Source organism: Pseudomonas fragi (assembly GCF_002269505.1).
GTDB classification, from domain to species: Bacteria; Pseudomonadota; Gammaproteobacteria; order Pseudomonadales; family Pseudomonadaceae; genus Aquipseudomonas; species Aquipseudomonas fragi_D.
Genome location: NZ_NQKQ01000001.1, coordinates 403,700 through 458,837, shown reverse-complemented (window position 1 = coordinate 458,837; position 55,138 = coordinate 403,700). Strand labels below are relative to the sequence as shown.

Annotated in this window: 53 protein-coding genes, 2 tRNA genes and 1 pseudogene (2 of these 56 cut by a window edge); 21 read left to right on the top strand and 35 right to left on the bottom strand. The window is 58.5% G+C overall.

Going from position 1 to position 55,138, the window contains the following annotated elements; genetic code table 11:
* Positions 1 to 332, top strand: the 3' portion of a protein-coding gene (gene nudE / locus CJU81_RS01995) for an ADP compounds hydrolase NudE (protein WP_095027904.1). It extends 235 nt beyond the left edge of the window; only the last 332 of its 567 coding nucleotides appear in the window; its start codon lies off the left edge, out of view; it ends in the stop codon at positions 330 to 332.
* Entirely contained in the window at positions 329 to 1,156 is an 828-nt protein-coding gene (gene cysQ, locus CJU81_RS01990) for a 3'(2'),5'-bisphosphate nucleotidase CysQ (protein WP_095035295.1), read from the top strand. The genes nudE and cysQ overlap by 4 nt, the downstream gene beginning before the upstream one ends.
* A 104-nt stretch (positions 1,157 to 1,260) precedes the next feature.
* On the opposite strand, the gene CJU81_RS01985 is transcribed toward cysQ, so the two are convergent.
* From CJU81_RS01985 to rfbB, 5 genes are all read right to left on the bottom strand, one after another.
* On the bottom strand, positions 1,261 to 1,716 hold the full coding sequence (locus tag CJU81_RS01985) for a thioesterase domain-containing protein (RefSeq protein WP_095027906.1): 456 nt from the start codon (positions 1,714 to 1,716) through the stop codon (positions 1,261 to 1,263).
* 12 nt (positions 1,717 to 1,728) lie between these two features.
* Positions 1,729 to 3,120, bottom strand: coding sequence for a sigma-54-dependent transcriptional regulator (locus CJU81_RS01980; RefSeq protein WP_095035294.1), 1,392 nt, complete (start codon positions 3,118 to 3,120; stop codon positions 1,729 to 1,731).
* Positions 3,117 to 4,931, bottom strand: a complete 1,815-nt coding sequence (locus CJU81_RS01975) for a sensor histidine kinase (RefSeq protein WP_095035293.1) — start codon at positions 4,929 to 4,931, stop codon at positions 3,117 to 3,119. Before CJU81_RS01975 ends, CJU81_RS01980 begins: the two co-directional genes overlap by 4 nt.
* Positions 4,932 to 5,077: 146 nt before the next feature.
* A complete protein-coding gene (gene rfbD, locus CJU81_RS01970) occupies positions 5,078 to 5,950 on the bottom strand; it encodes a dTDP-4-dehydrorhamnose reductase (protein ID WP_095035373.1) in 873 nt (290 codons plus the stop codon).
* Between the two features lie 17 nt (positions 5,951 to 5,967).
* Entirely contained in the window at positions 5,968 to 7,050 is a 1,083-nt protein-coding gene (rfbB, locus tag CJU81_RS01965; protein WP_095035292.1) for a dTDP-glucose 4,6-dehydratase, read from the bottom strand.
* Positions 7,051 to 7,333: 283 nt separating this feature from the next.
* On the opposite strand from rfbB, the gene aguA reads away from it, so the two are divergent.
* Positions 7,334 to 8,434: an agmatine deiminase gene (gene aguA / locus CJU81_RS01960; protein ID WP_095035291.1), complete on the top strand. Its 1,101-nt coding sequence runs from the start codon at positions 7,334 to 7,336 to the stop codon at positions 8,432 to 8,434.
* Between the two features lie 152 nt (positions 8,435 to 8,586).
* Here aguA and CJU81_RS01955 read toward each other — a convergent pair whose 3' ends face one another.
* Positions 8,587 to 10,665: a TonB-dependent receptor gene (locus tag CJU81_RS01955; RefSeq protein WP_095035290.1), complete on the bottom strand. Its 2,079-nt coding sequence runs from the start codon at positions 10,663 to 10,665 to the stop codon at positions 8,587 to 8,589.
* Positions 10,666 to 10,922: 257 nt separating this feature from the next.
* On the opposite strand from CJU81_RS01955, the gene CJU81_RS01950 reads away from it, so the two are divergent.
* The 4 genes from CJU81_RS01950 to CJU81_RS01935 all read left to right on the top strand — a co-directional run bounded on the left by CJU81_RS01950 (position 10,923) and on the right by CJU81_RS01935 (position 14,030).
* Positions 10,923 to 11,618 (top strand): DsbA family protein, encoded by a 696-nt coding sequence (locus tag CJU81_RS01950; protein ID WP_095035289.1) that lies wholly within the window; start codon positions 10,923 to 10,925, stop codon positions 11,616 to 11,618.
* A gap of 249 nt (positions 11,619 to 11,867) precedes the next feature.
* Positions 11,868 to 13,151, top strand: coding sequence for an OprD family porin (locus CJU81_RS01945; RefSeq protein WP_095035288.1), 1,284 nt, complete (start codon positions 11,868 to 11,870; stop codon positions 13,149 to 13,151).
* A 215-nt stretch (positions 13,152 to 13,366) separates the two neighbouring features.
* Entirely contained in the window at positions 13,367 to 13,732 is a 366-nt protein-coding gene (locus tag CJU81_RS01940; protein ID WP_095035287.1) for a type II toxin-antitoxin system RelE/ParE family toxin, read from the top strand.
* Complete coding sequence (locus CJU81_RS01935; protein WP_095035286.1) at positions 13,725 to 14,030, top strand: helix-turn-helix domain-containing protein; 306 nt, start codon at positions 13,725 to 13,727, stop codon at positions 14,028 to 14,030. Before CJU81_RS01940 ends, CJU81_RS01935 begins: the two co-directional genes overlap by 8 nt.
* Before the next feature lie 6 nt (positions 14,031 to 14,036).
* On the opposite strand, the gene dsdC is transcribed toward CJU81_RS01935, so the two are convergent.
* From dsdC to CJU81_RS01900, 6 genes are all read right to left on the bottom strand, one after another.
* Positions 14,037 to 14,990 carry a DNA-binding transcriptional regulator DsdC gene (gene dsdC, locus CJU81_RS01930; protein ID WP_095035285.1) on the bottom strand — a complete coding sequence of 318 codons (954 nt, stop codon included), beginning with the start codon at positions 14,988 to 14,990 and terminating at the stop codon, positions 14,037 to 14,039.
* Between the two features lie 79 nt (positions 14,991 to 15,069).
* A complete protein-coding gene (dsdA, locus tag CJU81_RS01925; RefSeq protein ID WP_095035284.1) occupies positions 15,070 to 16,416 on the bottom strand; it encodes a D-serine ammonia-lyase in 1,347 nt (448 codons plus the stop codon).
* Positions 16,417 to 16,459: 43 nt separating this feature from the next.
* Positions 16,460 to 17,800 carry a GntT/GntP/DsdX family permease gene (locus CJU81_RS01920; RefSeq protein ID WP_095035283.1) on the bottom strand — a complete coding sequence of 447 codons (1,341 nt, stop codon included), beginning with the start codon at positions 17,798 to 17,800 and terminating at the stop codon, positions 16,460 to 16,462.
* A 223-nt stretch (positions 17,801 to 18,023) separates the two neighbouring features.
* Positions 18,024 to 20,462, bottom strand: coding sequence for a TonB-dependent siderophore receptor (locus CJU81_RS01910; protein WP_095035281.1), 2,439 nt, complete (start codon positions 20,460 to 20,462; stop codon positions 18,024 to 18,026).
* Between the two features lie 112 nt (positions 20,463 to 20,574).
* Positions 20,575 to 21,522, bottom strand: a complete 948-nt coding sequence (locus tag CJU81_RS01905; RefSeq protein ID WP_095035280.1) for a FecR domain-containing protein — start codon at positions 21,520 to 21,522, stop codon at positions 20,575 to 20,577.
* Positions 21,522 to 22,022 carry a sigma-70 family RNA polymerase sigma factor gene (locus CJU81_RS01900; protein WP_095035279.1) on the bottom strand — a complete coding sequence of 167 codons (501 nt, stop codon included), beginning with the start codon at positions 22,020 to 22,022 and terminating at the stop codon, positions 21,522 to 21,524. Before CJU81_RS01900 ends, CJU81_RS01905 begins: the two co-directional genes overlap by 1 nt.
* Positions 22,023 to 22,268: 246 nt before the next feature.
* On the opposite strand from CJU81_RS01900, the gene CJU81_RS01895 reads away from it, so the two are divergent.
* Together CJU81_RS01895 and CJU81_RS01890 are read left to right on the top strand one after the other, a co-directional pair.
* Positions 22,269 to 22,466 carry a type II toxin-antitoxin system HicA family toxin gene (locus tag CJU81_RS01895; RefSeq protein WP_095001086.1) on the top strand — a complete coding sequence of 66 codons (198 nt, stop codon included), beginning with the start codon at positions 22,269 to 22,271 and terminating at the stop codon, positions 22,464 to 22,466.
* The gene (locus CJU81_RS01890) at positions 22,463 to 22,873 is read left to right on the top strand and encodes a type II toxin-antitoxin system HicB family antitoxin (protein WP_095035278.1); all 411 of its coding nucleotides are present in this window, start codon (positions 22,463 to 22,465) and stop codon (positions 22,871 to 22,873) included. Before CJU81_RS01895 ends, CJU81_RS01890 begins: the two co-directional genes overlap by 4 nt.
* Before the next feature lie 99 nt (positions 22,874 to 22,972).
* Here CJU81_RS01890 and CJU81_RS01885 read toward each other — a convergent pair.
* Positions 22,973 to 23,048, bottom strand: a tRNA-Thr gene (locus CJU81_RS01885).
* 61 nt (positions 23,049 to 23,109) lie between these two features.
* Positions 23,110 to 24,036 (bottom strand): LysR substrate-binding domain-containing protein, encoded by a 927-nt coding sequence (locus tag CJU81_RS01880; RefSeq protein ID WP_095035277.1) that lies wholly within the window; start codon positions 24,034 to 24,036, stop codon positions 23,110 to 23,112.
* Positions 24,037 to 24,110: 74 nt separating this feature from the next.
* Between CJU81_RS01880 and CJU81_RS01875 the strand changes: the two genes are divergently transcribed.
* Positions 24,111 to 25,196 carry a tartrate dehydrogenase gene (locus tag CJU81_RS01875; protein ID WP_095035276.1) on the top strand — a complete coding sequence of 362 codons (1,086 nt, stop codon included), beginning with the start codon at positions 24,111 to 24,113 and terminating at the stop codon, positions 25,194 to 25,196.
* 46 nt (positions 25,197 to 25,242) lie between these two features.
* On the opposite strand, the gene CJU81_RS01870 is transcribed toward CJU81_RS01875, so the two are convergent.
* Positions 25,243 to 26,643 carry a heavy metal sensor histidine kinase gene (locus CJU81_RS01870; protein ID WP_095035275.1) on the bottom strand — a complete coding sequence of 467 codons (1,401 nt, stop codon included), beginning with the start codon at positions 26,641 to 26,643 and terminating at the stop codon, positions 25,243 to 25,245.
* Positions 26,636 to 27,310 (bottom strand): heavy metal response regulator transcription factor, encoded by a 675-nt coding sequence (locus CJU81_RS01865; RefSeq protein ID WP_095027926.1) that lies wholly within the window; start codon positions 27,308 to 27,310, stop codon positions 26,636 to 26,638. Before CJU81_RS01865 ends, CJU81_RS01870 begins: the two co-directional genes overlap by 8 nt.
* Before the next feature lie 135 nt (positions 27,311 to 27,445).
* Between CJU81_RS01865 and CJU81_RS01860 the strand changes: the two genes are divergently transcribed.
* Together CJU81_RS01860 and uraH are read left to right on the top strand one after the other, a co-directional pair.
* On the top strand, positions 27,446 to 27,925 hold the full coding sequence (locus CJU81_RS01860) for a GlcG/HbpS family heme-binding protein (RefSeq protein ID WP_095035274.1): 480 nt from the start codon (positions 27,446 to 27,448) through the stop codon (positions 27,923 to 27,925).
* A 27-nt stretch (positions 27,926 to 27,952) separates the two neighbouring features.
* On the top strand, positions 27,953 to 28,363 hold the full coding sequence (gene uraH, locus CJU81_RS01855; RefSeq protein ID WP_086799328.1) for a hydroxyisourate hydrolase: 411 nt from the start codon (positions 27,953 to 27,955) through the stop codon (positions 28,361 to 28,363).
* Positions 28,364 to 28,453: 90 nt separating this feature from the next.
* Here uraH and CJU81_RS01850 read toward each other — a convergent pair whose 3' ends face one another.
* The 5 genes from CJU81_RS01850 to CJU81_RS01830 are packed head-to-tail and all read right to left on the bottom strand — an operon-like array spanning position 28,454 to position 32,633.
* Entirely contained in the window at positions 28,454 to 29,671 is a 1,218-nt protein-coding gene (locus CJU81_RS01850) for a methyltransferase (RefSeq protein WP_095035273.1), read from the bottom strand.
* A complete protein-coding gene (locus CJU81_RS01845; protein ID WP_095027930.1) occupies positions 29,652 to 30,341 on the bottom strand; it encodes an ABC transporter permease in 690 nt (229 codons plus the stop codon). The genes CJU81_RS01850 and CJU81_RS01845 overlap by 20 nt, the downstream gene beginning before the upstream one ends.
* Positions 30,341 to 31,033 (bottom strand): ABC transporter permease, encoded by a 693-nt coding sequence (locus CJU81_RS01840; RefSeq protein WP_029611681.1) that lies wholly within the window; start codon positions 31,031 to 31,033, stop codon positions 30,341 to 30,343. Before CJU81_RS01840 ends, CJU81_RS01845 begins: the two co-directional genes overlap by 1 nt.
* Before the next feature lie 57 nt (positions 31,034 to 31,090).
* Positions 31,091 to 31,846, bottom strand: a complete 756-nt coding sequence (locus CJU81_RS01835; protein WP_095035272.1) for an ABC transporter substrate-binding protein — start codon at positions 31,844 to 31,846, stop codon at positions 31,091 to 31,093.
* Positions 31,847 to 31,859: 13 nt separating this feature from the next.
* Positions 31,860 to 32,633, bottom strand: a complete 774-nt coding sequence (locus CJU81_RS01830) for an ABC transporter ATP-binding protein (protein ID WP_016783094.1) — start codon at positions 32,631 to 32,633, stop codon at positions 31,860 to 31,862.
* Positions 32,634 to 33,175: 542 nt separating this feature from the next.
* On the opposite strand from CJU81_RS01830, the gene gabP reads away from it, so the two are divergent.
* Positions 33,176 to 34,567, top strand: coding sequence for a GABA permease (gabP, locus tag CJU81_RS01825; RefSeq protein WP_095035271.1), 1,392 nt, complete (start codon positions 33,176 to 33,178; stop codon positions 34,565 to 34,567).
* A gap of 77 nt (positions 34,568 to 34,644) precedes the next feature.
* Here the strand turns inward: gabP and CJU81_RS01820 are convergent, their stop codons facing one another.
* The 3 genes and pseudogenes from CJU81_RS01820 to CJU81_RS01810 all read right to left on the bottom strand — a co-directional run.
* Positions 34,645 to 36,882 carry an ATP-binding protein gene (locus CJU81_RS01820; RefSeq protein ID WP_095035270.1) on the bottom strand — a complete coding sequence of 746 codons (2,238 nt, stop codon included), beginning with the start codon at positions 36,880 to 36,882 and terminating at the stop codon, positions 34,645 to 34,647.
* Entirely contained in the window at positions 36,879 to 37,484 is a 606-nt protein-coding gene (locus CJU81_RS01815) for a biliverdin-producing heme oxygenase (RefSeq protein WP_095035269.1), read from the bottom strand. Before CJU81_RS01815 ends, CJU81_RS01820 begins: the two co-directional genes overlap by 4 nt.
* Positions 37,485 to 37,773: 289 nt before the next feature.
* Positions 37,774 to 38,268 (bottom strand): annotated as a pseudogene (locus CJU81_RS01810) (DUF1016 N-terminal domain-containing protein); the annotation flags it as partial.
* A gap of 11 nt (positions 38,269 to 38,279) precedes the next feature.
* Between CJU81_RS01810 and CJU81_RS01805 the strand changes: the two are divergent.
* The gene (locus tag CJU81_RS01805) at positions 38,280 to 38,525 is read left to right on the top strand and encodes a DUF1272 domain-containing protein (RefSeq protein ID WP_095035267.1); all 246 of its coding nucleotides are present in this window, start codon (positions 38,280 to 38,282) and stop codon (positions 38,523 to 38,525) included.
* 148 nt (positions 38,526 to 38,673) lie between these two features.
* Here CJU81_RS01805 and CJU81_RS01800 read toward each other — a convergent pair whose 3' ends face one another.
* The 6 genes from CJU81_RS01800 to CJU81_RS01775 all read right to left on the bottom strand — a co-directional run bounded on the left by CJU81_RS01800 (position 38,674) and on the right by CJU81_RS01775 (position 43,948).
* Positions 38,674 to 39,534, bottom strand: a complete 861-nt coding sequence (locus CJU81_RS01800) for an alpha/beta hydrolase family protein (protein WP_095035266.1) — start codon at positions 39,532 to 39,534, stop codon at positions 38,674 to 38,676.
* Between the two features lie 59 nt (positions 39,535 to 39,593).
* Positions 39,594 to 40,064 carry a hypothetical protein gene (locus CJU81_RS01795; protein WP_095035265.1) on the bottom strand — a complete coding sequence of 157 codons (471 nt, stop codon included), beginning with the start codon at positions 40,062 to 40,064 and terminating at the stop codon, positions 39,594 to 39,596.
* A gap of 163 nt (positions 40,065 to 40,227) precedes the next feature.
* Positions 40,228 to 40,303, bottom strand: a tRNA-Phe gene (locus tag CJU81_RS01790).
* A 104-nt stretch (positions 40,304 to 40,407) separates the two neighbouring features.
* On the bottom strand, positions 40,408 to 40,680 hold the full coding sequence (locus tag CJU81_RS01785; RefSeq protein WP_095035264.1) for an oxidative damage protection protein: 273 nt from the start codon (positions 40,678 to 40,680) through the stop codon (positions 40,408 to 40,410).
* Entirely contained in the window at positions 40,677 to 41,744 is a 1,068-nt protein-coding gene (gene mutY, locus CJU81_RS01780; protein ID WP_095035263.1) for an A/G-specific adenine glycosylase, read from the bottom strand. The genes CJU81_RS01785 and mutY overlap by 4 nt, the downstream gene beginning before the upstream one ends.
* Entirely contained in the window at positions 41,741 to 43,948 is a 2,208-nt protein-coding gene (locus CJU81_RS01775) for an AsmA family protein (protein ID WP_095035262.1), read from the bottom strand. The genes mutY and CJU81_RS01775 overlap by 4 nt, the downstream gene beginning before the upstream one ends.
* Positions 43,949 to 44,238: 290 nt before the next feature.
* On the opposite strand from CJU81_RS01775, the gene CJU81_RS01770 reads away from it, so the two are divergent.
* From CJU81_RS01770 to hisF, 6 genes are all read left to right on the top strand, one after another.
* Positions 44,239 to 45,900, top strand: coding sequence for an OFA family MFS transporter (locus CJU81_RS01770; RefSeq protein WP_095035261.1), 1,662 nt, complete (start codon positions 44,239 to 44,241; stop codon positions 45,898 to 45,900).
* A gap of 214 nt (positions 45,901 to 46,114) precedes the next feature.
* Positions 46,115 to 46,708, top strand: a complete 594-nt coding sequence (gene hisB, locus CJU81_RS01765; RefSeq protein WP_016783108.1) for an imidazoleglycerol-phosphate dehydratase HisB — start codon at positions 46,115 to 46,117, stop codon at positions 46,706 to 46,708.
* The gene (hisH, locus tag CJU81_RS01760; protein WP_016783109.1) at positions 46,708 to 47,346 is read left to right on the top strand and encodes an imidazole glycerol phosphate synthase subunit HisH; all 639 of its coding nucleotides are present in this window, start codon (positions 46,708 to 46,710) and stop codon (positions 47,344 to 47,346) included. The genes hisB and hisH overlap by 1 nt, the downstream gene beginning before the upstream one ends.
* Positions 47,346 to 47,603: a DUF2164 domain-containing protein gene (locus CJU81_RS01755; RefSeq protein WP_095000784.1), complete on the top strand. Its 258-nt coding sequence runs from the start codon at positions 47,346 to 47,348 to the stop codon at positions 47,601 to 47,603. Before hisH ends, CJU81_RS01755 begins: the two co-directional genes overlap by 1 nt.
* A gap of 39 nt (positions 47,604 to 47,642) precedes the next feature.
* Positions 47,643 to 48,380 carry a 1-(5-phosphoribosyl)-5-[(5-phosphoribosylamino)methylideneamino]imidazole-4-carboxamide isomerase gene (gene hisA / locus CJU81_RS01750; RefSeq protein WP_088378464.1) on the top strand — a complete coding sequence of 246 codons (738 nt, stop codon included), beginning with the start codon at positions 47,643 to 47,645 and terminating at the stop codon, positions 48,378 to 48,380.
* A 10-nt stretch (positions 48,381 to 48,390) separates the two neighbouring features.
* On the top strand, positions 48,391 to 49,161 hold the full coding sequence (gene hisF, locus CJU81_RS01745) for an imidazole glycerol phosphate synthase subunit HisF (protein WP_095035260.1): 771 nt from the start codon (positions 48,391 to 48,393) through the stop codon (positions 49,159 to 49,161).
* Between the two features lie 68 nt (positions 49,162 to 49,229).
* Here hisF and CJU81_RS01740 read toward each other — a convergent pair whose 3' ends face one another.
* The 3 genes from CJU81_RS01740 to CJU81_RS23635 form a co-directional block, all read right to left on the bottom strand.
* A complete protein-coding gene (locus CJU81_RS01740) occupies positions 49,230 to 49,751 on the bottom strand; it encodes a hypothetical protein (RefSeq protein ID WP_141232556.1) in 522 nt (173 codons plus the stop codon).
* A 391-nt stretch (positions 49,752 to 50,142) separates the two neighbouring features.
* Positions 50,143 to 51,123, bottom strand: coding sequence for an IS5-like element ISPre1 family transposase (locus tag CJU81_RS01735; protein ID WP_011077862.1), 981 nt, complete (start codon positions 51,121 to 51,123; stop codon positions 50,143 to 50,145).
* Positions 51,101 to 52,075, bottom strand: a complete 975-nt coding sequence (locus tag CJU81_RS23635; protein WP_141232555.1) for a hypothetical protein — start codon at positions 52,073 to 52,075, stop codon at positions 51,101 to 51,103. The genes CJU81_RS01735 and CJU81_RS23635 overlap by 23 nt, the downstream gene beginning before the upstream one ends.
* 203 nt (positions 52,076 to 52,278) lie before the next feature.
* On the opposite strand from CJU81_RS23635, the gene CJU81_RS01730 reads away from it, so the two are divergent.
* Complete coding sequence (locus CJU81_RS01730; protein WP_095035258.1) at positions 52,279 to 53,043, top strand: substrate-binding periplasmic protein; 765 nt, start codon at positions 52,279 to 52,281, stop codon at positions 53,041 to 53,043.
* Between the two features lie 91 nt (positions 53,044 to 53,134).
* Here CJU81_RS01730 and CJU81_RS01725 read toward each other — a convergent pair whose 3' ends face one another.
* Together CJU81_RS01725 and CJU81_RS01720 are read right to left on the bottom strand one after the other, a co-directional pair.
* Positions 53,135 to 54,649 (bottom strand): hypothetical protein, encoded by a 1,515-nt coding sequence (locus CJU81_RS01725; RefSeq protein ID WP_095035257.1) that lies wholly within the window; start codon positions 54,647 to 54,649, stop codon positions 53,135 to 53,137.
* 84 nt (positions 54,650 to 54,733) lie between these two features.
* A protein-coding gene (locus CJU81_RS01720) for a divergent polysaccharide deacetylase family protein (RefSeq protein ID WP_095035256.1) crosses the window boundary here: on the bottom strand, positions 54,734 to 55,138 show its 3' portion. The gene runs 378 nt beyond the window's last position; only the last 405 of its 783 coding nucleotides appear in the window; its start codon lies beyond the right edge, outside the window; the stop codon is at positions 54,734 to 54,736.

Below are 55,138 nucleotides of genomic sequence, written 5' to 3'. Positions count from 1 at the left end.
AGGGTCTGATCGAACCGGGCGAAGACGTGTTGGCGGCGGCTGAACGAGAGCTTAAGGAGGAGGCCGGTTTCGGCGCTCGCCAGCTTGAGCACTTGACCGAGCTGTCCCTGTCCCCCGGTTACATGAGCCAAAAGATCCAGGTGGTGCTGGCCACCGATCTTTACGAAGAGCATCTGGAGGGTGATGAACCTGAGCCGATGCGCGTTGATCGGGTCAACCTGCGTGAGCTGTCAAGCCTGGTGCTTAACCCGCAATTCAGCGAAGGCCGTGCCCTGGCCGCGCTGTATCTGGCTCGTGACCTTCTGACCCAGCGTGGAGCGTTCCAGCCGTGAGTGATTTGCCCCATCCCTTGCTTGAAGGCGTGATCAAACTGGCCCATGCCGCTGGCGACGCGATTTTGCCGTTCTGGCGTGCCGGCGTTGAAGTCACCGCCAAGGCCGATGATTCGCCGGTGACCGCCGCTGACCTGGCTGCCCACCACATTTTGCTCGATGGCCTGACGGCGCTGGATCCGAGTATCCCGGTGCTGTCGGAAGAAGACGCCAATATCGCGCAAAGCGTGCGTGCCGGCTGGACGCGCTGGTGGCTGGTCGACCCGCTGGATGGCACCAAGGAATTTATCTCGGGCAGTGAAGAGTTCACGGTCAACATTGCCCTGATCGAGCTGGGTCGTGTGGTGTTTGGGGTGGTGTCGATGCCCACCAGCGGTCGTTGTTACTACGGCGGCGCAGGGCTGGGCGCGTGGCGTGCGGACGGTGATGCCGTGGTGCCCATCAGCGTGCGCAACTCGCCACCTGCGGGTGAAGCGATGACCGTGGTTGCCAGTCGCCGGCACTCCAGCCCTGAGCAGGAACGCTTGTTGGCCGGTCTGAGTGAGCATCTGGGCGAATTGAAGTTGGTCAGCGTGGGCAGCTCGTTGAAGTTTTGTCTGCTGGCTGAAGGCGCTGCCGATTGTTATCCACGGCTGGCGCCGACGTCGCAGTGGGACACGGCGGCTGCGCAAGGTGTGCTGGAAGGGGCTGGTGGTGTGGTGCTGCAACTGGATGGAGAACCGTTCAGCTATCCGGCCCGTGAGTCGCTGCTCAATCAGTCGTTTTTGGCGTTGCCGGCGCAAGCGCCGTGGCGCGAAAAATTGCTGGACCTGGCGCAACGCTAGTCCCCCCCTGTGGGAGCGGGCTTGCTCGCGATGCAAACGCTGCGATCTTTCAGTCAGACCGCACCGTGGCCATCGCGAGCAAGCCCGCTCCCACATAAATTCAATCAGCGATGCAACACATACTGCCCGCTAAACCTCACCGCATCTTCCCCGCCCTGAACATTGACTACCCGCGTTTCCAGGGTAAGCCGCGCGCGGCCGTGGCGTTTGTACATGGCCAAAAACTTGTTCCATTGCGCATCATCTGGCGCATCACATACCGCAATGGCGTCCTCGGTCACGGGCAGCGGGTAGCTGATATGACCTTCCTGAATCACGATATGTCCGTCTTCGATTCCCGCTTCGCGCAGGCTCAAATGCAGCCAGCCCCAACCGGCCAGTACCGCGCCGCAGTACAGGCTGCCACCGAACATAGTGCTTTTGTGGTTGATATTGGCTTCAAGGGGCAATTGCAGGCGCAACTGCCGGTCTTGCCAGCTCACCACTTTGAGGCCCATTTCACGGGTCAACGGGATGTCGTGGTGAAGGACTGATTGTAGATAACGACTGTCGCGGTTCATGCCGTGGCCTCTTTAATCGAGTTCATCAGGGTGAGGGTGGCTTGCACTGTCGAAGTTCAGCCCATGTTTGCGCAGTTTGTCGTGCAGGGTTTTGCGCGGCACACCCAGGGCTTCTGCGAGGCTGCGCATGGAGCTGTGGGAGCGCTCCAGTTCGGCGGCAATCAGGCTTTTTTCAAAGTGTTCGACCTGCTCGCTCAGGCCGCCCGAGACTTCATTGCCCGCTGCTGGCTGGCCTTCAGCGGCGTTATCCAGAGCCAGTTCAAGGCCAAGGGCAAAGCGCTCGGCGACGTTTTGCAGCTCGCGCACGTTGCCAGGCCAGGTGTGGCGCAACAATAAAGCCCGCTGCGCCGGTTGCAGCACGTTGGGTGTCAGGTCGTGGCGTACGCTGGCTTCGCCGGCAAAATAATCGAACAACATCAGCACATCTTCACCCCGCTCACGCAGGGGGGCGATGCGCAGGGGCGCCACGTTGAGCCGGTAATACAGGTCAGCACGGAACCGGCCCTGATCGGCGGCCTGGCGCAGGTCTTCCTTGGTGGCGGCGATCACCCGGATATCCAGCGGGATCAGCTGGTTGCCACCCAGGCGTTCGACTACGCGCTCTTGCAGCAAACGCAGCAATTTGACCTGCACGTCCAGGCTCATGCTTTCGATTTCATCGAGGAACAAGGTGCCGCCATTGGCAAATTCAAACTTGCCGATGCGCCGCTTCTGCGCGCCTGTAAAGGCGCCCGGCTCGTGCCCGAACAGTTCGCTCTCAACCACGGATTCAGCCAGGGCCCCGGCATTGATCGCCACAAACGGGCCGTTACGCCGCGCCGATAAATCATGCAGCGCCCGAGCGACCACTTCTTTGCCCGAGCCGGTCTCGCCCAGGATCAGCACATCGGCCTTGGTGGCTGCCAGCGCGCCGATCTGCTCGCGCAAACGCAGCATGGCCGGTGATACCCCAAGCAGCCGCGAGCTTAGCAATTGGCGATCGCTCAGGGCCAGGCGCAGGCTGCGGTTGTCCATGACCAGGGCGCGCAAGGCCAGGGCACGGCGCACGCTGTCGAGCAGGGCGTCGCTGGCAAAGGGCTTTTCGAGGAAGTCATAGGCGCCTGCGCGCATCGCCTGTACGGCCAGCGGCACGTCGCCGTGGCCGGTAATCAGCAGCACCGGCAGCTCCGGGTCCTGGCCATGCAATTGCGCCAGCAGCTCAAGACCGTCCATGCCCGGCATGCGGATATCACTGACCACCACACCTGGCCAGTCCCGGCCGATACGCTCGGCCAGGCCGTTGGCTTCGGCCAGTGGCAACACGTGCAGCCCCGCCAGATCCAGAGTCTGGTACAGGGCCTGACGCAGGTGCGGGTCATCATCAATCAGGATGACCTGAACGCGTGGATCGATGGGCTGGCTCATGACCTGGAGTCCTCCGAAGCTTGCAAACTTACGCCTGGCGCACCGGCGCGCAGTCGCAAGGTGATTAGGGCACCGCCTTCCTTGTGGTTGGCGAACAGCAATTCGCCGCCAAAGGCGCGGATCAGCGTGTCACAAATGGCCAATCCGAGCCCCAGCCCCTGAGTGCGCGTTTTGGTGGTGTAGAACGGCTCTCCGGCACGGCCCAGAGCCTCCATGCAAAACCCCGGGCCGTTGTCGCGAATGTACACAGTGACGCCTTCCGGGGTGGATTGGGCACTTAGCCACAGGCGTCGGGGCGGGCCTTTTTCCGTAAGGGCATCGAGAGCGTTGGCCAGCAGGTTGCCCAACACCTGGCGCAGGCGGGTTTCCCCGGCTTCGACCCACAGCGTGGCCGCAGGCAGATCGCGGATCAGCTCGACCTCCATGCTGCGTCGGCGTTTGGCCAGCAACGCCAGAGCATCGTCCAGCGCCGGTTGCAGGGCAACGCTCTCCGGGGCATGGCGATCGCGCCGGGCGAAGGCGCGCAGGTGGGCGATGATGGATGACATGCGCCCGGTCAGTTCGTTGATCAGCTTGAGATTGCCCCGTGCATCGTCGATCCGCTGGTGGTCAAGCAGCACTTCGGCGTTTTCGGCGTAACTGCGGATGGCTGCCAGCGGCTGGTTGAGTTCGTGGCTGATGCTGGCCGACATGGTGCCCAGCGCCGACAGCTTTCCTGCCTGCACCAGGTCGTCCTGGGCGCGCACCAGCTCTTGTTGCGCGTGTTCGCGTTCCAGCACCTCTTCACGCAGGCGCCGGTTAAGCCCTTCAAGGTCGCTGGTGCGCTCTGCCACACGCATTTCCAGGGTGCGGCGGGCCTTGGCTTCAAACGCGATGCGGTCCAGGTAGTGGCGCCGGCGCTGCATCATCAAACCGATCAATAGCATGACCACCAGCAAGGTGGCGCCACCGATAGCCAGCACCGTACGCACCGAGCGATCGATGAGCGCGCGCGGAGCGAGAATGTTGACGCTCCAGCCGGTCTCGTCGATTTTTTGGGTTTGCACCAGCCAGGCATTGAGGTCCAGGTTCAGCGGTTTTGGGTCGCTGGTCGGGTAGGGCAGGATGGCGAAGATGGCCTGGCGCTCTTGCGGCGACAGATCGCGGGTGGATCTGAAGCGCCACTCGGGGCGCGAAGTGAGGATCACCACGCCGTTGCTGTCGGTCGCCAGCAGTTGTTCGGGGGTGTTGCCCCACAATTGCTCGGTGTGGTCCAGGTCGACCTTGACCACCAGTACGCCGAGTTTTTTATCGCCGTCGCGAATCGGTGCCGCGAAGTAATAACCGCGTTTGCCGGAGGTGGTGCCAAGTCCGAAAAAGCGCCCCAGCTTGCCTTCCATCGCTTCGCTGAAATACGGACGAAAAGCGAAATTGCGCCCGATAAAGCTGTCGCTTTGGTCCCAGTTCGAGGTGGCCAGGGTATCGCCGTGGGTGTCCAGCAGGTACATGACCACTGCACCGGTCTGGTTGCTGATGTCATCGAGCAACTGATTGGCCTTGGCTTGAGCCTGCACATCCTCTGGGTTGGCCAGCACGGCGCGCAGGTCGGGCAGTTCGCCGAGTATCTGCGGCAGCACTTCATAGCGATGAAGCGTGCCCAGCAGGTTGGCCACGTACAAGTCGAGCGTCTGGCGATTTTGCCCGGCCAGCTCGCTGCGGTAATAGCGCTCGGCCAGGTGTTGCAGCGGCCATAGCAAAGGCGCGAGGCACAATGCCAATAAGGCCAGGCTGCGCCAGCGGGGCCTGCGAGGAACGGAGGAAGTGGTGATCATCGTTGAGCTGCGCTGCAAGAGTACGTTGCAGTATACCCAACGAACCCTGTGGGAGCGGGCTTGCTCGCGATGCAAACGGCGCGGTTTGTCAGGCAGGCCGCAGTGATGTCATCGCGAGCAAGCCCGCTCCCACAAGGGGATTGGCGTTAGCGTGGTTGCTCAGCCACGCACTCGCTCAACGCAGCTTCCCAGTCGGGCTGGGTAACGCCCCATTCGCGAGCCAGCTTGCTGCAATCCAGGCGCGAGTTCTGTGGCCGTGCCGCGGGCGTCGGGTAGGCGCTGGCAGGAATGGGCTCCAGTGTCGCGCAGGTCTTGCCCTGGGCACTCAGGTGCGCGGCGATGGCCTGGGTAAAGCCAAACCACGAAGTTTCACCCTGAGCGGTCAGGTGGTAGGTGCCCCATGCCCCAGCATCACCGGCTTGCCAGCGCTCGATCAATGCCCGTGTGCTCCGGGCGATGGTGCCGGCCCAGGTCGGTGCGCCGATCTGATCAGCCACTACGCGTAACTCCGGGCGCTCTTGCAGCAAGCGCTGCATGGTCAGCAGGAAGTTTTTACCATGGGTCGAGTACACCCAACTGGTGCGCAGGATCAAGTGTTGGGCACCGCTCGCCGCGATGGCCAGTTCACCCGCCAGCTTGCTTTTGCCGTACACGCCCAGCGGGTTGGTGGCATCGTCCTCGGTGTAGGGCGCAGGTTTGCTGCCATCGAACACGTAGTCGGTGGAATAGTGAATCAAGGGGATGCCCAGGGCCGCCGCTTCTTCAGCAAACACGCCCGGTGCGCTGGCATTGATCGCGAAGGCCAGTTCCGGCTCGCTTTCGGCTTGGTCCACGGCGGTGTGGGCTGCGGCAATGATGATCAAGTCCGGCTTGTGCGCCCGTACCTGGGCACGGATTTGCTCGGGTTGGCTCAGATCGAGGACATCGCGGCCCAGCACAGTCAGGTTGCCCTGACCGGCAAGGTGCTTTTGCAACTCAACGGCAACCTGGCCGGTTTTGCCGCTGACAAGGATGTTCAACGGCGCTTTAAGGTCAGTCACGCGATCAGGTCCTTGGTCTCGGTGAAACCCAGGCGCTGGCCCTGATAGCTGCCGTCTTGCACGCGCTGGCACCACTCCAGATTGTCCAGATACCACTGCACGGTTTTGCGCAGGCCGGTTTCGAAGGTTTCTTCGGGCACCCAGCCCAGCTCGCGTTCAATTTTGCCGGCGTCGATCGCGTAGCGCTGGTCGTGGCCCGGGCGGTCCTGGACGAAGGTGATCAGGTCGGCAAACTGCGCTACGCCTGCCGGGTGTGCGGGCGCCAGTTCTTCGAGCAGGGCGCAGATGCTGCGCACCACGTCGATATTCTTTTGCTCGTTATGCCCGCCGATGTTGTAGGTCTCGCCCACTACGCCTTCGGTCACCACCTTCAGCAAGGCCCGGGCGTGGTCTTCGACGAACAGCCAGTCACGCACTTGCAGGCCATTGCCATACACCGGCAGCGGCTTGCCGGCCAGGGCGTTGAGAATCACCAGCGGGATCAGTTTTTCCGGGAAGTGGAACGGCCCGTAGTTGTTCGAGCAGTTGGTCAGCAGCACCGGCAAACCGTAGGTGCGGTTCCACGCGCGGACCAGATGGTCGGACGCCGCCTTGCTGGCCGAGTACGGCGAGCTTGGCGCGTAGGGCGTGGTCTCGGTGAACAGGTCGTCTACGCCGTGCAGGTCGCCATACACTTCGTCGGTGGAAATATGGTGAAAGCGAAATGCGCTTTTTTCCGGCTCAGGCAAGGTCAACCAGTAAGCGCGGGTGGCTTCTAGCAGGCTGTAGGTACCGACGATATTGGTCTGGATAAAGTCCGACGGGCCATCAATGGAACGGTCTACATGGGATTCGGCCGCCAGGTGCATGATCGCTTGTGGCTCAAAGCGCGTAATGATCGCGCTGACCGCTGCCTGATCGACGATATCGGCCTGCACGAACTCGTAGCGGGTATCGGTGGCAATGCTTTGCAGCGATTCCAGATTACCGGCGTAGGTCAGCTTGTCGAGGTTGAGCACTTCATGCCCGGTATTTTTGATCAGGTGACGGATCAACGCTGAACCAATAAAACCGGCGCCGCCGGTGACTAAAATGCGCATGTGGTAATTCCTTATTCCCTGAAGGCTTTTAAGCGTATGGCGCATAGCTTGTGGGGATGTGCTCGGTGGTGCAAGTGGGAGCTGTCGGGAATATAGCGGCTGGGTTACTAATGCAGATTAATATCCGTTTTAAGTGGGATAATATAGACACGATACGTGTAAATTAATTTTTATTGCCGATATTTATCGGCTATAAGGATGCTCGACGTTGACGCAATACTGAGCGGCGTCCACTGTCCTGTTTTTTCGCACTCAAAACCCCAGACGCTTTCCAGGAGTCCAGATGACCACTTTGCACAGTTCGCCGCGCGCAGACGGCTTTCATATGCCAGCCGAATGGGCTGCGCAGACCCAGACCTGGATGATCTGGCCTGAGCGTCCGGACAACTGGCGCCTGGGCGGCAAGCCGGCGCAGGCGGCCCACGCAGCGGTGGCCAAAGCCATTGCGCGTTTTGAACCGGTCACTGTCGGTGTGTCTGCAGGCCAGTACGAAAACGCCCGTGCGCAACTCGATGTGCCGAATATTCGGGTGGTCGAAATATCCAGCGACGATGCCTGGGTACGCGACAGCGGCCCGACGTTCGTGATCAACCACAGTGGCGAAGTGCGCGGCGTGAACTGGGATTTCAACGCCTGGGGCGGCTTCGACGGTGGTTTGTACTTCCCGTGGAACCGTGACCAACAAGTGGGCAGCAAGGTGCTCGAAATCGAACGTTGCCCGCGTTATTACACCGAAGGCTTTGTGCTTGAAGGCGGATCAATCCATGTCGACGGTGAAGGCACGCTGATCACCACGGCCGAGTGCCTGATGAACCGCAACCGTAACCCGCACCTGTCCCGGGAAGAAATCGAAGACGTGCTGCGCTCGCACCTGGCGGTGGACAAGATCATCTGGCTGCCGGACGGCCTGTTCAACGACGAAACCGACGGCCATGTGGATAACTTCTGCTGCTACGTTGCACCGGGTGAGGTGTTGCTGGCCTGGACCGACGACGAACGTGACCCTAACTACGTGCGCTGCCATGCGGCGATGAAGGTGTTGGCAACCAGCACTGACGCCAAGGGGCGGCCGTTTGTAGTGCACAAAATGCCGATCCCGGGGCCGATGTACGCGACCCAGGAAGAGTGTGACGGTGTTGATAAAGTGGCAGGCAGCCAGGACCGTAATCCGACAGAGCGTCTGGCGGGTTCTTATGTGAACTTCTTGATCGTCAACGGCGGCATCATCGCGCCGAGCTTTGACGACCCGATGGATGCAGAGGCCAAGGCCATCTTGCAAAAGATCTTTCCGCAGCACGAAGTGGTCATGGTGCCGGGTCGTGAGTTGCTGCTGGGTGGCGGCAATATCCATTGCCTGACCCAGCAACAGCCTGCGCCGCTGTAGCCGCTGAGGAGCGCAGCGAGGCTGCGATCGGTTGCGAAGCAGCCGCAAAACCTGAAGATGCGTTTTATTTGATAAACGGCGAATGCTGATTCTGCGACTGCTTCGCAGCCGGACGCAGCCTTCGTTCCTCGTCAGCGGCTACAGTCCGGGGATCAGAACTTGTACGTCCCCGTCATCACCAGGCTGCGCGGCTCGCCCGGCATGATCTGCGCTGCACTGGTGGCCGATGCATAGTAATAGCGGTCAGTCAGGTTGGTCAGCGCACCACTCACATCCCAGTCTTTTTCACGATAGCCAGCCAACGCATCCCAGCGTCCGTAGCCCGGCAATATCACAGTGTTCTGGTTGTCGGCGTAACGCTGGCCCACCAGGGTCAGGCCCGTTTCGGCGTACCAGCCCATTTCCGGCTTCCAGGTGATGAACAGGCTGCCATTGTGCTTGGCCACACCATTGATGCGCTTGCCTTCCAGACCGTTGTTGTCCTTGACCACCGTTGCGTCCTGCACACCCACGCCACCGCGCATGTACCAGTTACCCCCGAGTTTGCCGCTGGCGGTCAGTTCGATGCCGCGTGAGCGTTGCAGGCCGGAAAGCAGGGTGATGGTCGGGTCGTCCGGATCCTTGGTTCGGCGGTTGTAGAGTTCCAGCTCGTACACCGCCAGCGTGGTGCTCAGGCGGTCATCCAGCCAGTCGCTTTTGACGCCGATTTCCTTTTGCTTGGTCAGCTCCGGGCTCAGGTCGTTGGTGTTGCCTGCAGCACCCGGAGTGATGCCGATCAGGCCGCCGCCCACAGGGGAGAACGTCTTGGTCCACGAGGCGTAGAACGAGTGGTTTTGCAACGGTGTCCAGACCACGCCAAGTCGCGGGCTGGTGCTGTGACTTGTGCGTTCTTCGGACGGGATCAGGGGCTTGAGGTGGTTGGTGGTCTCGACGTTAAAACGGTCGTAACGCAAGCCGGCCAGTACCTGCCATTGATCGTTGAGGCGAAGCTGGTCCTGCACGTACAGGCCCTGGCTCTCTACTTCGGTGTGGTTATCGCTGGAAATCACCATCGGCCCGGTTGGGCGCAGGCTGCGATCGGGGTTGTACACATCTACTGGCGGTACGCTCGCGGCTTTGTAGAGCTTGGGGTCGCGGCGCTGGCTGCCGAGCTCCAGCCCGGTCAGCAGGCGGTGCTCCAGGCCAAAGGTGTCAAAGCCGCCTTCGATTTCGAGGTTGTTGAAAATATTGCGGGTGGTCATGTCCTGCTGCCAGCTCTGGCGGTTGACCTTGTTGATTTTCGGGTCGTAGCCGGTCAGGTAGGTGTTTTCGAACTGGCTGTCGAGCTTGAAAACGCCCAGGGTATGGCGCAGTTGCCAGTTATCGCTCAGTTCATAGCTCAAGCGCGAGCGCAGGTTCTGGACTTTATCGTCGATAAAATCGTTTTGCCCGCCGTAGGTGGTGCCACGGCTGACATCCGCCGGGCGCCCGTTGATGCTCGGAATACCGCGATCCGGGGTGCGGTTGTAGCGGTTGTATTCGTATTGCACCAGCCAGTTCAGATCCGGGGTGATTTGCCAGCTCATCGAGGGTGCAAAGAGTTGGCGGTTGCCACTGACGTGATCGCGGAAGCTGTTTTTGTCTTCGTTGCCCATGTTCAGGCGTAGGCTCAGGGTGTCACTCGGGTCAGCGCTAAGGTCGGCATACAGGCTGCGTAAATCTTCGCTGCCGCCCTGGGCCTGAATGCTCGACTGGCGGCCGAACTGCGGCATTTTGCTGACGCGGTTGATGATCCCGCCCTGACTGCCACGGCCATACAGCACGGCTGCCGGGCCTTTAAGCACTTCAATGCGCTCAATGTTGTGCAGGTCACGCACGTACTGGCTGTCGTCGCGAATACCGTCCAGGTAAAAGTCGTTGCTGGCGTCAAAGCCACGGATGCGCAGGCTGTCGAAGCGGGTATCGGCGGTGCTGCTGACGTTGGGAATCCCGCTCAGGGCTTCGCCAATACTGTTGATCCCGTAATCGAGGACGTTGCTGGTTTTTACCGTGTCGATGGCCTGGGGCACGTAGCGCGCCGGGGTCGATGTGCGAGTGGCGGTGGTGACGTCCTTGACCCGTGGGTCATCGTCTTGCGCTTCGCTGGCGCTGATCGACAGTTCGGGCAGCACGGTGGCAGCGCTGCCAAATCCGGCGTACAGCAAGGCACACAGCCCCAGATTCAAGGGCGTTAAACGGCGGGGGGAGAGCATGGTTGAGGGGTGTCCGGCAGTTGTAATAGTTGGTTATATTTTTAGGGTGCGAATGGTAATGGTTCTTGTTTCTTTATGTTAAGAATTACCAATCACGCTTGCCGCAAATATGTATCTATTTGTTTCTATGCCCTGTAACCCTTGCTGCACCTGATTTGCACGATTCGTGAAACACACTGAAAGTCATACCGGCGTTTTTCCTCTCCTTACAGAAGACTAGGCTGGCACTCTGATTTATTGATAAGCCGGAGCCCGCCATGACCGCTACACCTGTTCTGCATTACATCTACGACCCTTTGTGTGGGTGGTGCTATGGCGCCAAGCCGCTGATCGACGCCGCGCGCGAAATTTTACCGGTAGTGGCCCACGGCGGCGGGATGATGACTGGTGCACAACGCCAGGCGGTGTCGGCGCAACTGCGCGATTACGTGATGCCCCATGACCATCGCATCGCCCAATACACCGGGCAGCCCTTTGGCGAGGCGTACTTTGAAGGTTTGCTGCGCGACACCACGGCAGTTTTCGACTCGGCGCCGCCGACCACGGCAGTGCTGGCCGCCGAGCAGTTGGCCGGGCGTGGCCTCGAACTGTTGGGGCGCTTGCAATCGGCGCATTACGCAGATGGGCGGCGAATTGCCGACAGGGATGTATTGCTGGCCGTGGCGACTGAAATGGGCCTCGACGCTGAAGGCTTTCGGGCAGCCTATGAGGCGATCAGCGGCGATGTGACGCAGGCGCATTTCAAGGCCAGTCGGGCATTGTTGTCACGGGTCGGTGGGCAGGGCTTTCCAACTGTCGTGCTGGAGCAGTCCGGCCAGTATCAGGTGATCGACCTCGGGCCGTATCTGGGCAAACCTGAAGCCTTTGCTGCCTGGCTGCGCCAGCGCAATGGCGTCGCCGGCGCAGACACAATCGTTTGCGCGCCAGCCTGTGGCCTGGATGGTTGCCAGTAACAATTTTTGACACTTTGGTCAGAACTTTGAAAAGCATTGGCAATTAACAAATTTTTCACGAAATTGACACCTCACCTTCACGACGGCTAGGATCCCTGCCAACGCCTGTGGCGATGAGCCATACACCAACTTTTCGAAAGACCTGCACAGTCTTCGTGCGGGTCTTTTTTGTTTATGTGAAGCAACCACCACTCAATGTTTCAGCTTGAACCCCACAGCGCGCTTCTATTCAGAAATAAGGAAAATAATATGTTGAACAAACGGATAGGTCTTCTCGCTCTGGGCGTACTGAGTGCTACCCAGGCAATGGCTAACGATCAAGCTGACGCAAAAGGTTTTGTAGAAGACAGCCACCTCAATGTACTGGCGCGTAACGCCTACATCAGCCGTGACTACAAAAACCACAAACAAGACAAAGCTGAATGGGGCCAGGGTTTCCTGGGCACGTTCTCTTCAGGCTTCACCCAGGGCACCGTTGGTGTGGGTGTGGATGCTTTTGGCATCTACGCACTGCGTCTGGATGGCGGTCGCGGCAAAAGCGGCGCGGACGGTATCGACTTCTTCAAGCAGGGCGCCAGCGGCAAAGCGGCTGACGACATCGCCAAGGCTGGCGCTGCGGTGAAAGTTCGTGTGTCCAACACTGTGCTCAAGTACGGCGATCAAATGCCTGCGCTGCCGGTGCTGATGTATGACAACTCGCGTCTGATGCCAGAAAGCTTCACCGGTACCCTGTTGACCTCCAAAGAGATCAACGGTCTGGAAGTCAACGTTGGTCGCTTCACTGCAGAGTCGCGTAAAAGCGCCGAAGCACGCGACAGCGGCGACCTGAAAAGCATCAACGTGTTCGGCGCCAGCTACAAGTTCACCGACAACCTGTCGGCGTCCCTGTACGGCTCCGAGATGGAAGACGAGCTGAACAAGCAATACGTGGGCGTAACCTACGCAATCCCGCTGCAAGACAAACAGTCCCTGACGTTTGACTTCAACGGCTACCGTACTCACGTAAAAGAAGACTACGCACGTGACGTGCTGAAGGTTGACGGCCAGGACAACAAGATCTGGAGCCTGGCAAGCACCTACGCCTTCGGCGCACACACAGTGACCCTGGCGTACCAGAGCAGCACCGGCGAAATCGGCTACCCGTACGGCGGCTACCGCAACGCAGGCGGCGTGGGCGATGGCGGCAATACCATCCTGCTGGCCAACTCCTACTGGTCCGACTTCAACGCCAAGGACGAACGTTCGTGGCAGCTGGGTTATGGTTTCGACTTCGGTGCCGTTGGCATTCCGGGTCTGACCTACAACATCGCCTACGTGCGCGGCACCAACATCGACGACGGTTCCGACCGTGGCCGTGGTACCGAGCGCGAAATCTTCAACCAGGCCAAGTACGTCGTACAAAGCGGCCCGGTCAAGGACCTGAGCGTGCGTCTGCGTGGCTCGTGGTTGCGCGTATCGAACAACGCCAGCGAATACAACGTGGGCGGCAACGAAGTACGTGTATTTGTTGATTACCCGATCAGCATTTTCTGATGCTACCGACCTGTTGAACAGGTTGGAGATCTGAATAAAAACGCCCCGACTGGTTCGGGGCGTTTTTTTTTGCCGCGATTAACCGCTGCGCAAGGGACGCATCCCGATGAAACCATCACTCACACTTGAGCTGGACCGAGAACTAGTTGGCCATTAGCTGAAGTGCTTAAGATTATTCCCTTGAGATTATATTCCTTGGGTGGCATATTTTGAGCATGACATGGAACGTTGAGTACACCGATGAATTTGGCGACTGGTGGGAAAGGCTCAGTGAAAAGGAACAGGTCAGCGTGGCGGCCAGTGTCAAATTGCTAGAGCTGCTCGGGCCGGCCCTGCGCTTTCCTCATTGCAGCGATATCAAGGCTTCGCGGCATGGCAACCTTCGAGAGCTGCGTGTACAGCATGCGGGCCGTCCTTATCGGGTGCTTTATGCCTTTGACCCGCGTCGCTGCGCCTTGCTGTTGATTGGCGGTGACAAGACCGGCAATGACCGATGGTATGAAGAGAACGTCCCTGTTGCGCAAAGGCTTTACGACGTTCATTTACAAACACTGATCGAAGAGGGCCAGAATAATGGCTAAAAAATTTTCCGGGCTTGAAGCGTGCATGAGCTCAGAGGCGCGGGCGCAAGCCCAGGTTCTGTACGTCCAGCATTTACAAGAAATGCCGTTGCATGAGCTGCGCAAAGCCCAGGCGCTCAGTCAGGAAACGCTGGCCAAAGCACTGAATATCAACCAGGCAGCCGTTTCTAAAATGGAGCGGCGTACGGACATGTATATCAGTACGCTGCGCAATTACATCCAGGCGATGGGCGGTGAACTGGAAATTATCGCGACCTTTCCGGATGGTCAGATCAAAATCGAAAACTTTGCTGAGTAGAAGTGATCACGCACACTCTGCAGATCCTTCCCCTGCACACTCGTGCAACCAGCTTATAAACACCTGCAAGCGCTTGGGCACTACGCTGAGTGGGGAGTGGACCAGGTAGTAGTCGTAGTGGCCGCACCGGCGAAAATCGCCAAAGGGCAGTACCAGTTCGCCGCGATCGATACGTTTTTGCACCAGTTGCTGGCGCCCGATGGCGATACCGGCGTGATTCATGGCCGCTGTCACGCACAGGTCCGAGCGGTCGAAAGTCAGGGTGCGCTTGGGCAGCGAGCCTAGCAGTTCTTGTTGCTCGGCCCATAGCGTCCATTCGGCATCGTAAGCGGCATGATCCCAGGCCAGGGAGTCGTGCAGGGTGGTGCAGTGGCTCAGGTTTTGCGGGTTTTCATACAGACGGTGACGCTGCGCATATTCCGGGCTGCACACCGGCGCCATGCGTTCGCACATCAACCGATGGCTGGTCAGGCCGGGGAATTCGCCGTTGGCGTAGTACAGGGCCAAATCAATTTTTCGCGTACGAAAGTCGACATTGTCATTGCCCACCCGTAGGTCCAGTGACACCAGCGGGTAGCGCTCGATAAACTCGGCCAGCCGTGGTACCAGCCAGCACTGGGCCACCGAAGGTCTGGCATAGAGTGCAATGGAACCGGCAATTTCAGCTTCGGATGATTGCTCCAGTGCTTCGGACAATTCGCCCATCGCATTCTGGAGGATTTCGAAAATTCGCTCGCCTTCGTCAGTCAGGCTGACCTGGCGGGTAAGGCGCTGGAACAGTTTCATGTTCAACGCGGTTTCGAGTCGACTGATGCGATGGCTGACAGCACTGGCGGTCAGGCACAGTTCCTGCGCGGCTCGGGCAAAACTCAGATGGCGGGCGGCCACCAGAAAGGTATGCAGGTTGGCGAACTGGCTGCTGTTGAGCCGTGAGCTGATGCGGGGAGGTAGATTAAGCACGGTGGTTTACCCTCAGCCAGCAGTACCTTTGTGGGATGTGGCAATGGGTGCATCTTGCCACATCCGCTTCGCGCCTGAATCAGCCCAGCAGCTCACGACCCTTGGTGAGGTAGGCGTCCATCTCGTCAGCCGGCACCATATTACCGCCCGTTGCCCAGACCAGATGAGTGGCGTTGCTCATGGCTTGCGGGCCCAGCCCGATACGGGCTCGATAACCTTGTTGCTCGCCCTGCACCCGGGCAATACCGGGTACACCCGCCAGCGCCGAAGGCTCAAGGCGCTGGCCTTCGCTGCGCTCCATCAGTGCCAGCAGGCTGTACATTTCTTCGTCGCTGACCGTGTAAAAACCGTCGAGCAAACGCTGCATGGCCTTGCCGACAAAACCGGAAGCGCGACCTACGGCCAGGCCGTCTGCTGCGGTTACGTTATCGATGCCGAAATCCTGCACGCTGACTTCGTCATGCAGCCCGGTATACACCCCCAGCAACATGCACGGTGAGTGAGTGGGTTCGGCGAAGATGCAGTGCACCGCGTCACCGAAGGCCAGCTTGAGGCCGAAAGCCACGCCGCCCGGCGCGCCACCCACACCGCAGGGCAGGTATACAAACAGCGGATGCTGCGCATCCACGGTAATTTTCGCTGCCGCCAGTTGCTGTTTCAAACGCTCGCCGGCCACTGCGTAGCCGAGGAACAGGTTGACCGAGTTTTCATCGTCGACGAAATGGCAGGTCGGATCGGACTCTGCCTGCTGGCGACCCTGAGCCACGGCCACGCTGTAATCACTTTCGTATTCGACCACGGTCACGCCATGGGCGCGCAGCTTGTCTTTTTTCCACTGCCGGGCGTCGGCCGACATGTGCACGGTTACGTTAAAACCCAGCGCGGCGCCCATGATACCGATCGACATGCCGAGGTTGCCGGTGCTGCCCACAGCGATTTTATACTGGCCGAAAAAGGCCCGTGCCGAGTCGCTGTGCAGCAGCGCGTAGTCGTCGTCGAGGGTCAGCAGGCCTTTGGCCAGGGCCAGGTCTTCGGCATGTTTGAGCACTTCATAAATCCCGCCACGGGCCTTGATCGAACCCGAAATCGGCAGATGGCTGTCGCGCTTGAGCCACAGCGCGCCATTCAGGGCCTGGACGTAACGTTCGCCGAGCAATGGCTGCAAGTGCTCCAGAGGCACGATGTCCGATTCGATAATCCCGGCGCTGCATTCGGTTTCAGGAAACGCTCGGCGCAGGTACGAGGCAAAGCGCGCCAGCCGGGCGCTGGCATCGGCGACATCGGCGCTGGTTAGCCCCACATCGGCTAATGCCTGCGCCACCGGCGCCACGCCCGGGTTGAACCAGGTGGTTTCTTGCAGCGCGACCAGATCGCGAATCAGCGGGTAGCTGGCACACCAGCTTTCAAGTGTTCTGCCCAAAATCATGTCGGGGTCCCTTTAAACGATAAGGCTGAAAATTCGGGTTCAATCAAACAAAGCGCGACAGCAGCAGGGTCAGCCCCAGTGCGATCGATGAAGCCAGCACGGTGGCGGTGGTGAAGGTTTTCAAGGCATCGGTCAGTGACACGCCCAGGTACTCCTTGACCACCCAGAAGGCCGAATCCGTGACGTGGGTCCAGCCCATGGCTCCGGCACCGATAGCGATGCAGATGATTTCTTTGCTCACGGTCGGGTGTGCGCCCAGCATGGGTAACACCATACCTGCGGCGCTGATCATTGCCACCGTTGCCGAGCCGACGGCGAAGTGCATCAAACCGGCCACCAGCCATGCCAGCACGATGGGGTTCATGTTCAATTGGGTCAACGAGGCGGACAGCGCATTGCCCACGCCGCTGTCGATCAGGATGCCGTTGAATGCGCCACCGGCGCCGATAATCAGCAAGATGCCGGCCAGCGGCGGAAAACTCTTTTGCGTGTGGGCGAGCAAATCGGTCATGGACAGGCCGCGACGCAAACCCAGCGCCCAGTAGGCAAACACCACGGCAATCGACAGGGCGATCAGGGGCGTCCCCAGGAACGAAATTACGCTGAATGCAGTGGATTCATGGGGCAGGCCGGCAGCGAAACTTTTACCGACCATCAGCAGCAACGGCAGGGCAATGGTTAGCAGGGTGATGCCAAGGCCCGGCAAGTCACGGCTTTGGCTGTCATCACAGTGTTCGTTCAAAAACGCTTCCTGAGTGGCCGGCGCCTCGGGCTTGCACACCAGCTTGACCCACAGCGGCCCGGCAATCACGGCGGTCGGCAGCGCGACAATCAGGCCATACATGATGACTTTGCCGACATCGGCGCCCAGCATTGCGGTAATCGCCATCGCCGCAGGGTGTGGCGGCAGCATGCAATGCACCGCCATCAGCGACACGGCCAGCGGTACGCCCAGGTACAGCAGATTGATTTTGGTTTCTTTGGCGACCACATAGATCAGCGGAATCAGCAGTACAAAGCCCACCTCGAAAAACACCGGGATGCCGGCGATAAATCCGACGAGCATCATGGCCCAAGAAGCGCGCTCTTTACCCAGGGCGCTCAAGAGTGCCTGTGCGATGCGTTCCGCGCCGCCGGACTCCTCCAGCATCTTGCCTAGAATCCCGCCCAGGCCAATGATCGTGGCCAGAAACCCGAGGGTTCCGCCAACACCGACTTCATACGAAGCAGCAATTTTAACCAGTGGCATGCCTGAGCCGATTCCCACCACAAAGCTCGCAGCGGTCAGGGCCAGAAAGGCATGAACACGGACTTTGACGATAAGAAAAACGATCAGGGCGATGGCGCAAAACAACACCAGCAATAGAGTGGGACCGCTGTGCATGGAGAGTGCTCCGGGAGGCGCTTTTATTGTTGAAATAAGTGATCGACGTCACTTTGCTTCCGGCAATTAGAGGCCACGGGGCAGGGGCTGACAAAGGATGGTTCTTCATGGAACAGATGATGTGGCGTCATCTGTTGGAGGGCAAAACAGGTGGAAGCGAGTCTGCTCGCGAAGGCCTCAAGAGCTTCGCGAGCAGGCTCGCCCCCACAAAAATTTGTTGAGGTCAGAAATCCCAGCGAGTGGTCAGCATAAAGTTGCGTGGCTCGCCATAAATCGCCGAGTTATAGAACCCGATGTTGGTGTAGTAATACTTGTCGAACACGTTGTTGACGTTGAGCGTGGTCGACAGGTTTTCCGTGAATTGATAACGGGTCATCAAGTCCACCACCCAGTAGGGTTTTTGCGAGAAGTCTTCGTACCTGTCCTTGGGGCTGTTGTACATCTCCTGCCAGGACGTGCTCTGCCAGCGTGCGCCACCGCCCACCGAGACTTTGTTCAGGTCGCCTTTGAGTTTGTAGATGGTGTAGAAGCTGAATTGGTCTTCGGGCTCAAAGGTCGAGATCTTCTTGCCGGTGTCATCGCGCACCACCTTGTGTGTGTAGCCGGCCTGCAGGCTCCAGCCGGGGCTCAACTCACCGGATATTTCCAGCTCGTAGCCCTTGGTCTTGGCGGCAGTGCCCTTGAAGGCGTAGTTGGGCGGGGTGGGTTGCAGGTTGTTCCAGGCGTCATCGGGGATGGGCCGGTTGCTTTCTTTGACTTCGAAGTACGCCAGGCTGGCGTTCAGGCGACCATCGAAAAACTCGCTCTTGAGGCCAATTTCATAGTTTTCGCCTTCGTCCGGATCAATCAGCTTGCTGTTGCGATCCAGGTTGTAGAACTCCTGCGGCATAAACACGTCGGTGTAGCTGGCATACGCGGTCAGGTAATCAGTCAGGTCATAGGTGATGCCAGCATAGGGAATCAGGCGCCCCGACTCACGATAGGTATTGGTTGTGCCGGTGAGCGTGTAGTCGACTACCCGGCCGCCCAGAAACACTTTCAAATCATCGGTGACGTTCAGGCGGGTAGTGGCGTACATGCCGGTCTGGCGTACGGTGTCGTCGTTGATTTGCGATGCATTGCCCCAGTCGGGTTTGGCCAGGTGCCCGTCCCAGTTGAAGTAATCGACAAGGTTGGGTTGGGCGAAGGTCACGTCCCAGTAGCCTTTGCCTTTCCAGTTGGCGGTGCTGATCGAGCCGCCCAGGACCAGGTCATGCTCACGACCGAGGAACTCGTAAGGGCCGCTGACATACAGATCGGCTGCGTCGCTGGTGGTATCGCCCTTGTAGCGCTGGGCGTTGATTTTGGCAGTGCCATCGGCCGCTGGCTGGTTGAACTGGATGGCACCCAGTTGTGCGTCGTAGCCATTGAGCTTGTGGTCCAGTTGCAGCTTGGCCACCCAGCCGCTGCCCAGGTCCTGCTCAAGGGTGGCGAAGACAGTGCGGGTGTATTGCTGCCAGCTGCTCCAATCGGTGGCGTTGCTGAATGAGCGTTTGGCGCTGTTGATCTCGCCCGCGTAGTTGTACAGCGGGAAGCTCCCCGACCAGGTCGAGCCCTGGGGTTTGTTGTCCTGATAATCGGCGCCCACGGTGAGCAGGGTGTCGGGCGTGAGGTCGACTTCGAGGATGCCGTAGAACACTGAGGTCTGGTTGGAGTAGCGGTCGATATACGACTGTCTGTCCTGATAAGCCGCTACTGCACGGCCGCGCACATTGCCGCTTTCGGTCAGCGGGCCGCTGACGTCAACTTCGGTGCGATAGCTGTCCCAGGAGCCCGCGCCTGTGGTGATATGGCCGTGAAAATCGCTGGTGGGTTTTTTGCGCACCAGGTTGATGGTGCCGCCCAGAGAGCCTGCGCCGCTAAGCAGGCCCGAGGCGCCTTTTAACACCTCGATGCGGTCATAGATCGCCATGTCGCTCAGGGTGTTACCCGCAGAATAGGCAACATTTCGCACGGCAGAAGGGATGCCGTCGTACTGGAAGTTGTTGATCGAGAAACCGCGCGAGTAGTAGTTGGTGCGGTCAGTGTCGTAGGCCGATACGGTGATGCCGGGCGTGTGGCGCATCACGTCGTCGACGTTGTCGAGTGCGAAGTCATCCATATGCTGGCGAGTAATCACGCTGATCGATTGCGGCGTCTCGCGCGGTGTCAGCACCAGGCGAGTGGCCGTGGCGATGGCACCAGGTGTGTAGGAACCGCTGCCTTCGGTGACGGTGCCCAGCTGGTTGGTGATGACCTGGGTGGCGCCCAGTTCCAGCGTATCGGCGGCGCTGCTGGCGACCAGTACATAACCGCCATTGCTCTGGCGCTCAGCTTGCAAGCCGCTGTTGGCGAGCAGGCGGCCCAGGCCTTCCTCGATGCTGTACGAACCTTCAAGCCCGGCGGTCTTGAGGTGACGGGCCTGCTCGGTATCAAACGAAATCGTAACCCCTGCCTGCACACCAAACTGAGTAAGGGCGCTGCCCAGAGGGCCAGGGGCAATCTGGTACAGCGTCTGGCTTTGCGCCGATGCCTGGGCAGGCATCAGGGCCAGGGCGGACAGGCTGGCGAGGGACGCACCCAATACTGCCAGGCGCACAGCGCGGGTTATTTTAGTGGTGGCAATGAGGGGGAGCGGGGGCATTCGGTGATCCTTGCGTTGTCATGGCAGAATTTCGCTGTAGTCGCGACTTATGTCATTGACGGATGAGAATCGAAATCAGCAAGGTTAAAGTTCAAAGTCGTGTGGCCCCAGCTTATGCCGGTTCGACACTGACCCAGTAGCGGGTCAGGAAACGTACCTTTACCGGCAAGGTTTTACTCAGGTTCTCCAGTACCGTTTCGGTGTCATCGATACGAAAAGCTCCCGAGATACGCAGGCCTTCAACAGATGAAGCGCAGCGCAGCACCCCCGCTCGATAACGTCCCAGCTCCTCGATAAAGTCGCCCAGGCGCCAGTCGTCCACGCTCAGCATGCCCTTGACCCAGGCTGTTGAAGCAGCAGGCAAGCCCTCGATGGCATCGACCTCATCTCGATCGAACGTGACTTGTTGCCCGGCCTCGAGGCACAGGGGCTGATCGCTGTGCTCGTAGGGGCGAATCTCCACGGCCGCTTGCTCTACGCCGACCCGCGTATGTTCGTCTAACTGGCGAACACAGAACCGGGTGCCGAGGGCGCGCACGCTGCCGTCCTGGGTGTGGACGATAAATGGACGCTGATCCGGGTCCCTGGCGGTCTGCACCAGAATTTCTCCGCGATGCAGGTGGATTAGCCGCTGCGTTGAATCAAAGTGGATATCCAGCGCGGTATCGGCGTTCAGCTCCAGTTGCGAACCGTCGTCCAGGCGCAATGAGCGGCGCTGGCGGATGTTGGTACGGTGTTCTGCAAGCATCGAGCGATATGGCACATGCTCCGCCGCCAGCCATGAACTGCTGCCGACAGCCAGCAGCATGGCCACTATTTTCAGCACATCGCGGCGTTGCGCTTTCGCGGCATCGAGGCTGGAGAGGGCGGCCTCCTGGGGCATCATTGCCCATTGGCGCTGGAACCTTTCCAGCCGCGCCCAGGCCGCTTCATGCTGCGGGCTGGAAGTCAGCCAGGCCTGCCAGGCCCGGGTGCGGGTCTCGTCGGTGCTCCCGTCATTAAGCTGCACATACCAGGTAGCGGCGGCTTCGAGCGCCTTGAGATCCGGGACGGGGGGCATCAACTGTCGACCAGCAACAGGCAGCGGGTCATGGCGCGAATCAAATGATTTTTCACCGTGGTAACCGACACCTCGAAACGCTCGGCGACGGCAACATAACTCAAGCCTTCGAGCTGCACGGCGAGGAAAATTTCCCGCGTTCTGGGGCCCAGCTCATCGAGCAGGCTGTCGATCGAAATCAGCGTTTCGATAATCGACAGGCGTATTTCTGGCGAAATATCCACAGGCTCGGGCTTGAGTGCCAGCGCCTGCAGATAGGCTTGCTCGATGGTGCGGCGGCGCACTTTGTCGATCAACAGCGAGCGGGCAATGGCGCTCAGATAACCTCGGGGCTCGCGAATGGGCGTGTCATGGCGTGCGGTCATGACCCGCAGGAACGTGTCCTGGGCCAGGTCGCAGGCATCCGCCGTATTGCCCAGGCGCACGCGCAACCAGCCCTTTAGCCAACTGTTGTGATCGCTGTACAACCGATGAAGAACTGAAGGGTCGAGCGCCGACATAATGATGCAACCAAAATGTAATTGGTAATCGATCGCATTATTGTGATGGCAGAGTGTTTATGCAAGGGGGAGGTTCTTTGGAGAGGGTGGCGGGTAGCGACAACACTGCTGGAGATTGAGTCGTTCGGGTGCACAGTGTGTAACACAACTCTAAGTCGATCGGGGTTTTTTGTGTGTAGTGTGTGTATTTTTAGATTGCACCATTTTTTAATGGTGTGTAGCGTACACACAAGGCGTGGTGATCAAGTGCGAAGTCGTGAGCTTATTGAGTTATTGGTCGCAGATGGATGGTTTGAGATCGCAATCAAGGGAAGTCACCATCAGTTCAAGCATCCAGCTAAAGCGGGTCGAGTAACGGTTCCACATCCCAAGTCAGAAATTGCCAAAGGGACGCTGCACAACATTCTCAAATCCGCAGGTCTCAAGGGAGAGTTACGGTCATGAAATTTCCAGTGGTAATACATAAAGACGCAGATTCCGAATTCAGCGTAACGGTGCCTGATGTGCCGGGTTGTTTTTCTGCAGGGAGTACTTTTTCGCAAGCGTTGGATAACGTGCAGGAAGCATTGGCTTTGCATCTGGAAGGCATTGTTGCGGACGGCGGCGAGCTGCCGCAGGGCAAGGACGTGGATGCCCATCTGGAGAACCCGGATTATGTCGGTGGGATATGGGCAATCGTTGACTTTGATTTGACGCCTTATCTCGGCAAGTCGGTCCGGTTCAACGCTTCTTTGCCAGAGAACCTGTTGCAGCGCATTGATGAGCGAGTGAGCAGGGACCATCGCTATGCGTCTCGTTCGGGGTTTCTGGCAACAGCTGCATTGCGCGAGCTGAGCGTTCAGAACTTTTAATCGTCTCAAGAGCGTCACCATGTGGCGCTCTTGAGGGTTCTCCAAACCCCGAAAACAAAAAAGGCCCACCTTTCGGTGAGCCTCTTCTGGTATTGCGTATGGTGCCGGCACCAAGAGTCGAACTCGGGACCTACTGATTACAAGTCAGTTGCTCTACCAACTGAGCTATACCGGCGTTATGGGCGACGAGTATACCCGGATGTTTGAGCTTGTAAACCCCTGATAACAGACTATTTTCACGTTTCTGACTGGCGCTCTGCGAAGTACTGGCGCAAGTGCTCCACCGTAACCCGGATTTTGGCCGAACTGGCCAGCGGTGCAGCATACACAGCCCAGATATTTGCCTGCTGGCGGTAGTCCTGAAGAATGTGCACCAATTTGCCGTTTGCCAGGCTTTCGCGCACGTCCCACTGCGAGCGCAGCAGGATGCCACGGCCGTCGATACCCCATTGATGCACCACTTCACCATGGTTGGCCGACAGGGCTCCGGTGACTTTTACGCTCTCTTCACCATCCGGCCCCTGTAAACGCCAAAGGCCGAAAGGATGGTCGCGCTCTTTGATAACCAGGCATTCATGGCCCGCCAGTTCCGCCAGGGTGCGGGGCTCGCCGTGGCGGTGCAGGTATTCAGGACTGGCGCACAACACCCGGGCATTGTTGGCCAGCAGTTTGGCAATCAGGTTGGGCGCAATACTGTCGCCGATGCGGATGTCCAGGTCGTAGCCTTCTTCGATCAAGTCCACCAGACGGTCGAACATATCAAAGCGGATATCCAGGGCCGGGTAGCGTTGCGACAGTTCTGATAGTGCAGGCCCGACATGACGACGACCCAATCCAAAACTGCTGACGATATGCAATTGCCCGCGGGGCTCCTGATGCAGCGCCGAGACTTCGTCGCTCATTTGTTCCACGGCATCAAAGATATGCAATGCCCAGCGGTACACCCGTTCGCCGTCGTCGGTGACGGCCACGCGGCGAGTGGTGCGATGCAACAGGCGCACGCCAATACTTTGTTCCAGCAGCTGGATGCGTTTGCTTACATAGGCTGGCGAGGCACCCAGTTCACTGGCCGCCGCAGCGAAGCTGGAGCGGCGTGCTACCACCACGAACACGCGCAGGTCGTCGAGATTCGGCAGGTTATTCACGAATCGTGTCTTATCCATCAACAGTTCGCCTGATTATCTTTATTTGAGCGCTTTATATCATGGGCCCACTTCCCCTCATCAAGAGTTCGCCCATGAGCAAGACATTCAGAATTGCCGCCATCGCCGGTGACGGCATTGGTAACGAAGTACTACCGGAAGGCCTGCGTGTTGTGGAAGCGGCGGCCAAAAAGTGGAACCTGGACTTGTCGATCGAGCTCATCGAGTGGGCCAGTTGCGATTACTACGAGCGTCACGGGCAGATGATGCCAGACAACTGGTTTGAACAGCTCAAGGGCTTCGATGCCATCTACTTCGGTGCCGTGGGCTGGCCCGATAAGGTGCCGGATCACATTTCGTTATGGGGTTCGCTGCTCAAGTTCCGTCGCGACTTTGATCAATACGTGAACATTCGCCCGGTGCGCCTGTTCCCTGGCGTGCCATGCCCGCTGGCAGGCCGCGAGCCCGGCGATATCGATTTTGTGGTGATCCGTGAAAACACCGAAGGTGAATATTCTTCGGTAGGCGGGCGGATGTTTGAAGGCACCGAAAACGAATTGGTTTTACAAGAGTCGGTCTTTACCCGACGCGGTGTAGACCGGATTCTCAAGTATGCCTTTGAAGTGGCCAAAGAACGGCCACGCAAGCACGTGACTTCGGCCACCAAGTCCAACGGCATCTCCATCAGCATGCCGTACTGGGATGAACGCACCGAAGCGATGGCGGCAAATTATCCACAGGTCAGCTGGGACAAGCAGCACATCGACATTCTGTGCGCCCGTTTCGTCCTGCAGCCCAACCGTTTTGATGTAGTGGTGGCGTCCAACCTGTTCGGCGACATTCTTTCCGACCTCGGGCCGGCCTGTGCGGGCACCATCGGTATCGCGCCATCGGCCAACCTCAACCCGGATCGCAATTTCCCTTCGCTGTTTGAACCGGTACACGGTTCGGCGCCGGATATTTACGGGCAAAACATTGCCAATCCGATCGCCATGGTCTGGTCGGGTGCGCTAATGCTGGAGTTTTTGGGTAAAGGTGATGAGCGCTACCAGGCCGCTCACGACGGCATTTTGCGCGCCATTGAAAACGTGATTGTCAGTGGTCCGAAAACGCCGGATCTGGGCGGCACGGCATCGACTCAAGATGTCGGAAAAGCCATCGCCGAAGCGTTGAATACCTAAGCGTCAGCTATAAATATTTTGGCTCGACTCTTGTGGGAGCGAGGATTTAGAGGGCAAAGCCCAGCTCAAAGAACGTGCCGCTGGCATCGCTGACCATCCGCACCTGCCCGCCATGCAACTGCATGATCGAGTGTACGATCGCCAACCCGAGCCCGCCCGAATCCCCGGGCTGGGCCCGGGACGGGTCAACCCGGTAAAAACGGTCGAACAGTTTGTCGATGTGCTTCGCGTCGATCGGCTGGCCGAGGTTATGCACACCGATCCAGCACATATCAGCCTCGTCACGCCGCCGCAGGCTCACGGTCGAGCCTGCCTGAGCATGGCGCACGGCATTGGCCAGCAGGTTGCCCAGTGCTCGTTGCAGCAGTTGCTGATCCACCGTCAACGATCCGCTCAGCTGATTGTCCAGCTTCAGCTGACGATCCTCGGCCAGCGCCTCGAAGTACTCACATAGCCCTTCACCTACCTCGCCAAGGTCCAGGGTTTGCAGTTGCAACGGGCGCTGCCCGTGTTCGGCGCGGGCGAGGAACATGAGGTTTTCGGCCATGCGGTTAAGCCGTTCGTACTCCTCGATATTCGACGCCAGCACTTCCTGGTACTCGGCAGCGCTGCGCGTCTGATTCAGGGCCAAGCTGTTGCTGCCCAGCAGGTTGTGCAAAGGCGTACGGATCTCATGGGCCAGGTCGGCGGAGAACTGTGACAGCCGTGCAAAACTGTCCTCCAGACGCGCCAGCATGGCGTTGAGAGCCAGCACTGGTTCCTTGAGTTCGGCGGGCACGTTATCTGTGGCCATACGCTGGTCAAGGCTGCGAGGGGCAATGCCCGCCATGCGCTGGTCAAGGCTGCGAGGGGCAATGCCCGCCATGGCGCTCGCCAGTTCACGTAAAGGTTCAAGGCCGCGACGCAACAGCAGCAGGCCAAGGCCGAAAGCCAGCAGGGCGCCCAGGCCCACAGCGCCATACAAACGCAGGCGATAACTGGCGAGCATTTGCTCACGCTCGTCAAGGCGCTTGCCTACGGTCACGCTCAGAGTTTCACCGGCGGGCCCCTGGGCCATCCCGACCAGCAACACCGTCTGGTCCAGCGTTCTGATATCTGCACGCTGCGGTGCACGTCCCTGGGCAATGGGCTGCATATCCGGCAAGGGTTGCTGATGAGGGTTGATGGCGATCAGAGGGCTGCCATCGGCGCGTTTGACCAGCAACACGCTGTCCAGGTTGCCCAGCATGTTCTGGTACAGGCGCGGGCGTTCTTGCAGGGCTTCGAGACTGTCGCTGTCATGCAGCAGGGCGCGCACTTGCTCAAGGCGCCCGAGCAGCGCCTGGTCATCACGAAACGCCAGTTCAGAGGCCAGGGAGCGATACAGGAACACCCCGATCACACTCAGTACCAACGCGCAGGTCAGGGCGATCGCCAGCGCCAGACGCCAGGCGATGGATTTACTCATCGGGTGCTTCCAGTTGATAACCAACGCCGCGCACAGTGTGGATCAACTTGGGCATGTAGGGATCGTCGACCTTGGCGCGCAAGCGGCGCACGGCGACTTCGACCATATTGGTGTCGCTGTCGAAGTTGAGGTTCCAGACCTGCGAAGCGATGAGGGTGCGTGACAGCACCTCGCCCTGGCGGCTGGCCAGCAGTTGCAGCAGGGCGAATTCCTTGTTGGTCAGGCTGATGCGCTGGCCACCCCGGCTGACCCGGCGGCGCAGCACGTCGATTTCAAGATCGGCGATGGCATACGACTCGGCCTCGCGCATGGGGCCTCGGCGCAGCAAGGTGCGGACCCGGGCGAGCAACTCGGCAAAGGCGAAGGGCTTGAGCAGATAGTCGTCGGCGCCCAGTTCCAGCCCGCGAACTCGGTCTTCGATGGCATCCCTGGCAGTCAGGAACAGTACTGGTGTGGCGCCGCGCTGGCGGATCAGTTGGAGCAATTGCCAGCCATTGAGCCCCGGCAACATCACGTCAAGGATGATCAGGTCGTAATCCTGCTGTTCGATAAAGTAGCGTCCGTCCAGCCCGTTCAGCGCCACATCCACGGCAAATCCTGACTCCTTGAGGCCCTTGGCCAGGAAATCTGCCGTCTTGGCTTCGTCTTCAACCACTAACAAACGCATCGCACACCTCGATCAATCGTCTGCACAGGCTAGGCGCCTTCGGGTGTGTTGCCTATTACAAACTTGTAATGCAACTGACGGAGTTCTGACCAGGGCCGCTGGTTAAGGTGGGCCCATTCGTACAGGAGCTTGCCAATGATGCTGAAAATTTTGTTGTTGTGGACTGCCGTTGGTGCTGCCGGAGCAGCCCAGGCGGCGCCTGACCTGGTGCGCCATGCCGATCTGGATCTGGCCACCGCCCGTCAATTGGCCGATGCCGCCATCCAGCACTGTACAGGAGCCCTGAGTGTGCTCGACCGCGGTGGCAACGTGCTCATGGCGATGCGCCCTGAAAGCGTTGGCCCCCACAACTTGATGGCCAGCCAGCGTAAAGCCTACACGGCGCTGTCGACCAAAACGCCAACCCGACTGTTTGCCGAGCGTGCGCGAAACAACCCCGAAGCAGCCAACCTCAATTCAATCGCCGAGCTGTTGCTGTTGGGCGGCGGTGTGCCGTTGTTTGCCGAAGGCGAACTGGTGGGTGCGCTGGGCGTGGCCGGGGCTGGCGGTGCGGAGCAGGACGAAGCCTGCGCGATCAAGGCTGCCGGGCAAGTTGGCCTGACAATTCAACGCTGATCAAATTTTAACTACTGAGGAAGAACCATGAAATCGTTGCGAATCACCCTGGCGGCTTTAAGCCTGAGTGCGGTATCGAGCCTGGCGCTGGCTGCCGGCAATCCCTTGAGCGTGCATGTGCTCAACCTGGAAAATGGTTTGCCGTCCCCGGGGGTCAACGTGACCCTGGAAAAGCACGTCGGCAAGGACTGGCAGCCGCTGGCCCAGGGCGTGACCAATGAACAGGGACGTATCGGCGAACTGTTCCCGGGCAAACAGGCGTTCGAGGCGGGGGAGTACCGGGTGGTGTTCAAGACCGGTGAGTACTTCAAGAAGGTGGGGCGCGATACGTTCTTCCCGGAAATTCCGGTGATTTTTGAAGTGAAAAATGTGGATCAGCATTACCACATTCCGTTGTTGCTCAGCCCTTATGGGTTCTCGACGTATCGCGGGTCGTAGGCCTGTCAAAAACCCGTAGTCGCTGCCGAGGAACGAAGGCTGCGAGCTCTTTTAGATTAAAAGCTCGCAGCCTTCGTTCCTCGTCAGCGACTACAAGGGCTCTGCTGAAAGCTGCGCAAGCACCATCAAATTACGCGGCGTCAGCTGGCTGTCGCAGAACTCGCCGACCTGCACGTCATAGCCTTTTTCCTGCAGGTACAAGGCACGATCGAGTACCAGCCAGACTTCCAGCGGGCGGCGAAACAGCCCGCGCAACAACTCCAGGTTGCGCACTTGCGCCAACCTTTCCCGGCCTGCTGCTTCCAGCGCCGGCCAGTCTTCCTCGCCACTTGTGGATAAGTTCTTCAGTGCTGCCAAATCCGCGCAATACTCGGCAAACGGCTTGTTCAGCCAGGTACTGGGCAGCGAGGGTGTGGATAAGTATTCATCGCACTGACGATGCTGGCGCTGCCACAGGTCAAAACCCAAACGGCGTGCCATTGATTCGTCGCGCTGACGGCGCACGCGAGTGCCGGCAGTCACGGTTTCGCTCATGGGCAAACTCAGATCTTCAACTGACAACTGCAGGTGCGATGCCTTGGCCGCTGTGGATAACGCTTGATAGTGCGGCGCGCTGATACGGTTGTAGCAGCAGGGTGACACGGCAAGTTGTCCACAGCCTGCCGCCGTGGCCAACTGCAGCAGGCGCACATGTAGATCGCCGCAGGCGTGCAGCGCCACGGGGGTCATGCGGGATGTGAGCTGCAAGGTGGCATCGGCAGCGAGCACGTCCTGTTGCACATGCCGGGTGGGCAAATGATGGCGCTGACTGAGTTGCTCTCCGACCTCTACCAGGGCCGGGTCGTATTCCAGGCATGTCAGTTGCTGCCCGCTACTTAACAGCCGCCGCCCCAGATGGCCCTTGCCCGAGCACCAGTCCAGCCAGTGCGCGGGTGGGTGCTGGAACGTCAGGCTTTGGGCGAAGGCTTCGATTTGTTGCCATTTGCGCCCTGGTACGTCGACTTGCAAACGCTGGCGTGCAGGCACCAGGGGCTGGGTGGGCAACCGGTCAAGCGTACTCAGCGCGAGCGAAGTCGCCGCCAGTTCAGGGAACGGCGCAGGTGCAGGCAAATATTGAGGGTGGTTGTGGCTGGCTTCGGCGTCTTGCAACGTACGCTGGCGCAACCACTGCGCCAGCTCGGGGTGTTGCGCTTCCCACGGCATATTCAGGTGAGTGAAGGGCCGTGGGCGCCAGAGGTGCTGGTGGTCGCGTAAAAACCCGTCCAGCGCCTCGAAGCGGGCAAGCAGATCAGCGTCCTTGGCAGGCATCGACGCGCAACCAGCGCTCCAGCAGTTTGAAGCCCTGGATCAGTACAAACGACATCAGCAGGTAGATCGCCCCTGCGGTCAGGAACATGTCCACCGTCAGGTAGTTGCGGGCGATGATGGTGCGGGTCATGCCGGTCAATTCCAGCAGGGTCACGGTACTCGCCAGCGAGCTGGCCTTGAGCATCAGGATCACTTCGTTGCTATACGCCGGCAAGCCGATGCGCGTGGCGCGTGGCAGGACGATATGCACCAGGGTCTTGAAGCGCGACATGCCCAACGCCCGTGCTGCCTCGATTTCACCCGGCGGGATGGCCTGGATTGCACCGCGCAGGATCTCGGCAATGTAGGCGGCGGTATGCAGGGTCATGGTGATGATCGCGCACCAGAACGGGCTGCGCAGATACGGCCACAACGCGCTTTCACGCACCACATCGAACTGTGCCAGGCCGTAATAGACCAAAAACAGCTGAATCAGCAGTGGCGTGCCACGGAAGAAAAAGATGTAGGCGTAAGGCAGTGAGCGCACATACCAGAGCTTGGACGAGCGGGCGATGCCCAGCGGGATGGCCACGATCAGACCGGCGATCACCGAGATTGCGGTGAGCTCCAGGGTCAGGGTCGCGCCCTGCATCAGCTTGGGCAGCCACTTGAGGATTACTTCCCACTCCATTACGTCCTCCTCACGAAGCCGCGCGCTGCGCGTTTTTCAAGCACGTGCATGGTGCCCATGGCCAGTACGGTCAGGCCCAGGTACATCACGGCTGCCACCATGTAGAAGGTGAACGGGTGTTTGGCGAAGGTCACGGCGTTTTGCGCCTGACGCATGATTTCTTCAAGACCAATGACGGACACCAGTGCAGTGTCTTTCATCAGGATCATGAACAGGTTGCCCAGGCCGGGCAGGGCGATGCGCCACATTTGCGGCAGCACCAGCTTGGTGAAAATGCGCGGTTTGGACAGGCCCAGAGCCATGCCCGCTTCGCGGTGGCCCTTAGGGATGGCCAGGATGGCGCCGCGAAACACTTCGGTGGCATAGGCGCCAAAGCACAGGCCCAAGGCGAGTACCCCCGCCGCAAAGGCGCTGAGGGTGAGGTCGGGCATGCCGATGTATTCGCCGATGGCGCGCACCAGATTCACGCTGCCAAAGTAGATCAGCAACACCCACAGCAGTTCGGGCACGCCACGAACCAGGGTCGAATAGGCGCCGCCCAACCATCTAAGCGGTTTGAAGGGGGAGGTTTTGGCCAAGGCACCGAGCAACCCGAGCACCAGGCCCAGACACAGCGCGGTAAGTGCCAGTTTGACGGTCATCAGCGCGCCAGCGGCAAGCGCCGGGCCGAATCCGTATAAATCGATAGTCATGGGGTAGGCAGGCTTTGCTAGGGACCGGCGCGCCCGCAGGCGCGCCGGTCAGGCAGGTCAGTAGATGCTGAACGGGAAGTACTTGTCGTTGATCTTCTTGTACGTGCCGTCTTCAACGATTTCCTTGAGAGCCAGGTTCAGCTTGGCGCGCAGTTCGTTGTCGCCTTTGCGCAGGGCGATGCCGACCTTGTCGTCTTCGTTGACCGGTTCACCCTTGAACTCGTATGCCTGGCCAGCCGGGCTTTTCAGCCAGTCGTAGTTGGCATACTTGTCAGCCAGCAGCGCATCTACGCGGCCCGAAGTCAGGTCGAGATAGGCGTTTTCCTGGGTGTCGTACAGGGAAATGGTAGCGTCAGTGCCCAGGTTGTCATCCAGCCAGGTTGCGGCCTGGGTGGAGCGCTGAGTACCCAGGGCCTTGCCCTTGAGGGACGCGAGGTCGGTTTTGAAATCGACTTTTTTCGGCGCGATAAACTGCTGCTTGTTGGAGTAGTACGGGTCGGTGAAGTCCACCGCCTGCTTGCGTTCGTCAGTGATCGACAGCGACGACACGATGAAATCGTACTTTTTGGCGTTCAGGGCCGGGATGATGCCGTCCCAGTCGGAGGTGACGATTTCACACTCGGCTTTCATCTTGGCGCACAGGGCCATGGCGATATCCGGGTCGAAGCCCACGACTTCACCACTGGCGTTCTTGTTGTTGAACGGTGGGTAAGCGCCCTCAATGCCGACTTTGTACTTGTCTACAGCCAAGGCGTTGGCGCTGAAAACCAGAGTGGCGGCAGCGGCCATGAGAAGCTTTTTATAGTTCTGCATTCGTGTTGCTCCGTTAGCGGTTGCTGGACATGAATTGTTTACAGCGCGCCGAAACCGGGTTGTCGAACACCTGTTCTGGCGACCCTTGCTCTTCGATCAGGCCCTGGTGCAAAAACACTACTTCGGTGGACACCTGACGGGCAAAACCCATTTCGTGGGTGACCAACAGCATAGTGCGACCTTCTTCGGCGAGTGCGCGGATCACACTAAGTACTTCTTGAACCATTTCCGGGTCAAGTGCCGATGTCGGTTCATCGAACAGAATCACTTTGGGCTGCATGGCCAGGGTGCGGGCAATCGCTGCGCGTTGCTGCTGGCCGCCGGACAATTCGGATGGATAGGCATGGCGTTTTTCGCCAATGCCGACCTTGGCCAGCAATGCTTCGGCCACCTCGATGGCCTCGGCCTTGCTCTGCCCCAGCACGCGACGTGGTGCCTCGATAATGTTGTCGAGGATGGTCATGTGCGGCCACAGGTTAAAGTTTTGAAACACAAACCCCAGTTCGCTGCGCATGCGGTTGATCTGCTTGCCGTCGGCCGCGATCAGTTCGCCATTTTTCGCTTTCTTGAGTTTGAGCTCTTCCCCGGCGACCACGATCTGGCCTTCGTGGGGGTTTTCCAGCAGGTTGATGCAGCGCAGCAGAGTGGACTTGCCGGAACCGGAAGAACCCAGGATCGAGATCACGTCGCCGTCGCGTGCGGTCAGCGAGATACCCTTGAGTACCTCAAGCTCGCCGTAGCGTTTGTGCAAGTTGCGGATTTCAAGCGCGGGCGTGGCCAAAGCCATGTGCGTTCCTCTTTGTGTTCGGGTGCGATCCTGCTGTTGGGCGGCCTTCCTGGCGCAGGCCAAGCTAGCATAGGGTTGCAGAGGCAACCAGCCGCCCTGAAGACACAAAAGGCGGGAGGGTGGCAGTTTGTCGCATCGCTACAGCAGAGTGTCGCGCCGACAACAACCGACCCTGTATTTCGCCGTTCGGCCAGACAGGTGTCGCTTAAAAAAGGTCGCGATGTTGCCAGCTTTGGCCCGGTGTTGGAAGCGCGAACCTACTAAAGGTTAAAGATGTGCACTGCTTTTGGGCTATATGGGGCATTTTGGGTATTTTTGGTGCGCCGAGACCCTTGGGGCTGAGTGTTTCGGTAACGAATTGGCAAAAAGCCATTACGCTCAATGGCTTGCAATGTCTGTTGCAAATCGTTGCAGCCCGCGCAAACCGTGCATTTGTCACATTCTGGCTCAGTTATTGCGTCAAGGATTCTAAACGCCCCGTTGGTTACTTTTTACGAAAGCAACGTGGGTGCTCGGAATGGCTTCAATGAAAGGTAGTCCCAATGAGCAATACGCAATCCTCTAGCGGCCTGGAACAAGGGCTCAAACCACGGCATGTGACCATGCTGTCGATTGCCGGTGTTATCGGCGCCGGTTTGTTTGTCGGTTCCGGACACGCGATTGCCCAGGCGGGTCCCGCTGTGCTGCTGGCCTATGCCGCAGCAGGCACTTTGGTCGTACTGGTGATGCGCATGCTGGCCGAAATGGCCGTTGCCTCACCTGATACCGGTTCGTTCTCTACTTACGCCGACCGTGCCATCGGGCATTGGGCCGGTTTCACCATCGGCTGGCTGTACTGGTGGTTCTGGGTTCTGGTGATCCCCCTGGAAGCAGTCGCCGCAGGTACCATTCTGCATGCCTGGTTCCCTGACACGGCGATCTGGGTATTTACCCTGGTCATTACCCTGTTGCTGACGGTCACCAACTTGTTCAGCGTCAAGAACTACGGTGAGTTCGAGTTCTGGTTTGCGCTGGTCAAGGTGCTGGCGATTATCGGCTTTATCATTTTGGGTCTGCTGGCGATTTTCGGCTTCCTGCCTACCAGCCAGGTCAGCGGTGTAGCGCATCTGTCCGATACCATCGGCTTTATGCCCAATGGCATGGGCGCCGTACTGGCTGCCATGCTGACTACCATGTTCTCGTTCATGGGCACTGAAATCGTCACCATCGCGGCGGCGGAATCCAAGGATCCAAGCAAGCAAATCACCAAGGCCACCAACTCGGTGATCTGGCGTATTGGCTTGTTCTACCTGGTGTCGATTTTCATCGTTGTGGCACTGGTACCGTGGAACGACCCGAGCCTGGCTCAGTTGGGCTCCTACCAGACCGTACTTGATCGCATGGGCATCCCGAATGCCAAGCTGATCGTTGATATCGTCGTACTGATCGCCGTAACCAGCTGCCTGAACTCGGCGCTCTACACCTCTTCGCGCATGCTCTACTCCCTGAGCAAACGTGGTGATGCACCGGCTGCGGCCAAGCGCACCAATACTGCGGGCACGCCTTACTGGGCGGTGATGATGTCCACCGGTGCAGCCTTTGTGGCGGTATTTGCCAACTACGTGGCCCCGGCTGCCGTGTTCGAGTTCCTGCTGGCCAGCTCTGGCGCCATTGCGCTGCTGGTGTATCTGGTGATTGCCGTATCGCAACTGCGCATGCGCCAGAAGCGCACGGCTCTGGGCGAGAATATTTCGTTCAAGATGTGGCTGTTCCCGGGCCTGACCTATGCGGTAATCGTCTTTATCGTGGCTATTCTGACGGTCATGCTGTTCCAGGAAGCGCATCGCGTTGAAATCATGGCTACCGGTTTGCTAAGCATTCTGGTGGTGGTGGCAGGCCTGCTGGTGGCACGCCGCCGTCGCATTGAGAAGTTGGGGGCACCGGTACTCAACTGAGGCCAGGACGGTTCTCGCGGTTGAATACCCGGAAAAGCCGTCATCCTTCGGGATGGCGGCTTTTTTGTGGGCGTCGATCAGACCATTCTCGGGACCGTGAAGCGGAATTCGCTACCTTCTCCCGGTGTGCTTTCGGCCAGTAACTGGCCGCCGTGGGCCTTGATGATGCCCTGGGAAATGTACAGCCCCAGGCCTGTGCCCAGTGCATTGCCTTCTTTTGCCGTCCAGTAGCGGTCAAAGATATGTGGCAATTGCTCGGGTGCTATGCCCTTGCCCGAATCCCGTACGCTGAAGACGATGTCATCGCCGTTGGACATGGCTGCCACGCCGATCTTGCCTTGCGCCGGGGTGAATTTGATCGCATTGCCGATCAGGTTGGACAGTACCTGGAACAGCCGCTCGGGGTCGGCGTTGATCTTCAGGTCGGGCTCGGCGTGAAAGGTCAGTTCCACGGCCTTGTCCAGCGCCAGTGGTGCAAGCAACGACAGTGCCTCTTCAAAAATCTGGCTCACATCCAGCGGCTGCGGGCTGATGGTGTAGCGCCCTGCCTCGATTTTCGAGGTGTCCAGCAAGTCATCAAGCAACACGCTCATGCGACTGCTGGCCTGTTGCATGGTGTCGATGGCCGAGGTGATGCGTCGCGACGTATGCGGGCCGTCGCTGCTGAAGGCCTTTTGCATCATGCCGCAGAGCATCGAAATGATGGTCATGGGATTGCGCAGGTCGTGGGAGACCACCGCCACCAGCTCGTCGCGTGCGCGCACGGCCTGCTGTTCGCGCAGCACCTGGCGCGACAAGTCGTTTTCCAGGGCCGAGCGGCGCAGGTCATTGGCCGCAAACAGGTCGCCGTGGCTCCACTTGGTGGAGATGCCGTCCATCTCGACCTTCCAGATCTCGAACGAGGTGCGCGGGCTCAGGCGCAGGCCGTTGCTGCCGGCTTCCAGGTTCAGAGGTTTATTGGGGTCGCCGCTCCACTGGATGCTTTCTTTGACCTCACTGCGAAACCACAGCACGGCGTTGTCCACAGGCTTGGGCAGGGTCATGGCCAACAAGCCGCTGGCGATGTCCTTGTACTGCGCCGCCGGGGTATGCAGGGCACTGAGATTGTGGCTGGAGAAGACCGGCTGGCCGCTGTCCTTGAACCATTGGTAGAGCCCGCGAATGTCCTCTGAAGACGGGCACTGGCCATAACGGTGCAGCACCTTGTCCTCCAGAATGGCCACGCCGCTGGCACCGGTCAGTGCCATCAATGCTTCAGGCATCTGTGCCAGGCCATCAAACACGGCTTCGGTGCTTTGCACCATAGCCGCGTTCAGGCTCACCAGGGCAGCCATTTTGGCTTCGCGCTGGCGGCTGATTTCCAGGGTTTGCAGGGCGCTGATTTGCAGGGAAAGGACCTGGCCGATGGTTTGGCAGGCCATGCGCAGTTCATGGGGCACATGCAGCGTTTGGCGATGGCCGCAGCTAATCAGGCCCCACAGGCGTTCGCCGTCCATCAGCGAGATGCTCATGGAGGACAGCACGCCCATGTTCTTCATGTACTGGCAGTGAATCGGCGAAACGCTGCGCAAAACAGCCCCGCTCAGGTCCAGTGCCTCGCCGGTGTCGGGGCGCAGTGTGGGGATCAGCGGCACTGGCTGGTAATCGGCGTTGGGAATGATGCGTAGCCAGTGGGTGCGGTAAAGTTCGCGGGCCTGCTCCGGGATGTCAGAAGCAGGGAAAAACATGCCGTTGAACAATTCCATCGCGGGCGAGGAGGCTTCCGCGATGACCTGGCCGTGGCCTTCATCCTGGAAGCGATAGATCAGTACCCGGTCGTAACCCGTCAGCGCCTGAATCTCGCGAACGCAAATTTCATACAGTGCGGGGAGTGACTTGGCGCTTTGCAGGCGTTGCAGCATGCGGCTCAGATTGCGCACTTTGTTCATCGTGCTGTGGATTTCTGATGCGTCGGGCTTGAGTTCAAGCTCCAGCACCAGGATGTCCTTGTCGCGATGCAGCAGGCCTTCGTATTCGCGCCCCATCAGGTTCAGCGCCAAGGGCGGTGCATCGGCCAGCGTGGCATAGGTGGCGGCCTGCTGCACCGCGTCAGCCACTGTGGGGCCGGTAAGCGCGGCCAGTGGCAGGCCCGACAGGGATTCGGCGCTGTGGCCGAACATCTCCTGCACATTGCTGCTGATTTGCTGGATTCGCAGGTCGGGCTGCGACAGCGTCACCAAAAGGCCGTGGGGTTGAATTGCCCCGGGAAAGCGGATGGGCTCATCAGCACAATTGGCCAGCAAGCGTTCAAAGACTTGAGGGTCCTGTGGGTTCATAACAAAACCTCCTGACGTTCGAGCCATTGCTCGAAGCAGCTAAACGTAGAGCAGGCAGCCTGTACGGCTTCGCCTCGCGCTTGAGCGTCGAGGGGTGCGCTGCCCAGAAAATCCATGAATGCCTTCCATTGCCGCCCGGTGTCTGCGCCGTAAACGTAAAGAAAAGCGCAGCCGTTGTGTGCATCAAGACCCAGTCGTTCCGACATCTGCTTGCGCAGTACATTCCCGCCCAGGGTGGCGCCTTCGAGTACATACAGCACACCCAGCACGCTGGCCTGGCTGTGCAATGCAGGGAGGGCATCGCACAGCGCAAGCGACTGGGTGCTGACCCCCAGGGCCTGCAGATCCCGCCTCAGCGCAGGGACCTTGAGACGTGCATGCAAGTCGAAACCCCGGGTCATCCAGGGGCTGTGTTGCAGCCGATTTTCCAGCTCGTGATAGAAGCCGTAGTAAGCGCTCATCAGGCGCTTGTAGCATTCCAGGTCGAGCGTGTCGCTGAAGAACGGCAGGCGCTTTTCAAGGGCTACATGGAGTGTATGAGTGCCAGAGCGCAGCTCGTGCAGAGCGGGCGATACCGCTGATAAAGGTTGGTCTTGTGGCATGCCTTGTAAGAGGGCTCTCTGTGTGCGCGAGAAGTCGGCGCTCGTGATTGTAGGAGCTCATGGCATCTAAAAAGTGCAATTAATTTGCCATAAAACACGGAAGAACGGCGGGCGACATGGGGGCCTGCAAGGATGCTTTATTGCAGGCGGCGCCCTGAACGGCGAGGAGTCATGGTTCGCAGGTGCCAGCCTCAACCAGCGCCTGCTCACGGTCGAGTTCGGCACGCAATTCGTCCTCTGTAGGCAGAACCAGGCTGTATTTGCTGGCGAACAATTGTTCGTTGCCGTGCAGTACCGGGTCGCGCACGAATTCACGGGGGCTTTTGTTCAGCGGCGCAAGGTTACCGGCTGCTTCCTGCTTGAGTGCGGGGCGGTCCTGGCTGACCAGCAAGCGTTCGTAATACAGCGTGCCGATTTGCCGCTCCAGAGCGCGGGTAGACCAGTTCAGCGTGGCGGCTTCGTTCATGTACCACTGGCGTGCATGCCCGCTTTCGACCCGTAGCAGGGTGCGGTAATGGGTCCAGCTCAATTCGGTACGCACTGCGTTCCAAATTGGAAATGCCTGATAAAACCCACGCATGTGCCGCAGGTTACGCTCATCAAAGCCTTTGCCAAACTCGGCCGTCAGGGCTTTGGCCAGCGTTGGCAAAAGCTGCTTGCCATACTCGGCTCGCGCCGCGCATTGACCAAAGGGGACATTGAGAATGTCACTGCCATTTTGTATTGGCAGTTGGTTTTTTGCGGGAAGCGTCTTAAATGTAAAGATGAAAATTACCGATCCAATGTGAGGTGCTCATGCTCGAATTACGCCCCAATTGCGAATGTTGTGATTGCGATTTGCCGCCAGATTCAGCACAAGCGCGGATTTGCTCATTCGAGTGCACCTTTTGCGCGACCTGTACGGAGCAGAAATTGGGCGGGCTTTGCCCTAACTGCGCAGGGGAGTTGATGGTGCGTCCGCGCAGGCCGACCAACAAGCTGGCAAACAATCCGCCGTCGGGTGTGCGGGTGTTCAAGCCTGAAGGATGTGCTGCGCGTTGATGGTTTGAGGTGGAGTCAGTCATACCCATTTGTGGTGCCTGCATCGTGAGCAAGCCCGCTCCCACAATGGCCCTGTCGGCATCCTGTGTTGTGAGCTTGGCAAAACCTGTGGGAGCGGGCTTGCTCGCGATAGGGGCGACGCGGGCTCTCAAGGGGTGTGGCTGAGCACCTGGCCCGGCACATCTACGCTCAATTCCCCTTGCTGCAACCACTGCAAGGCAATCGGCCATAGGCTGTCCTGAAAGCGGCTATGGAAAAACGCGAAATGACCTATGGCTGTTTCGCCAATATCCTGCGGCTTGATGCGCAGATGCACCTGCGGGCTGGCGCTGAAGTAGCTCAGTAATCGATCGATGGCCGCCACGGTGCCGAAGGGGTCGTCAGTGAAGCTGATGGCGAGGGTTCTGGCGGTAACGTCGGCAAAGGGCAGGGCAGCGAGACTGCGGGCGCTGGGGAGCTTTTCGTAGCGCGTACTGAAGGCGCTCCAGTCCTTGACCACGCCGGCCGGGGTATCTTCAAGCCAGCCCAGGCGCTTGCCCGGAAAGTAACCGCACACACGGGTCAGCAATGGCATGACCCCGTGCCATTTGGCGAGCATCTGCCAGCGCTGTGCGGGCGCGTAATCACGCCAGTGGGCAAATTGCGCGCCCACTGTCACCAGATGGCGGATAGCCTGCCCGGACGCTGCCAGGCCCGCTGCGCAGCCACCAAAGCTGTGACCAACCACGTCGACCGGCTGGCCGGGGTATTCGCGCAGGGCGCGCTTGAGCATGGCGTCTGTGTCCAGCGCGCCCCAGTCTGACCAGGTGGCTGCAAAGCCGCGCAACGATCCGCTGCGTGAGGCACCGATGCCGCGATAATCGAACAGCATTACGTCCATGCCATGGCTGAACAGGTACTGGGCAAAACGCGAATAATACTGGCAGCGCACCGAGGTGGCGGCGTTGATGACCACCACGGCCCGAGTGCTGTCTGGCAAGAGTTGGCGCCATTCGAAACCACCCAGCAGGTATCCGTCAGCAGCAGGTTCGGTGAACGACCGGCTGACAGGTTCGAGCAGGGCTGCTGTCAGTGTGCGCTCCGGGCGTTGCGTTCTGTCAGCATCCGTGAAGCTTCGACGTAGGCTTTCTGGAATGCCGGGGCTTCGATCCAGGCCATGGCGCTGTCTTCGTCATCGCCGTGTACGGCAATGCGGTATTCGATCAACAGGCCCATCAGGAAGTCGGTGGCAGGCTCTTCTTCCTCTTCCGAGATCACCAGCTCCAGTACCGGGTACTGCAGGAATACCGCACACATGGTTTGCAGGTTGATGGCTTCGGCGGCTTTCATGGCCTGGAACAGGTCATCGTAATCAGCGGGGTCAAAACCGTTGTCGAGGATGTCCTGGAAGTTGAAGGTGCTGAGGTCGATTTTCACGTCATCGAACGGGTTGTCGATCAGGGTGCCAGCCGAGGCTTTGGCCGGTTTGCCCACGCGATTCTGCTTGGCCTTGGTTTTGGCCCGCTGCGCGTTTTTTTGCTGCTTTTTTGGCGATGACATGAAAGTGTGTCCTTTGCAGGCTGATGAGAGGATTGAACCCCATCTCTTTGCAATCGCCAAGAGAGGTGGCGCCGCCGGGTATAAATAACGGCCAAAAAAAAACCCGCACTAGGCGGGTTTTCTTTGTTTTGGCGTGGTGTGAACACCACATCAAAACTGAATGTGGTGCCCAGAGACGGAATCGAACCGCCGACACGGGGATTTTCAATCCCCTGCTCTACCGACTGAGCTATCTGGGCAACGGGGCGCATTAGAAGCCTTTTTCGATAACCCGTCAAACACTTTTTTGAAAAATATTTAATTATTACCGTCGCTTACGGACCAAAGCCTTTAAAACCGGGGTTTATTCGGTTGGCGGAACGTAGCCTTCGGCTTGTGCGTATTCTTCGCCGCTGAAGAACTTGTCCATTTCGCCCTGCAAATATTTGCGGTCTTCGGCGTTCATCATGTTCAAGCGCTTTTCGTTGATGAGCAGGGTCTGGTGTTTTTGCCAGTCAGACCAGGCCTTGGCCGAAACGTGGTCAAAAATGTCCTGGCCTTTGGCACCCGGAAACGGAGCGCGCTCAAGGGCAGGCAGTTCTTCTTTGTACTTGCGGCAAATGATGGTGCGGGTCATGACGTCTCTCCAGCGTTCAATAGGTCGGCTGCGCGTTTGAGCAGTTTCTTGACCGGGGCAGCAAGGCCCAGGCGCGGCGGGGTGGCGAGGTTATACCAGAGCCAGTCGGCCTCGGCCACGTGATGGCCGCACGAATCGACGTGGATCAGCCAGGGTTCGATGGCCAGTTGGAAATGGCTAAAGGTATGGGTCAGGCCGGGCAGTTCGTGTTGCGCGCCCAGGGCCAGCGAGTGTTGCAGCGCCAGATGCTCGATGTCCTGCAGGTCATCCAGCTCGGGCAGGCTCCACAGGCCGCCCCACAAGCCGGTCGACGGACGGCGGTAAAGCAGGATCTCGCCCCCGGCATTGGCCAGCATCGGCATCAGCGTGCGCTTTTGCGGGATGGTCTTGCGCGGTTTGGGGATCGGATAGCGAGTTTCCAGGCCCAGCAAGTGCGCTTCACAACCGCTTTCCAGCGGGCACAGCAGGCAACTGGGCTTGCTGCGGGTGCAAAGCGTGGCGCCCATGTCCATCATCGCCTGGGTGTAGGCGTTGACGCGGTCGTGGGGGGTGAAGCGCTCGGCAGTGGCCCACAGCTGTTTGGCCACCTTGGGCTCGCCCGGGTAGCCCTCTTGCGCCGTGTAGCGCGCCAGTACCCGCTTGACGTTGCCGTCGAGGATCGGCGCCCGCAGGCCCATGCTCAGGCTGGCAATCGCACCGGCTGTGGATAAACCGATGCCGGGTAACTCAACCAGTTTTTCCACATCTTGCGGAAATTGGCCGTCATGTTCTGCAACAACGATTTTGGCGGTCTTTTGCAAATTGCGCGCACGGGTGTAGTAGCCAAGGCCTGTCCACAGGTGTAGCACTTCGTCTTCCGGTGCAGCTGCCAGGGCTTCGACCGTCGGCAGTGAAGCCATAAACCGGTCGAAGTAATTCAGCACGGTGCTGACCTGGGTTTGCTGCAACATGATTTCCGAGACCCATACCCGATAAGGGGTGATGCCCTGTTGCCAGGGCAGGTCGTGGCGGCCGTGCTGGTCATACCAGTCGAGTACCGCGGTTGAAAACTGCTCATCTCTCATCGGTTAAACAGCCCTTTGAGCGCGTTCTTGAGCTCGGGGCTGACCTTGTCACCGAGCTTTTCTTCGAGTTTGTCAGTGAGCTTGTTGCCCGCCATTTTGGCTGCGACCTTGCCCAACCCTTCCTTGTCCAGACGGCAGGCCTTGGCCCCCAGTTCCAGCGGGCCGCGGCAGCGCAATGGCAGCTCGATGCCGACAAAGTTCTTGCCGACCTGGCAGGCTGGGTCCGGCATGGCGCGGGTGTCGCCTTCGATGATGATGCCGACGCGGTAGTCCATGCCCAGTACGCGCAGGTCGATGTCGCCATCGCCTTTAACGCTCATGCCGGGAATGCGCACGATCATGTCAGGGTTGCTGGCCACGCCATTGCGAAATACCAGGCTGCCCTTGAGTTCCTTGAACGGGGTGTCTTTGCCCATGGGCTCACCGCTCAGGGTTTTGCGGTTAAGCACTGAGATGCCCTTGCACAGTTGCTGTTCAAGGTTGGCATTGAGCAGCACGCCGTCATTGAGCACAAAACTGGCGGTACCGTTGAGGCTGGAAATCAGCGCACTCTGGCTGTTGCCGCTACCCGTGACGTTGCTGTTGAGGGTTAGCAGGCCGGTCACCGGTGGTTTTTGCCCCTGGCTTTGCAGGATTTTTTCTACCGGCACATTGGTGATGCGGGTTTGCAGTTTGACCACCGGCAGCATCGGTTGTACGTCCAGGCTGCCGTTGGCTGCGAAGGTGCCTTTGTAGAGGTTGCCGCTGAGGTTTTCGAGGGTCAGCACGCCGGCCTTGCTGCTGGCCTTGAGCGCGGCATTCTGGATCGGCAGTTTGCTCAGGGTCAGTTGGCCAAAGCTGATGTCGGCATTCAGGTCGAGCGCCTTGAGGCGGGTGACCGGAATGATTTTGGCGGTGCTCCAGCCGCTTTTGGTCGGAGCGTCCGGCAGCGGGGTATCGCCCGAGGCGGCCAGGGCATTGGCTTCGCCACCCTGAACTTCGGCCTTGCGCGCAACGCTGGCGCTGTTGGCTTCGGCCGATTTTGGCGGCATGTAGCGATCTGCGTCGAACGTGTCGCCTTTGAGTTGGATACGTACGGCTTGTTTGGCAAAATCGTCAATGGCGACAAGGCCGGTGAACGTGCTGTCATCGACTTTCAGGTTCAGCTCGTCAAGGATCACGCTGGTGGGCGTGCCCGACAGGCGGCTGACCAGCTCGACTTTGCTCAGGCTTCCAGGTGCCATCGTGGGTAGCGGGTGACCAATGCTGTCGAGGAACCGGGCCAGGTCGAGTTGGGCAATCGACAGGCCGCCACTGATTTGTGGTGTGCTGTCGAGGTTGCTGGCCTTGAGCTCACCGAGGGCGCGCAACTGGTTGGCAGAAATCTTCAGACCGCTCCATTCGGCGACGTTCGCTGCCAGATCAACCAGGATTTGCCCCTGTGCGGCGAAAGTCATGGTTTTGCCCTGCAGCGGCTCACCCGAGGCTTCGCCCGTGACCTTCATGTCTTCAAGCTGATAGCGCTTTAGCGCACGCTCAAAGCGCAATTTGCCATCGAGTTCGGTCTTGACCCGCATCACTGGCTGATTGGTGCCCAGAAACGCGGTCAGCTTAAGCGGGATGCTGGTGGCATCGTGAACCGGACCGGTGCTCAGCTGGATGCTTTCGGCGCTGAACTGCTTGCCGCTTTGCTCATCGTTGTATTCGACCCGCGCGTTGTTCACGGTCAGGCTGTCGATATCCAGCTTGAGCGGCTGGCTGACGCTATCGGGCTTGCTGGCCGGTGCTGGCTCGGTGCTGGCGGTGGCTGCAGGGGCGGTTGCCGGCTGGCCGATGTCCTGCCAGTTGCCGTGGCCGTCCTTGTCGCGGGTCAGGCGCAGGTTCAGGCCTTCGACGCGCACGTCGCTCATTTGCACTTCTTTGCGCAGCAGCGGCAGCACACGCACAGACAGGCCGAGCATTTGCAGATCGGCGAAAGGCTGGGTCGGTGCCGCGAGGGTTGCGACGCTGGCGTCATGCAGCTCCAGGCCGAGCCAGGGGAAGAGGCTCCAGCCGATGTCGCCATTGAGGGTCAGCTCAATGTGGGCTTTGTCACGGGCTATCTGGCGGATCTCGTCTTTATAGTCGTTGGGATCGAACAGATGGCTGAGGGCAAAGCCCAGGGCCACGATGATCAGCAACAACCCGAGAAGCACCAGACCCAGGATTTTGCCGAACGCTTTCATGGGCGAGTCCTTGTAAGTCTGTGTGAAAGGGAGTTTTAAATTTAGCCGCAGAGTATAGCGCCACGCGCAGGTCGACTGGGTGTGGATAGTGCCGGATCAGTTAGTAGTCCAAAGACCACATCAGGTTAGGCCCAGGCCTGCGATCAAATGGTAATCTTCGCTTGTTTTTTGGGCCTTCTGCGGCACATTGCCGCGTCTCGATCCAATAAAAACGACTGTGTGCCGCAGGGCGCCAAAGTCAGGGAGCGAGCGTGCCCGGGAAACAACTTCATTACCTGGGGGAAACACCTATGAGTATCAGCATTGCTGCGGGCAGTTCTGCTTCGCCGCCTGCGTTCCTGTCCAAGGAGCGCATCATCGCCAAACCCGGCTTCAACCGCTGGCTGGTGCCGCCAGCTGCTCTGGCCATCCATCTGTGCATCGGCATGGCCTATGGCTTTTCGGTGTTCTGGCTGCCGTTGTCCAAAGCCCTGGGCGTGACTGCGCCTGTGGCTTGTGCACCGGACATGAGCTTTATCGCGCAAGTGTTTTCGTCGCAATGCGACTGGCCGATTTCGATGCTCGGCTGGATCTACACCCTGTTCTTTATCTTCCTCGGTTGCTCGGCCGCGGTATGGGGCGGCTGGCTTGAGCATGCCGGGCCGCGCAAGGCCGGTGTGGTGTCGGCATTGTGCTGGTGCGGTGGTTTGCTGATTTCAGCATTGGGTATTTATACCCATCAGATCTGGCTGATGTGGCTGGGCTCGGGGGTTATTGGCGGTATCGGCCTGGGGCTGGGTTATATCTCGCCGGTGTCGACACTGATCAAGTGGTTCCCGGACAAGCGCGGCATGGCTACGGGCATGGCGATCATGGGTTTTGGTGGCGGGGCAATGGTGGGCGCACCGCTGGCTGCCGCATTGATGAATCATTTTGCCGGGCCGGACGGTGTGGGCGTGTGGCAGAGCTTTGTCGCAATGGCGGCGATTTACTTCGTGTTCATGATCGGCGGCGCCTTGTCTTATCGCGTGCCACCGACCGGCTGGAAGCCTGAAGGCTGGAAGGCGCCGGCAAAAAAAGCGGCTAACGCGATGATCACCCAGCGCCATGTACACGTCAGTGTGGCCTGGAAAACCCCGCAGTTTGCGCTGGTGTGGCTGGTTTTGTGCCTTAACGTTTCGGCCGGTATCGGCATTCTGGGCATGGCTTCGCCATTGTTGCAGGAAGTGTTCGCGGGCAAGTTGCTGGGCAATGACCTGACATTCAGCCAGCTGGATGCTGCGCAATTGGCGCAAATTGCGGCGATTGCGGCGGGTTTCACCGGGCTGCTGAGTTTGTTCAATATTGGCGGGCGGTTTTTCTGGGCGTCGTTCTCGGATTACCTGGGCCGCAAGAACACCTACTTTGTGTTCTTCGCGCTGGGTTTTGCGCTGTACGCGATGATTCCGAACCTGGGCCATCTGGGCAACGTATCGCTGTTTGTGGCGGCGTTCTGCATCATTCTGTCGATGTACGGCGGCGGCTTTGCCACAGTGCCGGCGTATCTGGCCGACCTGTTCGGTACGCAAATGGTCGGCGCGATCCATGGTCGCCTGCTGACCGCCTGGGCGGCTGCGGGCGTGCTGGGGCCGGTGCTGGTCAACTACCTGCGCGAGTATCAGTTGAGCATCGGGGTGGAGCGTGCGGCGGCGTATGACATTACCTTGTACATCCTCGCCGGGCTGCTGGTGCTGGGCTTTATCTGCAACTTGCTGGTACGCCCGGTGGCCGACAAATACTTCATGACCGACGCCGAGCTGGCCGCCGAACAGGCGCTGGGGCATGACAAGGGTGCGGATGCCAGCACATCGCTGGAGTGGAAAGCCGCACCGGGCAGCCGGCCATTGGTTATCGCTGCCTGGCTGGCCGTGGGCATTCCCTTGCTGTGGGGTGTCTGGGTGACAGTGCAGAAGACGGCGGTGTTGTTTCATTGATTGACGTGTTGAATCTGCGCTGACGCCATCGCGAGCAAGCCCGCTCCCACTGACGTATTGCGTCTCTGTGGGAGCGGGCTTGCTCGCGATTCAGGCGGCGCGGCCTGTGCGCCAACGCGCATTACGTCAGCCGCATCACCCTTAATGTTTCTGTTTGCCTGACCCGTGCCTATAATGGCCACCTTTTTCGCCCAATGATTTTGCGGAGCTGGTGATGGCCGAACGTAAGGCGTCAGTCGAGCGCGATACTCTGGAAACCCAGATTAAAGCCTCGATCAACTTGGATGGTACCGGTAAGGCCCGATTCGATATCGGTGTTCCTTTTCTTGAGCACATGCTCGACCAGATCGCCCGACATGGGTTGATCGACCTGGACATCGAGTGCAAAGGCGACCTGCATATCGACGATCACCATACCGTCGAAGATGTCGGCATTACCCTGGGTAAAGCCTTTAGCGAAGCAGTCGGCGATAAAAAAGGCATGACCCGCTACGGCCACGCCTACGTCCCGCTGGACGAAGCGCTGTCGCGTGTAGTCATCGACTTTTCCGGTCGTCCTGGTCTGCAAATGCATGTTCCCTACACCCGCGCCACCGTCGGCGGCTTCGACGTTGACCTGTTTCAGGAGTTCTTCCAGGGCTTCGTGAACCACGCCAATGTCAGCCTGCACATCGACAACCTGCGCGGCACCAACACCCACCACCAGATCGAAACCGTGTTCAAGGCATTTGGTCGCGCGCTGCGCATGGCCGTTGCACTGGATGAGCGCATGGCCGGGCAAATGCCTTCTACCAAGGGCGTGCTCTGATGCAGACAGTGGCGGTAATCGATTACGGCATGGGTAACCTGCACTCGGTGGCCAAGGCGCTGGAGCACGTTGGCGCCGGTCGGGTGCTGATTACCAGCGATGCCAGCGTAATTCGTGAAGCAGACCGCGTGGTGTTTCCGGGTGTGGGCGCGATTCGCGACTGCATGGCGGAAATCCGTCGTCTGGGTTTTGACTCGCTGGTACGTGAAGTCAGTCAGGATCGTCCGTTTCTCGGTATTTGTGTCGGCATGCAAGCCTTGCTCGACAGCAGCGAAGAGAACGGTGGCGTTGATTGCATCGGCCTGTTTCCGGGCGCCGTGAAGTTCTTCGGCAAGGACCTGCACGAAGACGGCGAGCACCTCAAAGTGCCGCACATGGGCTGGAACGAAGTGCAGCAAAAAGTCGATCACCCGCTGTGGCACGGCATCCCCGATCTGGCGCGGTTCTACTTTGTACACAGCTACTACATTGCGGCGGGCAATCCTCGCCAGGTAGTCGGTGGCGGGCATTACGGTGTTGATTTCGCCGCAGCGCTGGCCGAGGGCTCGCGCTTCGCGGTGCAGTTCCACCCGGAAAAAAGCCATACCCACGGCTTGCAGCTGCTGGAAAACTTCGCGGCCTGGGATGGTCGCTGGTAATGGCGCCTCGCAAGAAGCCGCCGATTCTTACGCTCACCCCCGAGCAAGAGAACGAAGCCAACAGCAAGATCAAACGCTTTATGGAAGACCGCTTCGAACTGGACCTGGGTTCGTTCGAGGCGGCTGAAATCCTTGAGCTGTTCACCCGCGAAATTGCGCCGCATTACTACAATCGCGCGATTTTCGATGTGCAGGCGCACCTCAAAGAGAGGTTCGAGAGCATCGAAAGCGACCTGTGGGCGCTCGAGAAGAACTGATTTCCGAGTCTCAGACTCCCGAATTTGAAGGTTTGCCACATGCTGATTATTCCCGCTATCGATCTTAAAGACGGTGCCTGTGTACGTCTGCGTCAGGGCCGTATGGAAGACTCCACGGTGTTCTCCGATGACCCGGTGAGCATGGCTGCCAAATGGGTAGAGGGCGGTTGCCGCCGTCTGCACCTGGTCGACCTGAACGGCGCCTTTGAAGGCCAGCCGGTCAACGGCGAAGTGGTCACTGCCATTGCCAAACTGTACCCGCATCTGCCGATCCAGATCGGCGGCGGGATTCGCTCCCTGGAAACCATCGAGCATTACGTCAAGGCTGGCGTGAGCTATGTGATCCTGGGCACCAAGGCAGTGAAAAACCCGGAGTTCGTGGCCGAGGCCTGCCGCGCATTCCCGGGCAAGATCATTGTCGGCATGGATGCCAAAGACGGCTTCGTGGCCACCGACGGCTGGGCTGAAGTCAGCACCGTGCAGGTCATCGACCTGGCCAAGCGTTTTGAAGCGGACGGCGTGTCGGCCATCGTTTACACCGACATTGCCAAAGACGGCATGATGCAGGGCTGCAACGTGAGCTATACCGCTGCGTTGGCTGCTGCTACCAGCATCCCTGTGATCGCTTCGGGTGGCATCCACAACCTGGGTGATATCAAAGCCCTGATGGACGCCAAGGCTCCGGGCATTGTGGGTGCCATCACCGGCCGTGCCATCTATGAAGGCACGCTGGATGTAGCCGAGGCGCAAGCCTTCTGCGACAGCTACAAGGCCTGAGGAGAAACCCATGGCGCTGGCCAAACGCATCATCCCTTGCCTGGACGTGGATAACGGCCGGGTCGTCAAGGGCGTCAAGTTCGAGAACATTCGCGATGCTGGCGACCCGGTAGAAATCGCCCGTCGCTACGACGAACAGGGTGCTGACGAGATTACTTTTCTCGATATCACCGCCAGCGTCGATGGTCGCGACACCACGCTGCATACCGTTGAACGCATGGCCAGCCAGGTGTTTATCCCACTGACAGTGGGTGGCGGCGTGCGCTGCATCCAGGACATTCGCAACCTGCTCAATGCCGGGGCCGACAAGGTTTCGATCAACACTGCCGCGGTGTTCAACCCAGAGTTTGTGGGCGAGGCTGCGCAGCATTTTGGCTCGCAGTGCATTGTGGTCGCCATTGATGCCAAGAAAGTTTCCTTGCCGGGCGAAACCCCGCGCTGGGAAATCTTCACCCATGGCGGGCGCAAGCCTACCGGCCTCGACGCCGTCGAGTGGGCGATGAAGATGGAAGGCTTGGGCGCTGGCGAAATCCTGCTGACCAGCATGGATCAGGACGGCATGAAAAACGGCTTCGATCTGGGTGTTACCCGCGCAATCAGCGATGCACTGGGCATTCCAGTGATTGCCTCGGGCGGTGTCGGCAACCTCCAGCATTTGGCGGACGGCATTCTTGAAGGCCACGCCAGTGCCGTACTGGCGGCGAGTATTTTCCACTTTGGTGAATACACCGTGCCGCAAGCCAAAGCGTATATGGCAGAGCGCGGCATCGTGGTGCGTTAACACTTCAGTCTTGAGCGCACCAGTGCCCACCTAAGGGTGGGTACTGGTGATCTTCACTGTTAAGGGTGTTATAGCGGTTTTAAAATATCTTCGCGGGGCGTAGAGGGGATGTTCTTAACGTTGTACAACACGGTGCACAGCTTTATTGCGGTTCGAGGTGCGAGAATAGTCTTTTCAAATGTGTGATCATCCAGTTGCTCTACGGTTCTTTTAATTAAAATCAAGTCCGGATCAGTGGGATGGTCCTTGTGAACATACTCCTTATCCCAAGGCCCGCTCCATCGAGAACGGGTTTCCCAGTCAGGCAGGTCGTAATACCCTTCAGGTTGTAAACAGTCTGTTTCGTTATAAGGGCCGTATTTGATTTCGTAACGCTCAACGAATAACGGGTCAAAAAACCAGAAAATACTGTAATGCTCGACAGCATTTTTAAAGCTTCGTATTTTTAAGATCGGCTTGTCGACAGGTTGTGCGGGTGTGCGTTCGATGGCGATGATTTTTGCATTGTCGAGTTGTGCAGTAGTTGACCGCGCCTGGGGAGAGCCGACGGCGATAATACAGAGCATATGCATGCCGAGGTTTTTATCCAACTCCCACCGGATAGACGTCTGAGTGGATGGCAATGCCTGGCTATAATGTGCTCCGGAACCGCAGCTGTTTGCGTCATGGGTATATTTATAGCGAAAGTGCGACGCTTCAACTTTAAGCTCGACGTTATAACGGTCGAGCGTAACTTCTTTTTCGGTGGGTAGAATTTCCAGGATACGTGCGGGAAGGAGCTGATTTTTCCCCAGTTTGACCGACGTTAATTGGTAAAGGTCGCACTCAGGGCTAAGGATGGTCTGAAGTAGTTGTGTATTTCTGGCTGACTTCAGCCCCTGCCGATTTTAAAAGCGGCAAATCGATCAAAAACGCTCAGATCACCCGCTTATTTCTGTGTTTTTAGCCGCCGCGAGCACCTCGCGGCAGCCATTTCCCACATTACAGGCGCACCTCTCCTGCATTCGCCAGTAAATGTCGGCGCGCCATCCACAGGTTCGACAGCGCGAACAGCGTCACCAGTTGCGCCGTGTTCTTCGCCAGACCACGGAAGCGCACCTTCACATAACCGAACTGGCGCTTGATCACCCGGAACGGATGCTCGACCTTGGCTCGTACCTGAGCCTTGGCCTTCTCAATCTTGCGCGCGGCTTTGTACAAAGCACTGCGCTTATCAAGCTTCTTGTAAGTACTACGGCGGGCGGCGATCTGCCAGATGACCTCCCGGCCTTCATGTTCAGGGCGTTTCTCGACGCCGGTGTAACCCGCGTCGGCACCGACCATGTTCTCATCGCCGTGCAGCAGCTTATCGACCTGGGTGACATCGGCCACGTTGGCCGCCGTGCCCACCACGCTGTGCACCAAGCCCGACTCATCATCGACACCGATGTGCGCCTTCATGCCGAAGTAGTACTGGTTACCCTTCTTGGTCTGATGCATTTCCGGGTCGCGCTTACCGTCCTTGTTCTTGGTCGAACTCGGCGCATTGATCAGCGTGGCATCGACGATCGTGCCTTGGCGCAGCGACAGCCCTCGGTCGCCCAGATAGCCATTGATGACAGCCAAGATGCCGGCGGCTAGTTCGTGCTTCTCCAGCAAACGACGGAAGTTGAGGATGGTGGTTTCATCGGGGATACGCTCCAAGCTCAGCCCCGCGAACTGGCGCAGGATGGTGGTCTCGTACAGCGCCTCTTCCATCGCTGGATCGCTGTAACCGAACCAGTTTTGCATCAGGTGCACGCGCAGCATCGCCATCAGCGGATAGGCCGGACGACCGCCTTCACCCTTGGGATAATGCGGCTCGATCAAGGCAATCAAACCCTTCCACGGCACCACCCGATCCATCTCGATCAGGAACAACTCTTTGCGGGTTTGTTTGCGCTTACCGGCGTACTCGGCGTCAGCGAAGGTCATCTGCTTCATGGGGAAACTCAGCGGGTGGAATCCGGGTATTTTGCCAAAATCTGGAAGTCTTCTTCAGAGTTTCCCTAAGGGTCGTGAAGACACCGTCCTTAAAGCATTGATTAAGAAATGAAACGGGTCGTGTGTAATGGGAATCCGGGCTCCATTCGGATGCGCTGCCCATGAGTTCGCATGGGGCGTCACTCAGGCATCTGTTGTTGAACGAAGCCCCGTGGGTGCTGGCTACCAGCACACTGATCAATTCATTATTGGCCCTGCTAACGACCGGTCCGCCGTAGGCTCCCGCGGTGAGGCCCGTGCATTTGTTTTTCAGGAGTCGAGTACTGACCCACGGATGGGTTGCAATATCGACCGAGGGTAATTGTGTGCAGTGAGTTGCGTGCAGGTTTGAAAACTCCGGAATTCCAAGCGTGAGTATTTCAGTGCCGGTGGGAGGTGTTCGGCTGGCTATTTTCAAAGGATGAACACCGTCCGCAATAAGCTTTGCCAAGGGCCTATCCAATTCAATAATGGCGATATTTAAACCTTCATTGCTTTGCCAGGTGACCTGCTTCAATCCATATTCTTTAAGGTGGCCTAGTGTGTTTTCAAAGTTATTGAAATAAATGCTCCCTTTTATAGGTTGGTTTTCCTGAATGCCTCCGGGGTATTCATAATCTCCATAAGTTAGGGAGTTTAAACAGCGGTGGCTGGTGATGATATAAGCAGGTGTGGTTTCAGGCGTATCTGTTTTATCACGGTTATCAATCAAGGTGGCGGTGCAAAAAGAACCCTTGTCACCGCGAAGGCGCCCAATACCCGTCCAGGTGCGTGAGCGGTTGTCTGGGTGCTCTGAAAGTTTAATAGCACCCGTTGGAATGGTTTCAATGGGCTGGCGATGTCCATTAGCTAGCGCAGTTAGAGTGATGCAGCAGAGTGCCAAACCTATAGGGTGAATCCAATTATTTAGCATGTATGAGCCTCATTGTTTTTGCCGTGGTTTTATAAGTGGGTTGCTTCACGCATAAAACAGGTTATTCATGGGCTCATGTAGATAGTTATCTATTTTTTTGCAGGGCTCTGTTAACGCACCTATGCACATTTAGCCAAAAGGCTCTGGACAGCATGGCGTGCTCGGGTCACTCTTGGGCACGCCATGGATTTGGATTGTCTGTCATGTTTAAAGGTTTTTTGCTCAGTCTTGCCGCAGGCACGATGTGCCTCGCGAGTTCCGCTTATTCGGCGCAAGCCCCCGGAACACCCCTGGTGTTGCTGACTGAAAATTTCCCGCCGTACAACATGGCCAAAAATGGCAAAAACTTCGCGCAAAACCAGAATCTCGAAGGCATTGCCGTCGAGGTGCTGCGCGAAACATTCAAACGTGCCGGTATCCCCTACAGCATGACCCTGCGCTTTCCATGGGAGCGTATTTATAACCTTACCCTGGAAAACCCGGATTACGGCGTATTTGTCACGGCACGCGTGCCTGAGCGCGAAGCACTGTTCAAATGGGTCGGCCCTATCGGCCCTGATGACTGGGTCTTGCTGGCCCGGGCCGATAGCCCGATTGAGCTGACCTCTCTTGAACAGGCGGGAAAATACCGGATCGGTGCTTACAAAAGCGATGTGATAGCCATGTCTCTGGAGAGGCAGGGGCTCAAGCCCGTCATTGTGCTGCGTGATCAGGATAACGCCAGAAAGCTGCAGGCCGGGCAAATCGACCTGTGGGCTACTGGCGACCCAGCCGGGCGTTTTTTGGCACGTCAGGTGGGCATTTCAGGGTTCAAAACAGTGTTGCGCTTTAACAAGGCCCAGTTGTACCTGGCATTGAACAAAGAAGTGCCGGATGAAGTGGTGAGCAATTTGCAGGCGGCGCTGGATCAGCTACGCGCTGAAGGTATCGTCGACAAGATCCGCGAGAAATACCTCTCTATTCATTGAGACACTTCGTGGGGGCTCCAGACAGGAGCGATCTTATGAATGTTGCTGATTGAAAAGACCAAAAGATCGCAGCCTTTTTACCTCTTCAGCGCTATGGTTTCTTATTCATCAGATAGCTCACAACAGCGGATTGATCGTTTCGGATGTTGTGGCTGTACAGGCAGTGCTGAGTGGGCTGTGCCTGGCGCACTATTTTAAACATATCGTCTTCAAACACTTCGTCAGCAAGAGGTCTGTAACCTTCCTGCGACCCGCATTCGGTTGAGGCCGGCGGCCCTGATTTGACGAAGTAGCGAGTATTGAAGTGAGCGTCGCGCTTGAGGGTGAGTTCGGTCCACTGCGGGCGCTCAAACCCATAACCTGTTGCGCTGATGGCAGGCTTCCACGCACGACCCTGTTCCTCCAGGTTGACGGCCAGCACCCGCACATTCATCAAATCCCCCCATAAAGGCCCTTGGTTCTCGCTGGATACGCCGAGCAAACAGAGCATGCTTACGCCCGCTTTTTCGCCAACGGGCGCGGTGATATGGGCATGACTGCTGGAAAAGGCAACGCTGTAGTCGGCAGGGTTTTGACAGTGTTCTGAGCGGTCGACAATTTTGTAACGGTAGAAGGGTGCGGATATTGAAAATTTCACATCCCAGGTGGGGAAAATGGCGGGATGTTTATCCCCGGGCAGTGCGGGCAAATAATGCTGCACAGGCTTCGGGGCAGATAGTGTGGTGATCGTGGCCGGGTAAAGAGAGCAATAGCCGGGATCAGTGTTCAGCACGCCATTTTTCCAGCAGTTGCTGAGGTTTTCCAGTGTGTGGGAATACTGGGTGTTAAGTTGCTGGGCTTGAGCGATGCCGCCGATGACTTCACAGGGTGCGCTTTCATTGCACCGGTTGTGGGCATTCTGGCGAAGGGGGACGGTGCCCAGGACTGCAATGATGGTGTTTGATTCGCGGTCCAGCATCGGACTCCCGGACAGACTCTGTGTTGTGATATTGCACTGGCTTGTCAGCGCGTTGCTCCACACCGAAGGGAAGGCCAATGTATCGGCGCTTGTTTGCAGCAGGCATGACCTGAGGGCGAGTGCGTTTGCCTGGGTATACGAGGCTCCGACCAGCAGGGCGCTGATGGCAGTTTTGGGTGTATGGCCCATTTTCAGGGGATGAATGCCATTTGCGATAAGTCGGGACAACGGCGCATCGAGTTCTGCTATGGCCAGATTGGTACCTTGCAAGCTTTGCCAATTGACCCGCTTGATTGTGTAGACGGAGCGGTTTTGGCGGGTGTCCTGGAAGTTGTTGAAGCTGATGGCTACGTTTACGTCAGTGTCGGTTGCGATCAGTTGCTGGTAGGGGCGCTCAAAGCAATGGCCGCTGGTAAGTACGTACGCCGGCCCGTCACTCTGATGAGAGCGTGTGTCAATGAGGGTGGCATTGCAGGTGTTCTTGGCGGAAAACGTGCCAATACCGGACCAATGGCTGTTTTGGCCCATACTGTTATTCAAAAATAGCGGGGCGGCATGGTCGATCACGCCTTGATCAAAGTTTTTCGCCGAAGCGGGCAAACAAAGAATCAGTAGCGCGCATCCAGCAAGTTGATGGTGTTTTTTCATGGGTGTACCTGATCGTGAGTGGTTATGCCCTGAGGCGGTCACTCAATTAATCAGGTGTTTGAAGGCTGCGTGCGGTAAATATATCTAGCGATAAATACCGTCTTTGCCATGACCCGCCATCGCTTTGTTGCTGCGTACGCCGATCATCTGTTTGATGTCGATCCAGTCAATGCCTTGCTCTTTCAGCGTGGGCAGTTCGCGCTCCAGCACCGCCAGTGTTTGCGGGTACGGGTGGCCGATCATCACCACCGAGCCGAATTTTTTTGCGTGTTTTATAGCGGTTTCGAGCTGGCTAGTGATGGCCTGTTCGGTGCGCACGTTGTCGAGGAACACATCACGCGAAACACTGGCCAACCCGATTTTCTGCGCCTCGGCCGCAGCGACGGTACGCGCGCTGGTGCGACTGTCGACAAAGAACTTATGCCGTTGTTGCAGTTCAGCCATCAACCAGGCCATGGCCTCAGGTTGAGCGGTCATCAAGCTGCCTTC

What these genes read in the sequence shown, in the direction of transcription:
- CJU81_RS01805 (WP_095035267.1), top strand. Translation starts at nt 38,280, where the DNA reads ATGCTCGAATTACGCCCCAATTGCGAATGTTGTGATTGCGATTTGCCG.
- CJU81_RS01910 (WP_095035281.1), bottom strand. Translation starts at nt 20,462, where the DNA reads ATGCCCCCGCTCCCCCTCATTGCCACCACTAAAATAACCCGCGCTGTG.
- CJU81_RS01845 (WP_095027930.1), bottom strand. Translation starts at nt 30,341, where the DNA reads ATGGAGTGGGAAGTAATCCTCAAGTGGCTGCCCAAGCTGATGCAGGGC.
- CJU81_RS01880 (WP_095035277.1), bottom strand. Translation starts at nt 24,036, where the DNA reads ATGGATAAGACACGATTCGTGAATAACCTGCCGAATCTCGACGACCTG.
- CJU81_RS01730 (WP_095035258.1), top strand. Translation starts at nt 52,279, where the DNA reads ATGTTTAAAGGTTTTTTGCTCAGTCTTGCCGCAGGCACGATGTGCCTC.
- CJU81_RS01815 (WP_095035269.1), bottom strand. Translation starts at nt 37,484, where the DNA reads ATGCCACAAGACCAACCTTTATCAGCGGTATCGCCCGCTCTGCACGAG.
- CJU81_RS01890 (WP_095035278.1), top strand. Translation starts at nt 22,463, where the DNA reads ATGAAATTTCCAGTGGTAATACATAAAGACGCAGATTCCGAATTCAGC.
- CJU81_RS01840 (WP_029611681.1), bottom strand. Translation starts at nt 31,033, where the DNA reads ATGACTATCGATTTATACGGATTCGGCCCGGCGCTTGCCGCTGGCGCG.
- hisA (WP_088378464.1), top strand. Translation starts at nt 47,643, where the DNA reads ATGCTGATTATTCCCGCTATCGATCTTAAAGACGGTGCCTGTGTACGT.
- CJU81_RS01770 (WP_095035261.1), top strand. Translation starts at nt 44,239, where the DNA reads ATGAGTATCAGCATTGCTGCGGGCAGTTCTGCTTCGCCGCCTGCGTTC.
- CJU81_RS01755 (WP_095000784.1), top strand. Translation starts at nt 47,346, where the DNA reads ATGGCGCCTCGCAAGAAGCCGCCGATTCTTACGCTCACCCCCGAGCAA.
- CJU81_RS01905 (WP_095035280.1), bottom strand. Translation starts at nt 21,522, where the DNA reads ATGCCCCCCGTCCCGGATCTCAAGGCGCTCGAAGCCGCCGCTACCTGG.
- CJU81_RS01950 (WP_095035289.1), top strand. Translation starts at nt 10,923, where the DNA reads ATGACCGCTACACCTGTTCTGCATTACATCTACGACCCTTTGTGTGGG.
- CJU81_RS01865 (WP_095027926.1), bottom strand. Translation starts at nt 27,310, where the DNA reads ATGCGTTTGTTAGTGGTTGAAGACGAAGCCAAGACGGCAGATTTCCTG.
- CJU81_RS01940 (WP_095035287.1), top strand. Translation starts at nt 13,367, where the DNA reads ATGACATGGAACGTTGAGTACACCGATGAATTTGGCGACTGGTGGGAA.
- aguA (WP_095035291.1), top strand. Translation starts at nt 7,334, where the DNA reads ATGACCACTTTGCACAGTTCGCCGCGCGCAGACGGCTTTCATATGCCA.
- CJU81_RS01975 (WP_095035293.1), bottom strand. Translation starts at nt 4,931, where the DNA reads ATGATCACCACTTCCTCCGTTCCTCGCAGGCCCCGCTGGCGCAGCCTG.
- CJU81_RS01775 (WP_095035262.1), bottom strand. Translation starts at nt 43,948, where the DNA reads ATGAAAGCGTTCGGCAAAATCCTGGGTCTGGTGCTTCTCGGGTTGTTG.
- CJU81_RS01900 (WP_095035279.1), bottom strand. Translation starts at nt 22,022, where the DNA reads ATGTCGGCGCTCGACCCTTCAGTTCTTCATCGGTTGTACAGCGATCAC.
- hisH (WP_016783109.1), top strand. Translation starts at nt 46,708, where the DNA reads ATGCAGACAGTGGCGGTAATCGATTACGGCATGGGTAACCTGCACTCG.
- CJU81_RS01920 (WP_095035283.1), bottom strand. Translation starts at nt 17,800, where the DNA reads ATGCACAGCGGTCCCACTCTATTGCTGGTGTTGTTTTGCGCCATCGCC.
- CJU81_RS01820 (WP_095035270.1), bottom strand. Translation starts at nt 36,882, where the DNA reads ATGAACCCACAGGACCCTCAAGTCTTTGAACGCTTGCTGGCCAATTGT.
- uraH (WP_086799328.1), top strand. Translation starts at nt 27,953, where the DNA reads ATGAAATCGTTGCGAATCACCCTGGCGGCTTTAAGCCTGAGTGCGGTA.
- gabP (WP_095035271.1), top strand. Translation starts at nt 33,176, where the DNA reads ATGAGCAATACGCAATCCTCTAGCGGCCTGGAACAAGGGCTCAAACCA.
- CJU81_RS01935 (WP_095035286.1), top strand. Translation starts at nt 13,725, where the DNA reads ATGGCTAAAAAATTTTCCGGGCTTGAAGCGTGCATGAGCTCAGAGGCG.
- CJU81_RS01795 (WP_095035265.1), bottom strand. Translation starts at nt 40,064, where the DNA reads ATGTCATCGCCAAAAAAGCAGCAAAAAAACGCGCAGCGGGCCAAAACC.
- CJU81_RS01835 (WP_095035272.1), bottom strand. Translation starts at nt 31,846, where the DNA reads ATGCAGAACTATAAAAAGCTTCTCATGGCCGCTGCCGCCACTCTGGTT.
- CJU81_RS01945 (WP_095035288.1), top strand. Translation starts at nt 11,868, where the DNA reads ATGTTGAACAAACGGATAGGTCTTCTCGCTCTGGGCGTACTGAGTGCT.
- mutY (WP_095035263.1), bottom strand. Translation starts at nt 41,744, where the DNA reads ATGAGAGATGAGCAGTTTTCAACCGCGGTACTCGACTGGTATGACCAG.
- CJU81_RS01735 (WP_011077862.1), bottom strand. Translation starts at nt 51,123, where the DNA reads ATGAAGCAGATGACCTTCGCTGACGCCGAGTACGCCGGTAAGCGCAAA.
- hisB (WP_016783108.1), top strand. Translation starts at nt 46,115, where the DNA reads ATGGCCGAACGTAAGGCGTCAGTCGAGCGCGATACTCTGGAAACCCAG.
- CJU81_RS01955 (WP_095035290.1), bottom strand. Translation starts at nt 10,665, where the DNA reads ATGCTCTCCCCCCGCCGTTTAACGCCCTTGAATCTGGGGCTGTGTGCC.
- CJU81_RS23635 (WP_141232555.1), bottom strand. Translation starts at nt 52,075, where the DNA reads ATGCTAAATAATTGGATTCACCCTATAGGTTTGGCACTCTGCTGCATC.
- CJU81_RS01725 (WP_095035257.1), bottom strand. Translation starts at nt 54,649, where the DNA reads ATGAAAAAACACCATCAACTTGCTGGATGCGCGCTACTGATTCTTTGT.
- CJU81_RS01870 (WP_095035275.1), bottom strand. Translation starts at nt 26,643, where the DNA reads ATGAGTAAATCCATCGCCTGGCGTCTGGCGCTGGCGATCGCCCTGACC.
- CJU81_RS01850 (WP_095035273.1), bottom strand. Translation starts at nt 29,671, where the DNA reads ATGCCTGCCAAGGACGCTGATCTGCTTGCCCGCTTCGAGGCGCTGGAC.
- CJU81_RS01875 (WP_095035276.1), top strand. Translation starts at nt 24,111, where the DNA reads ATGAGCAAGACATTCAGAATTGCCGCCATCGCCGGTGACGGCATTGGT.
- rfbB (WP_095035292.1), bottom strand. Translation starts at nt 7,050, where the DNA reads ATGCGCATTTTAGTCACCGGCGGCGCCGGTTTTATTGGTTCAGCGTTG.
- CJU81_RS01980 (WP_095035294.1), bottom strand. Translation starts at nt 3,120, where the DNA reads ATGAGCCAGCCCATCGATCCACGCGTTCAGGTCATCCTGATTGATGAT.
- CJU81_RS01785 (WP_095035264.1), bottom strand. Translation starts at nt 40,680, where the DNA reads ATGACCCGCACCATCATTTGCCGCAAGTACAAAGAAGAACTGCCTGCC.
- CJU81_RS01860 (WP_095035274.1), top strand. Translation starts at nt 27,446, where the DNA reads ATGATGCTGAAAATTTTGTTGTTGTGGACTGCCGTTGGTGCTGCCGGA.
- hisF (WP_095035260.1), top strand. Translation starts at nt 48,391, where the DNA reads ATGGCGCTGGCCAAACGCATCATCCCTTGCCTGGACGTGGATAACGGC.
- dsdA (WP_095035284.1), bottom strand. Translation starts at nt 16,416, where the DNA reads ATGATTTTGGGCAGAACACTTGAAAGCTGGTGTGCCAGCTACCCGCTG.
- CJU81_RS01985 (WP_095027906.1), bottom strand. Translation starts at nt 1,716, where the DNA reads ATGAACCGCGACAGTCGTTATCTACAATCAGTCCTTCACCACGACATC.
- CJU81_RS01830 (WP_016783094.1), bottom strand. Translation starts at nt 32,633, where the DNA reads ATGGCTTTGGCCACGCCCGCGCTTGAAATCCGCAACTTGCACAAACGC.